A 56,344-nucleotide genomic window follows, 5' to 3' on the forward strand; every position below is an offset into this window, starting at 1 on the left:
AAGCCGTGCTGGAAACGCTGGAAGCCGCACGCGTGCCCTGCGGACGACCGTACAACGCCAAGGACATCGTCGAGGACCCGCACTACGCCGCACGCCAGATGCTCCAGACCATCACCACCGACGACGGCGACGAACTGAAAGTGCCGGCCGTGCTGCCACGGCTGTCGCGTACGCCGGGCCGTATCGGCGGCGGCGGCCCGCGCCTGGGCGCGCATACCCAGGACGTGCTCGACGAGCTGGGCATCGACCGCGACACGCAGGCCAGGCTGCGCGAGGCCGGCGTACTCTACGAAGACGACCGCAAGGGAGGCGCCTCATGAGTGCACGGGTTTTCATCAACGAGGTCGCCCCGCGCGACGGCTTCCAGATCGAGCGCGACTTCGTGCCCACGGCCGACAAGATCGCGCTGATCGACGACCTGTCGCCGCTGGGCTTCGCAAAGATCGAGACCACCTCTTTCACATCGCCGAAGGCGATCCCCAATCTCGCCGACGCCGGCGAAGTCATGGCGGGCATCCAGCGCCAACCCGGCGTCGATTACGTCGCCCTGATTCCCAACGAGAAGGGCGTCGAGCGCGCCCTGGCCTGCGGCACCGACGAACTGAACTTCGTCATGTCCGCAAGCGACAGCCACGGCCGCGCCAACCTGCGCATGACCGCCGACCAGTCGCTGGAGCGCTTCGAGCGCATGACCGATCTGGCCGCCGGCGGCGGCGCGTTTATCAACGCCTCGATCTCGACCGCATTCGGCTGTCCGTTCGAGGGCGACGTCCGTCCCGAGCGGGTACTGGAAATCGTGGCGCGCCTGGCCGCGATCGGCATCCAGGGCGTATCGCTGTGCGATACCACCGGCATGGCCAACCCGCGCCAGGTGGCCGAACTCTGCGAGGCCGTGCTGACACGCCAGCCGAAGCTGTCGCTGACCGTACACCTGCACAACACGCGCGGCATGGGGCTGGCCAACGCCCTCGCCGCCTACCAGTCCGGCGTGATGCGTTTCGATGCCGCGCTCGGTGGTCTCGGCGGCTGCCCGTTCGCGCCGGGCGCGAGCGGCAACGTGTGCACCGAAGATCTCGTGCATATGTTCGAGCAGATGAGTGTGGATACGGGTGTCGATCTCGACGGGCTGCTCAAGGTCGCGGAAGGCCTCCCCGCGATCGTTGGCCACGACGTTCCCGGACAGGTGTTCAAAGCCGGCACGTCGCAACGCCGCTACGCGCTGCCCGAGGCCGCGCGCTGAGCACGGCGGCTGCGGCGGCGATACACCGGCCTGGCCACGATGCGCTAACGTAGCGTCCGGAACGACGACCGCTAACCAACCGCCGTCGCAGCCTTATTTAGCGCAGGAGCCGATCATCGTGGACACGCATCTTTCCGGCCGTCGGGCCGTTATCACCGGCGGCAGCCGCGGTATCGGCCTTGCCATCGCCAACGCGCTCGCGGCCGAAGGCGTGCATATCTCGATCTGTGGGCGCGGTGCCGACACGCTGGAGGCCGCGCGTGCCGAGTTGGCGGCTCACGGCACGACCGTGCATGCGGCAGTCTGCGACGTAGCCGATGCCGCCGCGATCGAAGGCTATGTGGCTGAGGCCGCAGCCGCGCTCGGCGGTATCGACATCCTAGTCAACAACGCGTCCGGCTTCGGTCCCGGCGACAGCGAGGAGGGTTGGCAGAAAAGCATCAACGTGGACCTGCTCGGTACCATTCGCGCCACGCGCACCGCGCGGCCCTGGCTGGCGCAGAGCGAACAGGCGAGCATCATCCATATCGCCTCGATCGCCGGCCAGGCGGCCTCGGCACGCACCGCGGCCTATGGCGCGATCAAGGCCGCGCTGATTCAGTACACCCAGTCGCAGGCCTCGGAGATGGCCGGCGAACGCATCCGCGTGAACGCCATCGCCCCCGGCTCGATCGATTTCCCCGGCGGGCTCTGGCAGCAGCGCAAGGAAAACAACCCGGCGATCTATGACGCCACGCTGGCCACGATTCCCTTCGGACGTTTCGGCAAACCGGAAGAGATAGCCAACACGGCAGTCTTTCTCGCCTCGCCGCTGGCTTCATGGATCACCGGCCAGACCGTGACCGTGGACGGCGGTCAGCTGCTTCGATAACCCGGCCGCGCGGCCAAGGCTGACCTCGACTCATCGAAGCGTCGCCAGCCGACGCCGGCCACCACGGGGTGATAGCACCCGTGGCGGCCAACACTGAAAAGCCGACTCAGTCGCCTTCGAGCCAACTCTCGATCAGATCGGGATGCTCCTCGATGAAGGTCTGGGCAGCCTCGTCATAAGAGGTGCGTTCGGCCTCGGCGAGCATCGGGTTGATCTGGTCGAGCTCGAACGACATCCGGCGAATGAAGTCGGTGATCTCGGGCTCGGTCTCGACGAGCGTCGGATTGGCGATGGCGTCGACATACTCCTCGCCGCCCAGCGAGCCCTTGGGATCCTCGATATAGCGCAGATCGAAGCGTTCCCATTTCCAGTGCGGGCTCCAGCCGGTGACCACGATCCATTCCTCGTTCTCGATCGCACGCTTGAGGGCAGCGGTCATCGCCGGGCCGCTGGCGGTGATCAAGCGGTAGTCGTCGAGCGCATAGTCGTCGACGACCTTGTTCGACAGCTTCATCAGCCCGGCGCCGGCGCTGATGCCCTGGATCTTGTGGTTCAGGCGCTCGGCGACTTCCGGCTTCTTGAGATCCTCGATACTGTCGAGCTGATCGGCAGGCACGTAATCCGGCACCACCCAGCCCAGCTTCGCGCCGGTGTAGATCGTACCCAGATTGACCACGTCGTCCTTTACGCGCTCCATGTAATCCGCATGCGTGGCCGGCAGCCAGGCGGCGAGAAACATCGCGCGATCGTCGCGTGCGGTGCCCACGAACGACACGCCCACCGACACCGGCTTCAGCTCTACCGGCGTATCGAAATGCTCCTCGATAAGATCGCGGGCGACCCGGCTCATGGCCTCGTCGGCGGCATAGTTATCGGTATAGATGGTGATCGGCTCGTTGGCCGCCATGGCCGGACTGGCCAGACTGGCCAGCGCCAGCACGGCCAGTGCGGCGGCTGCGATACGCGAAGCGACATACGTCATTTCGGTCCCCTTGGTTGTCGATTCATCGAATGAAACCCGGCCCTCGCGCGTAGCGCACTGTCGCGCATCGCGAAACGGGCCAGCGCGCTACCGTACCAAGCCCGGCGTCTGGCCGCCGCCTGCCGCGGCTCGCGCTAACCGTTCCGCAGTAGCTAGTAGATGACGTTGCGGATGAAGGTCAGCGGTACGTCGGTTTCATTGGCGTAGGCGTGCTCGCGGTCGCTGGTGAACACGTGGAAATCGCCGGCGGCGATGGTGTGCGACTGGCCTTCGACAAACAGCGTGAGGGTGCCGGCCGTCACAACCAGCATCTCCTGCCAACCGGCCGGGTCGGCCGGCGATTCGTAGCGCTCGCCGGGCGCGAGCGACCAGGCCCAGAGCTCGACCTCGTTGCGCGCCGGCTTGCTCGCCAGCAGCCGCGCGTGGCTGTCGGGATGCGCGCCCGCCCAGGCCAGTTCATCGATACGCGCCGAATCCTCGGTCTCCGGCGGCTGAACCAGGGCATAGAACAGCACGCCCAGCGCCTCGGCGATGCGATCGAGCGTGTTGAGACTGACGTTTACATCGCCCTTCTCGATATTGACGAGCATGCGGCGACTCACCTGGGCGGCGTCTGCAAGCGCCTGCTGGCTCAGGCGCGCATCGCGGCGTAGCCGGTGCACATTGCCCGCCACGTGCACGAGCACGTTCGGCCGCTCGTTGTCTTTGTGCAATATATTGCTCATTCGCTGATTTTGAGCCATCATCCGCGCCGCTGGCGAGCCTCCACTCTGCACGCCGGCGTGTCGACGAGTATGTGTGATGACGGCCTATAACTCATCCGTGACCTCATCCTTGCGGGCGCGCCTGTTGCCAATCGGCCTGCTGCTGATCGCCATGGCCTGTATCCAGGGCGGCGCGTCTCTGGCCGCGTCGCTGTTTCCCGCGATCGGCCCGGCGGCGACGACCTCGCTGCGCCTGATCATCGCGGCGATCATCGTGCTCACGCTGTTCCGCCCGTGGCGCTGGCATGTCGCGGGGCCGGACTGGATCAATATCGCGATCTACGGCGCGGCGCTGGGGATCATGAACTTCCTGTTCTACCAGGCGCTGGCGCATATTCCGCTGGGCATTGCGGTGGCGTTGGAGTTCACCGGGCCGTTGATGGTCGCGCTGCTGTCCTCCAAACGCCGGCTCGATCTGCTCTGGGTGGTCATCGCAATCGCGGGCCTCGCCGTGCTGCTCGGCAACGGACATGGCGACGATGGTGGCTCGCTCGATCTTTACGGCGTGCTCTGCGCCCTGGGTGCCGGCGGCTGCTGGGCGACCTATATCCTGTTCGGCCAGAAGGCCGGTGAAGTGAATGGCATGCAGAGTGCGGTCTGGGGCATCACCATCGCGGCAGTGATTGTCGCGCCGGTCGGGCTCGTCGGCGCCGAGGTGGCGACGCTTCTGCAGCCGCACATCCTGCTGTTTGCCGCGGGCGTTGCGGTGTTGTCGACCGCGTTGCCTTATACGCTGGAAATGGTCGCCCTACCGCGTCTTCCCACCCAGACCTTTGGCACGCTGATGAGCCTGGAGCCTGCGTTCGGCGCGCTCTCCGGCCTGCTGTTTCTGGGCCAGGCGCTGAGCCTGCTGCAATGGCTCGCCATCGCGGCGGTCATCACGGCGTCGATTGGCACAACCATCACAGGCCGCTCGAACGAACCGGTCGAGGCGCCCTATCCGGGCTGAGCCCGGCCAGGCCTGCCGCACCCTGCGTAACAACAGGCCAGTACATCCGCGATAGACTCGCCGCCCTGATCGCCGACCGCTTCCCGGCAACACCGATAGCCTGCCATCGCATCGGCCCGTCTTCCTGACGGACATGCTGCAGGCTGATGTCGCCGAGCCGCGGTCGAATCCATCCGCAAGGCCGATCTGTTTTGTCGTTCATTCGCCACGCCAAACTCCGTCGAATCGAAAGTGCCCGCCTGCTCTGGCTGGCGCTGCCGATTCTCGGCGCCCAGCTCGCCCAGGTGGCGATGGGCACGGTCGACGTGGCGATGACCGGCCATGCCAGCGCGCGCGATCTGGCGGCCGTGTCGATCGGTTCCAGCCTGTGGCTGCCGCTGGTGCTGTTCATGATCGGCACGCTCATGGGTCTGACGCCAATCGTGGCCCAGCACGTCGGCGCGCGGCGTTTCGCTGCGATTCGCCCGGCGGTGCATCAGGCGCTGTGGGTCGCGGCCGTGCTCGGCTTGCTGTGCGCCGTCGGTATTCGTGTACTCGCGCCGCCGGTGTTCGCCTTCATGTCGGTGCCAGACGACGTGGCCCCACTGGCGTTGCGCTATCTCGACGGCGTCGCACTGGGCCTGCCGGCGATCGCCCTCTACGAAACCCTGCGTTTCTATTCCGACGGCATGGGCCATACGCGGGCGTCGCTGCAGTTCGCACTGCTCGGGCTGGCAGTGAACATGGTCAGCAACTATGTGCTGATCTATGGCGGCGACGGGCTGGTCGCATTGTTCGGCGCGTACGTGCCCGAGGCGCTGCAGGCCATGCCGGCACGCGGGGCAGCCGGTTGCGGTATTGCGACGGCCATCTCGATGTGGTCGATGTTCATCGCCATGCTGATCTATACCCGTTTCTCGACGGCTTACACGCGGGCGCGGTTCGGCGCGGCCTTCGCCTGGCCTTCGGCTGCACCGATCGGCGAGCTGCTGCGCGTCGGCCTGCCGGTGGGCGTGGCGATCTTTGCCGAGGTGTCGCTGTTCACGGCGATCGCGCTGTTCCTGGCCGGCTACGGCGAGATCGTGATCGCAGCACATACGGTGGCGCTGAACTTCAGCTCCGTACTGTTCATGCTGCCGCTATCGCTGGGCATGGCGCTGACCGTGCGCGTGGGCCAGGCACTCGGCCGCGGCAAGCTGCGCCATGCGCGTTTCGTGGCCTTCAACGGCGTGGCCTGCGCGCTGGCGGCAGCGTTCGTGATCGACCTGATCATCGTGCTGGGCGGACCATTCGCCGTCTCGCTCTACACAGGCAACCCTGCAGTCCAGCGGCTCGCCATCGAACTGTTGCTCATCGCTACGCTTTATCAGTTCTCCGATGCGCTGCAGGTAAGCATTGCCGGCGCCCTGCGCGGCTACAAGGACACGCGCATCATCATGGTCGTCACGCTGGCGTCCTACTGGGGCGTGGGCATGGGGCTGGGCAACCTGCTCGGCCGCGGGGTCTCCGGCGCATTCGAAGGGCTCGGCGTTTACGGCTACTGGATCGGGCTGATCGCAGGCTTGAGCGTGGCCGCCGCGCTGCTGGGCTTGCGGCTGGTGCGCGTGTCGCGTCTGCAGCGGTTCTCGGCATCCGGGCCGTAAAGCGCGACCGGCTGTAACGCCGAGCCTGAGCCCATCGCGGCCCATCCCGGCTTGCCCACCTCGATCGATCGTCATAGCGTGGCTGGCTTCGACTGCATCGAGATACGCCGCGCCCATGTCCGACTCAGATACTCGCTCCCCATCCTCGCCGGACGTGCCCCGCTTTCTGGCCAGCGACAACACCTCCGGTATCTGCCCGGAAGCGATGGACTATCTCGTGCGCGCCAACCAGAGCGACGATCTGGCCTATGGCAACGACCGCTGGACGGCGCAGGCCAGCGACCGTTTCCGGGAACTGTTCGAGACCGACTGCGAAGTCTTCTTCGTATTCAACGGCACGGCCGCTAACTCGCTGGCCCTGGCCTCGACGTGCCAGTCCTATCACAGCGTGATCTGTCACCAGCTCGCCCATATCGAGACCGACGAATGCGGCGGGCCGGAGTTCTTCTCCAACGGCTCCAAGCTGCTCACCGTCGCCGGCGAGCACGGCCGCGTAACACCCGAGTCCATTGCCACCACCGTGACCCGCCGCGGCGATATCCACTATCCGCGCCCCAAAGCCGTATCGCTGACCCAGGCCACCGAGCTGGGCACGACGTACGGCGTGGACGACCTCCACGCGATCCGCGATGTGGCTGATGAGCACGGCCTGCGTATCCATATGGACGGCGCGCGCTTTGCCAACGCCTGTGCCGGACTCGATGCCGCTCCGGCCGATCTGACCTGGCGCGCCGGCGTCGACGTGCTCTGTTTTTCCGGCACCAAGAACGGGCTGGGTTTTGGCGAGGCAGTGATCTTCTTCGACCGTAAGCTGGCCGAGGACTTCGACTACCGCTGCAAACAGGCCGGGCAACTCGCCTCCAAGATGCGATATCTCGCCGCGCCCTGGCTCGGCCTGCTGGAAACCGGCGCCTGGCTACGCAACGCCCAGCACGCCAATGCCATGGCCCGGCGACTCGCCCAAGGCATCGAGGCGATCGACGGCGTCGAGCTCATGTTTCCCGTGCAGGCGAACAGCGTGTTCCTGGAAATCGCCCCAGACCTGCAACAACAACTGCGCGACAGCCGCTGGACCTTTTATACCTTCATCGGCGAAGGCGGCGCGCGTTTCGTGTGCAGCTGGAACACGACGCCCGAACTCATCGACGATCTGATCGCGGATCTGGCTCGTGTTGCAAGCGAAGCGGCCGCCAGATAAGCGCTAACCCACCCGGGTCAGCAACGCTTTCGCTGCAGACGCGAAGCGAAACTGCTCATTCCAGACCCAGGCGCGCTATCACCTGTGCGACTTCGGCATGAACCTCTGCAGGCAGCGGGAGAATCGGCTGCGGCGGTCGCGCATCCGTAACGCCGATCAGTTGCGCTGCCGCATGGATGACCCGATAGCTGCTGTATCTGCGGAACAACGCCCAGAGCGGCTCGAGTTCGGCGTTCAGCCGGCGGGCCTGTTCGTACTCGCCGGCCTGTACGGCGCGCGCGATACGCATGCAGGGTTCGGGAAACAGACCGGCCGCCACCGAATACCAGGTCGTGCCGCCGGCAATCAGTGCTTCCGTCGCGTGCCAGTCGCCGCTGTAGCCCAGCGAGAAATCCGCTGCCGTCGCGCCCTTGAGCCTGTCGTGAAGTGCGGCCATCTCGTCGGGCGCCGCCGCGGGGTTCTTGGCCGCACGGATATTCGGCACGCGGCTCAAGCGCCCCAATAGCGCCGGGCTGAAAGTCAAGCCGGTCGTGGCAGGATTGTTGTACACGCACAGCGGCAGGTCGGTCGCGGCGGCCACGGTCGTGAAATGCGCGAAGACCTCGTCCTCGAGCAGCGGGATATACGAGACCGGCGCGAGCAGCAGCGCATCCGCACCCGCGGTCCGTGCATCTTGCGCCAGGGCCACCGCATCGTCCGTGCGCAACGCGCCGACACCCACCAGCAACGGCACGCGGCCGCGCGTGATTTCGACCGCTGCCTCGATCGCGAGCCGACGTTCTGCTCGCGCGAGATAAGGATAGGAACCGGTGCTGCCGAGCAGGCCGGTCGAATCCACGCCGGCGTGAACGAGTCTTTCAACGAGACGCTGCAACGCCTCGACATCCACCTCGCCCGCCTCGTTGCAGGGCGTGATCGGAAACGCCGACAGACCGCTAAACAAATTCATGATGCCCTCGGGCGCAAAAATCGGAACCGGCAAACAGCTTAGGCGATCGCGCCGCGGCGTTCAGCGGCGCCGGGCGGGCCGACTGGGGCGGTGACTGAAAGGACGTGCTCAGCCACGCCCGCTATGATGGCGGGTGTTTCAACGCAACCATGTCGTTTTCGATCGGAGCCCAAGTGACCGAGCCTCTCGTACCGAACCCAGCCGAGACCATGGCGTCCGTGGATACCGTGCGCGCCGCGTTGGAACGCCATCGCTATATCGGTTCCAGCCGGATTGCGACCGTGACCTATCTCGCTTATCAGCTGCGCAAGCCGGTACTGGTGGAGGGCCCGCCCGGCGTCGGCAAGACCGAGCTGGCCAAAACCGCGGCGCGCATGCTCGGCCTGCCGCTGATCCGCCTGCAGTGCTACGAAGGGCTGGACGAGGCCAAGGCGCTCTACGAATGGAAATACGGTAAACAGCTGCTCTATATCCAGGTGCTCAAGGAGCAGTTGGACGACGCGCTCGGCGGCGCGAAAGGGCTGCGCCAATCGGTCGAACGGCTGCACGAATACGGCGATATCTTCTTCTCCGAGGAATTCCTCGAACCGCGGCCGCTGTTGAAAGCACTGCGCGAGGCCGAGGGCAGCGTGCTGCTGATCGACGAGATCGACAAGTCGGACGAGGAATTCGAATCCCTGCTGCTGGAGATGCTCTCCGACTACCAGGTAACCATCCCCGAAATCGGCACGATTGCCGCCTCCGGCCAGCCGCCGATCGTGTTCCTGACGTCCAACAACAGCCGCGAAGTCTCGGACGCGCTCAAGCGCCGTTGCCTGCATCTGTACATTCCGTATCCGGACGCGGCGCTGGAACAGCAGATCATCCAGGCCAAGGTGCCGGAGATCACCCTCGAGCTGCGCCGTCAGCTGGTCGCTTTCGTGCAGGCGCTGCGCGAGATGGATCTGCGCAAGGCGCCGGCGATCAGCGAGACCATCGACTGGGCCCGCACGCTGTTGCTGCTGCATATCGACGCGCTCGACGACGGCTGGATACGCGAAACGCTCAACGTGCTGCTCAAGTTCCAGGACGATGTCGAAAGCGTCGAAGCCCAGCTGCCCTATCTAACGCGGCGCGTCGCCGGGATTTAAGCCTTGGAACGCACGCTGGCCAATTTCGTGCGCGCCCTGCGCATGGCGGACGTGCGCGTCTCCACCGCCGAGACGCTGGACGCCTTTCGCGCCGCCGAGATGATCGGCTGGACCGATCGCCAGCGCTTCAAGGACGCGCTCGGCGCGGTCCTGAGCAAAAGCGCCGACGAGCACGCCGCCTTCGACGCCTGCTTCGATCAGTTCTTCCATTTCGACGATTTCGAAAGTGGCGGCGTCACGCAGCCGCTCACGGACGAGCACAACGACGACGCGCCGGAGGCCGCCCACGGCACCCAACCCTCAGGCGACGCCGCCGCGCCCGGCGAAGGCGAGTCGGAAAGCCAGGGCGGCGGCGGTGGCAACAATCGTGACGATAACGGCGATGCCACAGAGGCTGCAGCCAGCGCCAATCCGCCGGTGCCGACGAGCAGTAGATCGGAGGCCGTAAGCGATCCCGCCTCGCCGCTCGGCCGCATGCTCATGGCTGACGATCGCACGGCGCTGTCGATGGCGATCTCGCGGGCGGCCCGCGACAACCAGTTGGAAAACATCAAGGTCTTCACCCAGCAAGGCCTGTACACGCGCCGCATCATGGACGACATGGGCCGGGCCGAACTGGTGGACGAGATCACTACCCTCGAAAGCTCATCGACCGCGCCCGACCAACGCCTGGCCGGCGAACTGCGCCAACGCCACGATCGTCTGCGCGCGCAGATCCGCGACCATGTCGAGAGCCAGTTCCTGCTGCATGCCGACGCCCAAGGCGAGCGCCTGCGCGAGGACATGCTGCGCACGGCCCGACTCGCCAACGTCTCGCGCCGCAACGACCCGCTCATGCGCCGTGCGATCGAACGCATGGCCCGACAACTCGTCGCCGCGCATTCCCGCAAGCGGCGCGTGACCAAACGCGGGCGCCTCGACGTCCCACGCATGATCCGCAAGAACATGCGCCACGACGCCCACATGGTCGAACTCGCCTGGCAGTCGAAACGTATCGACAAGCCCAAGGTGTTCGCAATCTGCGACGTCTCCGGCTCGGTCGCGCTCTATGCGCGCTTCATGCTCATGTTTCTCTACAGCCTCAAGGACGTACTGCCGCAGGTGCGCGCCTTCGCCTTCTGCTCGGACCTGGCCGAAGTGACCGACCTGTTCAAGCAGCACGACCTGGACGAGGCGATCCGCCGCACGCTCGCCGAGCACGGCCAGGGCAGCAGCGACTACGGCCATGCGCTGGCCGACTTCGAACGGCTAGCGCTGAGCGATATCGACCGGCGTACGACGGTGCTCATCCTCGGCGACGCCCGCAACAACGAAGGCAATCCGCGCACCGACCTGCTGCGCAAGATCTTCGAACGCAGCCGCCGCGTGATCTGGCTCAACCCCGAACCCAGGGTGAGCTGGGACACCGGCGACTCGGTGATGGGCCGCTACCGCGCCCACTGTCATCAGACCAAGGAATGTGGCTCCCTCGTGCAGCTCGAACGTATCGTATCCGACCTGCTGCGCGCCGTGACCTGAGCACCTGGTGCCGACAACCAGCGCGGCCCCGCGGATTTTTATTCCCCCGGATGTAACCTTTTGATGCCCTGCTGCGAATGAACAGTCTCCATCTTCTGGAGACACACGATGCGTTCATCCCTTCTTGCCGCCGCCCTCGTTCTTGCCACCGTCGTTGCCGGCCCCGCATTCGCCAGCGAACGCGGCCAGCCCTACAGTGATGCCGACTTCAAGGCGGCGCAGAAAAACGGCGAGCCGATTCTCGTGGACGTGACCGCCAGCTGGTGCCCGACCTGCAAGCGCCAGGGCGAAGTGCTCAGTGGCCTGTTCGAACAGGGCCGCTTCGAGGATCTCACCGTGTTCGAAGTGAACTACGACGATCAGAAAGAGGCCGTGCGCGCCTTCCGCGCACCGCGCCAGAGCACCCTGGTCGTCTATCGCGGCGAAGAGGAAACCGGCCGCGCCGTGGCGATCACCACCGAAGACGATATCGCCGAGCTGATCGAAACCGCCTACAGCGAATAATCCGGTCCACGCCAGAAAGGACTCTGCATGGGAGCTGAAAGCTATGTGCTCGGGTTTTTCGCCGGCACGCTGTCGATCCTCTCGCCGTGTGTCCTGCCGCTGCTGCCGATCGTGTTCGGCGCCGCGGCGGGCAAGCACCGGCTTGGTCCGGTGGCGCTCGCGGCGGGTCTGACCCTGTCCTTCGTCGCCGTCGGGCTGTTCGTGGCGACCATCGGCTTCGCGATCGGGCTAGACGGACAGCTGATCCGTCAGGCCGGCGGACTGATTCTGGCCGTCGTCGGCCTGGTATTGCTGGTGCCCGTGTTCAGCACCCGGGTCGCGGCCGCCGCCGGACCGGTGAGCGCCTGGATGGACGAGCGCTTTGGCGCCGTGGGCAACCGCGAGGGCTGGGGCGCGCAGTTTGCGATGGGGCTCGTGCTCGGCGCGATCTGGAGCCCCTGCGTAGGCCCGACGCTGGGCGCCGCGAGCCTGCTCGCCGCACAGGGCGAAAATCTCGGCCAGGTCGCGCTGGTGATGACGGCCTTCGGGCTCGGCGCGGGCCTGCCACTCGCCCTGATCGGCATGGCATCGCGCGAGGCGCTCGCACGCTGGCGCGGCCGCCTGCTGCAGGCCGGCTCGGCGGGCAAGATGGCGCTCGGCGCGATCCTGCTCATCGTGGGCGTCATGGTCTTCAGCGGCGTCGACAAGATGGTCGAAACCTGGCTGGTTCAGGCCTCCCCCGCCTGGCTGACATGGCTGACCACCTCGCTCTGACGTTCGTGCCCCCGTGGCTGTTTGCTGAGCCGGCCGCAGACCTGCGGCCGGCGGCATCGACCTATCGCGCCCGTTCGTATGCTGGTGGTAACGGCTCGTTCGCTTTAACGTCGGCGGCCAGACGTCGAACCGTCGCCGTCGAAGGCACGCCGGCAGACCGGCCGGCGTTGCCGCGCGAACGGGGGCCTGTAGACATGATCAGCGACGAAGGCAAGCTCAAGACGCTCATGCTGCGCAGCCTCGACGGCGACGCGGCGGCCTATCGTCTGTTGCTCGAATCGATGCAGACCCTGCTGCAGCGTTTCTTCGCACGGCGTCTCGGCGGCGATCTGGCACGCGTAGAGGATCTGGTGCAGGACACCCTGCTCGCCATTCATGACAAGCGCGCGACCTTCGATCCCGCGCAGCGCTTTACCGCCTGGGCCTATGCGCTGGCCCGCTACAAGCTGATCGACCACTACCGCCGCCACCGCGTACGCCGCCACGAGCCGCTCGACGACGAGCGCGACCTGTTCGCCGCCGACACCACGGATACGGCCCAGGCCGCGACCATCGCGCAGGCCGACCTCGCCCGCCTGCTGTCCCGGCTGCCACAACGCCAGGCCCGCGCCATCGCGCTGACCAAGCTCGACGGCCTGACCGCCGCCGAAGCCGCGCACCGCCTCGGCGCAAGCGAGGGCGCGATCAAGGTCAGCGTGCATCGCGGGCTGAAAGCCCTGCGAGCCTATCTCGGACCGGATCCGGAGCTGCGCAAATGAATGAACTCATCGACCGTCTGAGTGCGGATCTCGCACCCGCGAAACCACGAGCCGCCACCCGACGCATCGCACCGGCGCTGGCCGGCGGCATGCTCGCCTCGCTCGTGCTGCTGTGGCTGACCTTCGGCCCGCGTGCGGATATCGCCGCGGCCTTGGCCAGCCCGGATTTCTGGATCAAGCTCGGCTTCAACCTCGGCCTCGCCGCACTGGCCGTGCCGATGGTCTGCCGGCTTGCCGTGCCCGGCCGCAGCGCAGGCCGTTGGCGTTATCTCGGCGCGGCGTGGGCGTTGGCGCTTGTCGCGGCCGGCGCGATGCAGCTGCTCCTGGCCGATTCCTCTGCGCGTGCCGGGCTCTGGCTGGGCCATTCCTGGCTGCAGTGCCCGTTCGACGTGGCGCTGTTCTCGCTGCCGGTATTCGCCTGCGTGCTTTGGGCGGTTCGCCGGCTGGCGCCGACGCATCTGGGCTATGCCGGGCTTGCGATCGGCCTGTTGTCCGGCGCGGCCGGCGCCAGCGTGTATTCACTCGCCTGCCCCGAGAGCAGCATCGCGTTTCTGGCGACGTGGTATCTCGCCGGCATCGCGCTGGTGGGCACGCTGGGCTGGCTGCTCGGGCCGCGCCTGTTGCGCTGGTGATCAGCTTGGAATCGCGCCGCGCGGCGCACGGGTTTCGCGCCATGCGCTAGATTGGCGTTCTGCTGCACGCCCATTCTTTTGCAAACGTCCTTATGAACACCACCGAATTCCAGCGCCGTTACGGCACCGGCATGACGCCGCCCGCGCGCCGCCTGTTCGTCAGCGAACTGCTCACGCCGGCGCGCCTGCTGCTCGACCCGAATCAATGGCGGCGCCTGCCGCGCGACGTGGACGGCGGCGGCCAGCCGGTGATGCTGCTGCCCGGCTTCGGCGCCGGGCCGGGTTCCATGTGGATGATCCGCCGCTACCTGCGCCAATGCGGTTTCCGAACGTGGGACTGGGGCCAGGGCAAGAACCGCGGCGACGTGCAGGCGCTCTCGCCCAAGGTGGTCCAGCGGCTGCAAACGCTCGTGGAACGCGTCGGCGAGCCCTTCGCACTGGTGGGCTGGAGCCTGGGCGGCTATATCGCGCGTGAGATCGCCCGCGAATGTCCGTCGCTCGTCAGCCGCGTCGTGACTATCGGCAGCCCTGTCGTCGGCGGGCCGAAATACACCACCGTGGCGCGCGTGTATGAAAAACGCGGCCTGGCGATGGACGATGTCGAAGCCGCCACGCTGGAACGCTATGCCAACCCGCTGCAGCGGCCGGTACGCGCGCTGTATAGCGAGTCCGACGGCGTGGTCGCCTGGCAGGCCTGCATCGACCGCTTCAGCGACAACGTCGAACATATCCGCGTCGGCGGCACGCATCTCGGGCTGGGCTTTTCCAAACAGGTGCTGCGCCGCCTGCCCGCGCTGCTCAAGGACGACACGCAGCCGGAACGCGCATGAACGCCATCAACCCCGACAAGCTGCACCACAGCAAGTGGACCGCGGTGGCACCGACGCACAAGGAAAAGCACTTCCTCGTTACAAAGCTGCTGCGCGACGAGGACGACAACGTCACCGATGTGATCCTCGAAGCCGTGCTCACGAAACGCGAGCGCACCCTGCCGTGGCGCGCGCTCAAGGACGACGACACCTGGCAGACCGGCTGGCAGTGACGGGCTAGAGCCACGGTCGCAGCAGCCGGGCGCGTCCCTGTGCTGCGGTTCAACCCGCCACGTGCCACCGAGCGACCGCGCGCCCCACGTCCGCCAGCACGCGATCGCGCTGTGTCTTCGTAGCCTCGGAGCCCGAGTAGTAAGCCGTCACCAACAGCGGCCCGCCCACGCCCGGATGGATCATCGCAATGTCGTTGGCCGTGTTGTCGCCGCCGGAACCCGTCTTGTCGCCGATACGCCAGGTGTCGGGCAGACCGGCCCGCAGCCGATGGTCGCCCGTCTCGTTGGCGCGCATCCAGGCGACGAGCTGGCGCTGCGATGCTGCACTGAGCACGTCGCCCAGCAGCATGCGCTGCATCAGATCGAGCATGGCGCGGGGCGAGGTGGTGTCGTGCACGCGGTCCGGGGCGTATTCGTTGAGGGCGGTTTCGTAGCGGTCCGAGCGGGTGACGTCGTCCCCCAATGAGCGCAGAAAAGCCGTCAACGCGGCCGGGCCACCCACGCTCGCGAGCATCAGATTCGCGGCCGTGTTGTCGCTCAGCGTGAGGCCCGCACGGCAGATCGCGCCCAGCATCATGCCGGTGTCCACATGGCGCTCGGTTTCGGGCGAATAGGTCACCAGATCGGCCGCGGCGTAGTCGATATGCCGGTCGAGCGATTCGCGGCCGGCATCGACGCGCGACAGAATCATCGCCGCAGCCGGGAGCTTCACCGTGCTGCAGAGCAGAAATCGCTCGTCGCCCCGATGGGCCGCCATGCGCCCACTCGCCGTATCGCGAACCGCCACGCCCAGGCGCCCACCGTGTCGCGCTTCGAGATCGCGTATCGCGGCCGTGAAATCATCGGCACCATTGGCCCCCTTGGCAAGAACGGCCGGTACGCCAATCATCGACAACGCCGCACCGGACGCCAACTGCTTCAATACTCGGCGGCGCGTGGGCATGGCGAAACATCACGAATAGACTGCGGCACAGCAGCTTAGCGCTTGTGGCCAGGCCATCGCGAGCAGGCCTCGAACAACAGTAACGCACGGTCTACTCTGGCTGCCGGCTATCGTGTGCGTGGTTGCTTGATCGCGCCGCTACTCGTACAACAGAACGGATACGCGCCTCGCGTTTTTTTAGACCGCGCACTTTCGCGCCCTTCGGCGTTGAACCATTACACCAAGAGAGACAGCATGGATCAGGGCATTTCGATCGTCGGCAGTGGCCACACAAAGTTCGGCCGGCTGGAACAGAACCTCGAGACGCTGATCGTCGAGGCCACGCGCGAAGCGGTAGAGGAAGCCGGCATCGCGCCAGGGGATATCGACGCGGTCTTTCTCGGCCACTTCAACTCCGGCATGGTCACCGACGGCTTTGCCGCCTCGCTGATCCATCAGGCCTATCCGGAACTGCGCTTCAAGCCGGCCTCGCGCGCGGAAAACGCCTGTGCATCCGGCTCGGCCGCGATCCACGCGGGCATGAACACGATCCTCGCCGGCAAGGCCAAGACCGTACTCGTGGTGGGTGCGGAGAAGATGACCCATCGCTCCACCGCCGACGTGACCGGCGCGCTGGCCGGTGCGGGCTACCAGAACGACGAGAACGAGAAGAAACTGAGCTTCCCGCAGGTATTCGGCGTGGCCGCGCAGCAGTACACCGACCGCTACGGCAGCCCGCTCGACGCCATGGCGCATATCGCGGCCAAGAACCACCAGAACGCAATGCGCAATCCGTTGGCGCATATGCAGAAGGCATTCTCGTTCGAGGCCTGCAGCCAAGTCAGCGACAAGAACCCGGAGATCGCCCCGCCGCTGCGCCTGACCGACTGCTCGCTGGTCACCGACGGCGCCGCCGCGATCGTGCTGACCACCGATGACAACGCCGCCAGCTTCGCGAAGGCCGCCCGCTTCCGCTCGGCCGTCCATGTCAGCGATCGACTGCCCATGGCGAGCCGCGATTTCGTCGCCTTCGAAGGCCCGGAGCGCGCCTTCGGCATGGCCCTGGAACAGGCCGGCGTGGCGCTCGACGATATCGACTTCGCCGAAGTCCACGACTGCTTCACCATCGCCGAACTGCTGACCTACGAAGCCATGGGCATCGCGCCCAAGGGCCAGGGCATGCGCGCAATCGAAGACGGCAGCGTCTATCGCGACGGCCGCCTGCCGGTGAATCTCTCCGGCGGTCTCAAGGCCAAGGGCCATCCTGTGGGCGCGACCGGCGTATCCATGCACGCCATCTCCTACCGCCAGCTCACCGGCCAGGCGGGCGAGCTGCAGCTACCCGAGACCCAGCTCGGCCTGATCTTCAACATGGGCGGCGCGGCCGTGGCCAACTATGTGTCGGTGCTGGAAACGCAGCAGGCCTGATCTGATCTCAGGCCCGCAGCAGGCTAAGCGCCAGCCACCTCGATCACGATCTTGCCGCGGGCGCGGCCGGTGCGGCTGCGATCATAGGCCTGCTGGGTTTCGGCGAGGCCGAAGGTGCTGTCGATGACCGAACACACCGCGCCCGCCGCCATCCAGTGGCCGATCGTTTCCAGGTCTGCCGTCCACGACTCGACGCGAATCAGCGATGCATTGCGCCGACGCGCGAGCAGCGTGCCGGCCATGCCCCGCGCGTGGCCCATGGTGGAAACGAAATAGCCATCGGGCGCCAGCAGCGCGGCACAACTGGCCGGCGTCTCGAACGAGGTCACGTCAAACACCAGATCGAAGGCGCGGGCATGCGGGCCTTTGGGCTGGCGATAGTCGCCCGCCGTGTAATCGATCACCGCATCCGCGCCGAGCGATCGCACCAGATCGATATTGCGCGTGCTGCATACGCCGGTGACGTGGCAGCCCAACTGCTTCGCGATCTGAACCGCATAGGTGCCTACACCACCGGACGCGCCGATAATCAGTACCGAAGAGCCCCCCTTGCGTAGCGCCTGCAACGCCGTTTGCCCGGCAAGCGGCACCGCCGCCGCCTCGGCAAAGGTCGCGTTTGCCGGCATGTGTGCGATGCGCCGCTGATCGATCACCGCATATTCGGCCAGCGACGCGGTGCGCAGGCGCATATCCATGCCATACACCCGATCGCCCACTTCGAAGCCGTCGACGTTCGCTCCGACTTCGACGACCTCCCCGGACAGGTCATCGCCAAACAACGGCGGCACGAAGCGCCGCCCGACCGGCGGCGCGGCCCGCGCCAGCGAGAGATTGAGTTTCCAGTCCTTCGGATTGACCGACGCCGCGTGGACTTTCACCAGCACATCGTTCCTGCCCGGCGATGGCTTGGCGCGCTCGCCAACGGCCAGTCGTACAACGGGACCAAAGCCCTTGGGGATGATTGCTTTCATGGTCGTCGGATGATGAATCGGCCGAGCGATCTATCGTACCCCGGCACGCGCTGTACGCTTCGCTAAAAGCCGCCCTGAGCCAGCAGCGACATTCGGCAGAACCGCGGCGCCGGCCTCAGCCGTACTACTGCGCCGGCGCCAGGCCGAGTTCGCGCTCACAGCGCGCCACCCAGGCCCGAGCCGCAGGAAATGCCGCCAGGTCGAAACCGCCCTCATGGGCAAGACGCGTATAGGCGAGCAATGCAATGTCGGCGAGCGTGATTTCGGCACCGCCCGCGAGCCAGTCGTGCATCTCCAACGTCTGCGCCATATGGGCCAGCGCGCGGTTGCCCTTGTCCATCAGCGCGGGGTCGATCTCATCGTCCGCGCGGCCGAGATAGTGCTTCTGAAAGCGACGAACCGCGATAGCCGGCTCGTGCGAATACTGCTCCCAGAACAGCCACTCGAACATGCGCGCTCGTTGGTAGGGATCGGCCGGCACCAGCGCGCTGTCCTGAGCGAAGTGAACGATGATCGCATTGGACTGGGCCAGCGTGCGGCCGTCATCGAACTCGACTACCGGCACTTGACCGAAGCCATTGAGCGCCAGGAATGCATCGGTACGCGTCTCACCCTTCAGGATGTCGACATCGACCCATTCATGCGCCAGCCCAAGCCGTTCGGCGACCCATTTCACCTTGAGACAGTTGCCGGACATGGTGTCGCCGTAAATACGCATGGTTGCCGCCGCCTAAACAATGGCCAAGCCGGGGAACATAGCACTAAGGCCGGATTTATCTTTTGGAGCCACCAGCGCTACATGCACGAGGCATTCAAATGCACGACTCGAGACCTGACGCCACTCGCCTGCCATTCGGCTCCGGTCACGAAGTCGCCCCTTGCGATACCGCCATCACCCACGTCCTGACGGCTGAAAGGGTCGAATCGTGCCGACGGTTCTCCGGGTACGCCAGAAAGAACGCGCGGTCTTCCAGTTCGGGGCCGAAAGGTTGTACCAGGCGCCCGTCTGCCAACTCGTCCTCGATGAGCTGGCGATTCATCAGTATCACGCCCTGGCCGCTTACGGCCGCTGCAATGGCGTGGTTTTCGTCCGAGAACGCCAGCCCTGCGCCGGTGTTAAACCCCGTCATCTCAGCTTGCTTCTGATATCCGGGCCAGTCCATAGGCGATATCAAAACACCCTGGGGCCGAAAGTGAATCAGCGGATAGGCGGCCGCATCCTCACCCAGGCGCTGGGCAAGGCCTGGGCTACAGGCCGGGATCAGCGTGGTATCGAACAGCTTGTCGGCGATCAGCCCCGGCCAGCGGCCATCGCCGTGGCGAATGGCCATGTCCGCCGTCAAGCCATCCAGTGACACAGGCTCGTGGGTGGCATGAATGCGCAGATCGATATCCGGATTGGACTCACGCAGCCTGTAAATCCAGGGCAGTAGCCAGCGTACGGCGACCACCGGGGTGGTCGTCAGTGTCAGCGCCTGGCGCTCGGGGGCTGCGCTCAGCCGTTCGATGGTGTCGCTGATGGCGCCGAAGGACGATTCCAACACCTGCTGAAGCTCCCGCCCGCGCGGGGTCAACTCGAGCTGTCTCGGCTTACGCACGAACAGCGTCATGCCCAGCGCTCCTTCCAGCCCGCGAACCTGATGACTGATCGCCGTCGCGGTGACCGAGAGTTCCAGCGCCGCCTGCTTGGCGCTTTCATGCCGGGCCGCAGCTTCAAAGGCCCGGAGGGCCGAAAGCGAAGGCAGGCGGCGCTTTTTCATGGATGAATTCATCTCATCTGTTCGCACGCAAAACGATCGTTTGTTCGGCTCACGAGCGCCGCCTATGCTGAATTCGCCCTCAATCATAGATGAACTCAATTCAGAATTGGAGCCCACTCATGTCAAACATTCTGCATATGGATGCCAGCGCCCGACCCGGTCTGGCCGGTACCGATCACCACGGTTCTTACAGCCGCTATTTGTCCCACCGGTTTGTCAGCCGGTGGCAGTCCCACCGGCCACAAGACGCCGTCGTCTACCGCGATCTAGGGCAACGCCCGCCCTCTTTCATCAATCACGACTGGGTGGCGTCGGCCTTCACGCCAGACGAGCGCCGTGAGCCCTGGATGAAAGCCGCACTGGCCGAAAGCGACGAGTTGGTCGATGAGTTGATTGCCGCGGATATCGTGGTGATTGGCACGCCGCTCTATAACTTCGGCATGCCCGCGCCGCTCAAGACGTGGGTCGACCAGGTCGTGAGGATTGGCCGCACGGTCGATATCGACGACACCGATCCATTCAACCCTTATATCGCCAAACTCGCCGACCGCGAACGCCATGTGGTCGTACCCGCGGCGCGCGGGGGCGTGAACATGGCCTCAGGCGAAGCGATGGCGCATATGAACTATCTGGAAGCACACCTGGCCACGGCGTTTGAGTTTATCGGTATTACCCGTATTCACACCGTCGCCATCGAGGGGCAGGAAGCCGGCGGCGAGGTGCTGGCGAAGTCGATCGCAGACGCAACGCGAAAGGTCGAGCAACTTGTAGACGAACTACACGTGGCGGCGAATGCAGTACCGATTAATGAATCGGCGTAAAAGCGATAATCCGGCTTCCAGTGTTTGGGGGCCGGATTTTTCGTTTGCGAAAGACGACCGGGCTCTGCGTGGCTGAGGGTGTTGATGCACAACGCGAGACCTGACCCCGGCGCCTCGCACCGCCGCCGATCAGTTTCTGCGTCTTATAGCATCCATATCACTCTGATAATACTGGTGGTCTGCGCAAGTTTTATTAAATTCCTCTACGTTGGCCTGGTGCACCGAAACCTGCTGGTTGATTGGCCGTAGACGGGCATTGTATTCCTTCACCAGTTCCCGGTGCTTTTCAATAAGTCTATTGAAATTATCCACTGAGTATTGGCTATATCTGTCTACTAATGGCTCACGTTGCTGTATTAAGGATTCGAGTTGTTCAATTTCTTGCGCCTTTGCGTGCACTGAAGCTTCCAGGTTATCCAGATGCTGTGAACCGGCATTGATCTTGTTCTGTTGCGAGAGGCATTCTCGAAGCTCCTGCCGAGATAGTATTGGTCCAGAGTAATTCGACCCTTTACTGAGGCCGTTGTGTGGCAGATAAATTCTGCGACGGCGCCGCGCAATTGCGTTAGGAGTCGCCAAGAGTCCAAGCCCAGCAAGCACTCCGATAAGCAAAGTTCTACGATTGTGGTTCATACTCTTCTCGCATCTGCCGCTGACGCCAAAGGCATAAGCTCAGTTGCGGCCGGAGCGGCCGCGGGAGGCCGGAGGAAACGCGAAGCGCGGGAGAGCTTTGGGCGGTCAACTGCAATGGGTTGTTGGGTATCAGCCTATTCACCGCTAATCGAGCTACCAATACCGACAAGAACTGTGGCGGCGATGCCGCCGCCATAATTCAGAATAAGCGGAAACCAATTATCCCAAGCAAAGCCCGCATACAGTGGTGCTGCTAGGAATGTGACAGGGGTTATAAATAAGCTAACCACTAGCCCCCAGAAACCAGCCACATCTGAAATGATGCCCAGGCAGAGAAAGAAACCCCACAATCCAGAAATAGCAAAGACGGCGAAACCTACAGCCTTAATGACCCCCCCGATGGCTTGCATACTTACTCCCCTTTTGAATTGTTATCGCCGAAATGGTGCTTGGACCAATCCGGATGGACATAGACATCATCTCCATCTTCGAGTCGATAGGCATCGATATGGCCGGCGTCCGCATATTCCATAAATCGTTGCCAAAACCCTAGCTTCGCTGTTTCTCGATAAGATTCGATGCCATATTTACTTCTAATTTCTGCATTTAAAGCAGATACTGTCACGCACTCGCCGACTTTGATATTTCGCTCAAAAACTTCGTCGGCAAAGTCAGACCCTTGTTGCAAAATTCTAGAGTGCCTATCTTTAGCTTTACTTTGAAATTCGGAAAATCGCTCTTCGTTAGTTTTGAGCCCAAGTATCGCTTTCAAGATTCCCATAACAGCCCCTTACTTTATGCCTGATTGCCTTGCTACCAATCGTCAGCGTTAACACTACTCAACGCCTAAGCTCAGTTGCCAACGGAGCAGGTGAAGCCTGAGAACGGAAACGGAAAACACATTCGGGGTCAGGTCTGGCATTGTGCATCAACCTCCGCGTCACCACTCCGGAATCCCCCGCTCGCTCAGCACCACGCGATTCCCCGCCGCATCAAACCGCGTCAGTTCCTGTCGTCCACCCCGGCAACGCACGTAAGTGGAATTGATCACGCCGTGCGACTCGGCGAGGCAGTCTTCCTTGGCTGGTGGTGCGACGGTGATCCACTGCGGCTGGCTGTCGCGTAGCGGCTGGGTTGCGGCCTGGCCGACGCCGGCGCCGAAGCTGCCGAACACGCGGCCGACGGTATTTGCGACACCGTCCGCATAGGCGCAGGTCGCCGTGCTGGCGAAGATCGCCAACCCGAACAGGATTCGGTTGATCAAGATTGTCCCCTCGCATCGCACGCGGATGCGTGCGCCCCTCTTTTGTCTGGCTGCGCCATGCAGGCAGCCCATTTTTTCCGAACATTGCATGAACGGGCGGGCGAGAAAAGACCTGGCGACGAGGATAGACTCAGATATTGGTCTTAGCCGCGGCGCGAGACAAAGTAGGCCAATGACTTCGGGATTGACGCGTCGAGCGGCCTTTGTCGATATTCTCAGCCGCGGCGCTGACTTACGGGGGCGTTTTGCGCACAACCGGCGCGGCTTGTGGCGCAGCGGAACCCCGGCCGGCGGCCGGTGTTTCCGCTTTGTTTACAGCGCTTCTGTCGGCGTCAGATATCCGGCCGACGCTGATGCCATTCCGTGGCGGATTCATAGGCCGCGCCCAGGCGCAGAATCGTCGCCTCGTCGAACGGCCGCCCTATTGCCTGAAAGCCAACCGGCAAGCCTTCGGACGAGAAACCGCAGGGCACGCTCAAGGCCGGCAGGCCGGTGACGTTGCCCGGCAGGGCGAAGCGGGTGTAGGCAGAGATGAGCGGTTCTTCGCTGCCGTCGGGCCAGGTAATCGATTCGGTGCCGGCGGTAACGGCCGTGGCCGCGATGGTGGGCGCGACGATGACGTCTACCTTGTCATAGAGCTTGCGGAATTCCTGCTGCAGCAGATTGCGTACGCGCTGGGCGCGGATATAGGTAGTGGCGGGTACGAATTCGCCAGCTTCGAGCATGACGCGTACGTCATCGTTATAGAGATGGGCGCTGTCGCGCAGCATCTGGCGGTGGTAGTCGCTGGCTTCCGGCAGCAGGATCGCGAACTCGACGGCGACGATCTGTTCCGGCATGGGCAGCGCGACGTCGACCAGTTCGGCGCCGAGCGCCTGCAGCTGTTCGTAGGCCTGGCGAACGGCGGCTTCCACTTCCGGATCCAGCTGGTCGAAGAAGTAGTTGGTCGGCACGCCAACGCGCAGGCCCTTGATGCCGTCGTGCAGGCCGGCCGAATAATCCGGCACAGGTTCGTCCCCCGAGCCGGGGTCACGCGGGTCGTGACCGGCGAGTACCTGCAGGCAGGTGGCGGCATCCTCGACGGTGCGCGTGAGCGGGCCGGCATGGTCCAGCCCCCAGGACAGCGAGGTGATGCCCGCGCGGCTGACGCGACCGAAGGTGGGCTTGAGGCCGACCGTGCCGCACAGGCCGGCGGGGATACGGATCGAGCCGCCGGTGTCCGAGCCCATCGCCATGAAGGCGCCGGACGAGGCCACCGTGGCGCCGGAGCCGCCGCTGGAGCCGCCGGGCGTGCGCTCGGTATCCCAGGGGTTGCGCGTGGTGGGCGTGACGATGCCGTAGGCGAATTCGTGGGTATGGGTCTTGCCGAGGACGATGGCGCCGGCGGCCTTGAGCCGTTCGGCGGCGGCGCTGTCGGCGTTCGGCGTCCAGTTCTCGCGCACGCGCGATGACGCCGTGGTGGGCACGTGGGCCAGATCGTAGAGATCCTTCAGCGCGACGGGCACGCCGTGCATCGGGCCTTTCCATTGGCCGGCGGCGATTTCCTTTTCGGCCTGTTTGGCCGCGGCGCGGGCCTCGTCGGCCAGCACACGCACATAGGCGTTGAGCTTAGGTTCCGTGGCTTCGATACGCGCGAGGCAGGCGTCGACCGCGTCGACGGGCGAGATGTCGCCGGCCTTGATCCTGCGCCCGAGTTCGGTCGCCGACAGGGAGAGTATGTCGTTCATTTGTTGTCTCCCCAGCGGGCGTCGAAGGAGTGCAGCGGCGCGGTTTCGTCGACTTCCACGTCGTACAGCACGTCGAACTGCTGCAACAGACCGTCGAGCGCGGGCATTAGAACAGCGCGGCGCTCGGGCGAGAGATCGAGCCCCACGGACTCGCTGAGGGTGGTCAATCGGGCGTCGTCCAGAGGCGGTCGCGACATGCTTTTCTCCATCCGATAATCGTTGTTATGGCCATCGAAGCTACTACGCGCGCCGGGGGCGGTAAACCGCGCCCGCAATCGTTTCGCCAGTGATACAAACCCGCGCGCCTGAAGTAAGCTATTCGCACAATAAGAACATGCTGGGGAGCTGGCTTTGAAACACGTCACCACCGTCTCGATGGGTCCGTCCGCGCAGGACTATTCTTTTAAAACCAAGTTTCTGGGGAAGGACTTCACAGTCACCCGCCTGGGCGCTGACGGCGACGAGGATCGCGCCTGGGATCTGCTGCGCCGCGCGCAGGCCGACGCCGATGCGGTGGGGCTGGGGATGATCCGCGACCACTACGACGTGGGCACGCGGCGTTTCGTGCACAAGGACACGGACAAGCTGCTGAAAGTGGTGACGCGGGTACCGGCGACCACCGGCGCCGATCTGCGCCGCATGCTGCAGGTGCGCGCGGTGCGCCATGTGCAGAAGACGCTGGGCAACTATTTCAACAACGCGCTGGTGCTGTTCCTGTCGGGCACGGTGAACTACGACATCGCGGTGGAGATGTCGCAGTACACGCCCAACCTGAGCTTTGCCGACGCCGTGCTGAAGACGGGCACGCCCGCCATGTTGACGTCGTTATCGCAGCTGGAGATGTTCGCCACCGGCAGCACGATGGCCAACGGCATCTGGGCGGCCCGCAAGTTGGGCGCGGTGCTGCCCAAGCTGCCGAAGGTCAAGCAACGTTTTCTGGCCAAGGAGATGGCCAAGTCGCATGTGATCGTCGGCGCGATCGAGGATATCCGCGCCTTTGCGGGCGACGGCAATCTCAAGGGCAAGACACTGCTCAGCTCGGCGATCGATGAAGAAAGCCTGGCCTGGCTGAAGGAACAGGAGGTCAACCTCGCGATCGATATCTGCCCACAGCCGTTCAAGGAAGTGGTCGGCATCAACGTGATCGAGGCGATGATCCTCGCCGCGACCGGGCTCGAACCGCAGGATCTGTCGGATGACGATCTGGCCGAGATCATCGACGAGCTCAAGCTCACGCCGCAGCTGCTGCACCCGACCGGGCAGTTTCGCAACGTGCGCCGCTTCGCTTTCATCATCCATCCGCTCAGCCAGGAAGCGATCCGGATGGGCTTCCCGCTGCTGCCGAAATCCACGCCCAAGCGCGTGATGGACCAGATCGAGAAGGCCGCCGCCATGGTGCCGCCCATGGTGTACTGCAAGATGACGAACATCGTCTCGCCGACCGGCTCCGAGGCCGAGGGCTGGCTGATCTCGGTCGGCGGCACGCCCAAGGAAATGCTCGCCCGCAGCCCGGAATTCACCTATCGCCGGCTGCTCGCCGCCGCGGACAAGGCGCAGAAGATGGGCGCGCAGATCATCGGCCTCGGCGCGTTCACGAAGGTGGTCGGCGACGCGGGCGTGACCGTGGCCCGGCGCGCGAACCTGCCGGTGACCACCGGCAACAGCTACTCGGCGTCCGGCGCGCTATGGGCCGCCGCCGATGCCATGCGCCGCATGGGCCTCGTGGAAGCGCCCAAGGACGGCCGCGTGCAGGCCAAGACCATGGTGATCGGCGCGACCGGCTCGATCGGCTCGGTGAGTGCGCGCCTGCTGGCGATGGCGTTCGACGAGGTCTATCTCGCCGGCCGCGACCAGAAGAAGCTTGAGGCGCTGAAGGCGTCCATCCTCAAGGAAACGCCGGACGCCAAGGTGGTTGCGGCGGCCGACTACGAGGACCACCTGGCCGAGATGGACATGATCGTCACCTCGACCTCCGGCGCGGGCAAGAAGGTGCTGGACATCACCAAGGTGAAACCCGGCTGCGTGATCACCGACGTGGCCCGCCCGCTCGACCTGCCGCCGGAGGAATGCGCCAAGCGCCCGGATGTGCTGGTGATCGAATCCGGCGAGATCGACCTGCCCTCCAAGGTGCAGGGCCTGCGCGATATCACCCTGCCGGAAAACATCGTCTACGCCTGTCTGGCGGAGACCATCGTGCTGGCGCTGGAAGGCCGCTTCGAGGTGTTCACGGTCGGCCGCGATACCGAGTGGCGCAAGGTGAAGGAGATCTACAAGCTCGGCCTCAAGCACGGCATGAAGCTGGCCTCGATCTCGGGCGTGAACGGCGTGTATACGGACGAGGACATCGCCAAGGTCGTCGAGCTGGCACGCGAACGGCGCAAGACCTGGGCTTCGGGTTAGACGCCCAGGCTCGGCCAGGCTGGGCTTGGTCGCTACGAAACAGGCCACCCTGCGCTGGGTGCGGCACGGCTTGGCTTTGTTTGCGCGGGACGCATGAACGACGGGCCGCGCCGCGGGCGTATCTGATTACGCTGATGAGCAAGGCTGGCCGTTGGACGGTCCTGCGGCACTGGTCGACAGACTCATCTCCCCGACGGATCACCGGCGTGCGCAGCGAGACTGCCGCAAACAACCGATCGGTACCTGCTACCCAGCGGGCCGGATGATATCTGTCCGCCGTCGCCCCGCCGGCTCGAGATCCCGGCTGTTCCGGAACGTCACCCACGCACGCCCCGCACCCTGCGTGCCGCTCGCAAACGAACCACACCCTGCCGTGCTTTCCATGCCGGCGCCGGTCTAAGCGTAATCCGGCCAATGCATTCGACCCTCCGACGAGCCAACTCCTGCATTAGCCACTTATATTTGCGCATGCTAATGATTCTCATTAACTATGGCGCATAGGCCGAATACGGCCGCCGGGGACATGGGTATTTTGGGGTAATCGAGAACGAAGGAGAGCTTGCGGCGACGTCCGCAGCAAGGCGGGAGCGCGATCATCGAATAGCGCTCGCGCCCTGGACAGACTCAGCGCAGCCACTTGATGGCGGAACGACCCAGCAGTCGGCTGATGCCTGGCCGCTCGGCGGCCCCGTCCGTTCACGATCGACTTTCCCCTGCAAACAGACGAAGTCGCGCCAACGCGGCTTACCGGACAACCATTGGCACGAGGGAAACAAAGCCATGACATCACGACACCGCGCCGCCCGGCGCAACCGCGCCCTGCTGTACGCCCTCTCGGTAAGCGGCCTGCTGACCGCGCTGCCGACAATGGCCCAGGAAGATCAGCGCAAGGACGAAAGCGATGGCCGCGGCATGCAACTCGCGCCCGTGCTGGTCGAGGGCGTCGGCCTGGGCAACGCCGCTGCCGACGCCAACCTGGCTGCCGATATCGACCGTGAACAGATCGAGACCTTCCGGCCGTCGAATGCGAAAGACCTGTTCCGCGGTGAGTCGGGGGTTACCGTGAGCGGTAGCGTCACGGCCAATCAGAAGGTGTACGTACGCGGCATCGAGGAAACCAACCTCGCCACGACCATCGACGGCGCGCGCCAGAACAACAAGCTGTTCCACCACAACGCGACGACCATCATCGACCCGCGCCTGCTCAAGAGTGCGCGCGTGGATGCCGGCGTGGCGCCGGCCGACGCGGGCCCCGGTGCGCTCGCCGGTTCGATCGCCTACGAAACGGTGGATGTCGGTGACCTGCTCGCTCCGGACCGCAATCTTGGCGGCTATGTCGAGACCGGCTACGAGACCAATGGCGATACCTGGTCGACGCTCGGTTCGGCCTACGGTCGACAGAACGGCTTCGAGGGCCTGCTCTTTCTCAACAACGCCGACGGCGACGACTATGAAGACGGCGACGGCGACGACGTCCGCGGCTCGGCCGCCGAGCTGACCAGCGGGCTCGGCAAGGTGGCCTACGAGGCCGAGACCGGCAACCGCATCGAACTCAGCTACGAGCGCGTTACCGACGAGGGCGTGCGCCCCTATCGCGCGAACATCGGCAACATCATCGGCGGCCGCCCGGTACCCGAAACACGCATCTACGATCTCGCGCGCGAAAACGTGATCCTGTCCTACGAGAACACCCGTGCCGACGGCCTATGGGACCCGCAGGTCACGCTCGCCTTTTCCGGTACCGATCTGGAAACGACCGAAGAAGCCCTGGCCACCGGCGACACCATCCAGTATCGCGCCGACTCCCGAAGCTACAACGCCACGCTGGCCAACGAGATGCACTTCGACGGCGGCAGCGTGAATGTGGGCATCGACGGCTATACCGAACGCGCGAAGTTCTTCAGCGATTTCTACAATTCGGAGGAGGAAGCCGACAACGTGGGCCTGTTCGCGCAGGCGCGGGTGAACGCGTCGAGCCGACTGGCGCTGTCCTTTGGCGGACGTATCGATCATCAGGATTTCACAGGCACGAACGGCCAGGAACAGGACAACACCGGCATCTCCGCCAACGCGGCCGCCGAGTTTGCGCTCACGGAATGGTTCGCGCTGGAAGCCGGCGCCTCGAGCAGCTTCGGTGGCATCGAACTCGCCGAGACCTATATCCAGAACCCCGACTGGGAGTACGACGAGATCGACCCGGTCCGCGGCAAGAACCGCTTTGCCGGCTTCACCATTCGTCAGTCCAACGTGACGTTCTCCGCACAGGCTTTTCGTACCGATATCGAAAACGGCCGCACGCCGAGTTTCGGCGACGGGCCAGCGCTGACCCGCGACTTCCAGAGCGAGGGTTTTGATGTCTCCCTCGGCTACGACTGGACCACCGGCTACGTACGGGCCGCGTTCTCCAGCGTCGACACGGAGATCGACGACGGCGCCGCCGACAGCTTCCTGGGAAATTACTTCACGGTACCCATGGGTGAGACCGCCAGCCTGACCGCCGTGCAGCGCCTCGACTCGCTGGGCGTGACCGTGGGCGGTACCGTCGAGCTCGCCTTCGACGAGGATTCACCCGCCTCGGGCGGCGCAGAGAGCACCGACGCCATCCAGGAAATCGAGGGCTACGAAGTGCTCAACCTGTTTGTCGAGTACGTGCCACGCCGTTTCGATAACCTGAGCCTGCGCGCCAGCGTGGACAACGTGTTCGACGAGGCCTATGCCAACCGCGGCAACTACGGCCAGGAGTTCGCGACGGTCGAACCGTTGCAGGACCCGGGCCGATCGTTCGGCCTGTCGGCGCGACTGACGTATTAAGACGGGGCGGCGCGCCGCTGCCCGCGACTGTTGCTATGTGACCCGGCTCAAGCGGCAGAAGGGATGAACCGAATGCAATCCATGTCGAACGGGCGACTCGTTCTTGCCGCAGGTCGGACTCCACGATCGACTTGGCCGGCAAGGCGCATGGCGAGCCCGGTTTGCTGATGCTCTTGGCAAGTCTTTCATGCGGTATCGGTGCGGGCTTGATCTATTTCGCGCACCCGAACCAGACGGCGCGTACGCGGCCGCTGACGCCTGCCGTGGGCGGGCTCGGCGGGCTGTTCTGTCTGGTCGGCCTCGGCCTATGGATTGCCGAGCACGGCGCTTTGGTCGGCCTGACCATCGCGCTGACGCTCTGGATGCTGGTGTTCACGCTACTGCCGTATCTGGCGGCTTGGCTGGGTAAGCACCCCAGCCCATTGCGTCGCCCCGGCCAGCGCGGCCATTCCCGGCCGCACGGCTGATGTGGGGCCAGACGACCGCCGGGTTCCTTGCCGGTCTGCCACTGGCTTTTCTAAGCGTGGCCCTGCTCGCCAGCCCGCTGCCGTTCGAGCTGAAGACGAAGTTCACGCTCACCGTCGTATTCGCCCTGCCCATGTATTGCGTAACGATCACGGCCGCGTTCGCTGCCGCGCGCGGCTATAAGGCCTGGGGCTGGATGCTGGCGGCCAACCTCGTCTGTGGCGCTCTGTTGTTCGTCGCCGTACAGCTCGGCTGGTACGGGCTGCCGGAAGGGCTGCAATGAAAGGGGCGACGATCAAGCGTTTCACCAGTCTGCACACATGGACAGGCATCACGACCGGCGTACTGCTGTTCGTCGCCTTCTATGCCGGCGCATTGACGGTCTACAAGGCCGAGATCGACGCGTGGGCCAATCCCGTCGTACATGCCGAACTGGAGGCCGAACGCACTGAGCGGCTTTTCACTCCACAGCAGGCCGTCGAAGCCTTCATAAACAGCCCGCACTTCACGCCCGATTTCTATCTGTTCTCCTCGCGTTATCGCACCCATCTGCCGGACGGCGGCGAAACGCCGGGACGCTACGCCATCTACTGGAGTGAACGCGTCGATGGCGAACGGGTCGGCTGGGATGTGTTCGAGCCGGGCGGCCAGCCAATCCAGAGCAATGCCGCGACCACCAGCCAGGCAGCCAACTTCATCGAGCTGCTGCATTTCACCATGGGCCTGCCGGAGACCTTCGGCACCTATCTGTTCGGCGCGGTTACGCTGCTCTACGGTGTGGCGTTACTTTCCGGGCTGGTGATCCACCTGCCGCATCTGGTCAAGGATCTGTTCTCGATGCGGATCGGGAGCAACCTCAAGCTGTTCTGGCAGGACGCACACAACGTGATTGGCGTACTGAGCCTGCCGTTCCATCTGATGTTCGTGGTGACGTCGCTGGTGCTGGCACTCACCCTGGTCGCGATTCTGGGCACCAGTTTCTTCACCCTGGGCAACCAGTTTCCCACCGACCGCATAGGCGAGCTCTACGAGGTGGCGCCGCACCCGGCAGCAAGCGACACGCCGGCCGACATGCTCGATGTGCCGACCCTGTTCGCCCGCGTGAAAGAAATCCAGCCGGACTTCACCGTAAGCTCGATTCACTGGCACGGCTACGGCACGGCCACCGCGGCCGCGGAGATCTCGGGCGACTACCCGGATAGCCTGATCAGCAGCGCTGATATCCAGCTCGATGCGAGCACCGGCGCGCTACAGGGCGCCAACCTGCCCGGGGCCCACAACCCGGCATTGGCCGCCAGCGGGGTGGTCGTGAGTCTGCATTTCGCGCGCTTCGGTGAAGGGCTGGGCCGCCAGCTCGTTCGCCTGTCCTACCTGCTGCTCGGCCTGCTCGGCGCGTTCCTGTTCTACAGCGGCAACCTGCTGTGGATCGAAACCCGCCGCAAACGCCGCAATACACAGCAGCCGCATCTCCATCATGCGCTGGCGCGGCTGACAGTCGCTGGCTGCCTGGGCACGGTGCTGGGCATTTCGCTGCTGTTGCTCACCGCCAAACTGCTGCCGGCAGAATCGCTGCTGCGCGCGGCCTGGGTGCCCAACGCCTGGTATCTCGGCCTGGCCGCGAGCGCCGCCTGGGTGCTGCTGCGCCCGGTCTGGCGTGGCACCGTGGAAGTGCTGTGGGCCTGTGCCGTGATCACCGCCGCCGTGCCGATCGCCAACGCGATCATCTACATGCCACCTTGGCAAAGCGCTCTCATCGCACCGGGCGTGTTCGGCGTGGATCTCGTCGCCCTGCTGCTCGCGATCGGCTTCGCGCTGACCGCACGCGCCGCGGCCCGGCGCGCCCACAATGGCCAGCCCAACAGCGTCTGGGCCGACACGCCGCGCCTCGCTACGCACGAAGGCGCTAGCCTTTAGGCAGCGGCCTGTGTCTCGGTGCTCGCTACCCCCTGTAGCCGGGGCATCGAGGCGTTCTCAGCGCGCCGCTAGTGCCAGAGCTTGTCGCGCGAGGCCTCGGCTTTTTCCAGGCGACCGAGGTATTCGTTCCAGTTGTCTTCGTAGTTGTCGCCCAGTTCGCGCAGCGTCTCCCAGGAGAAGATGCCGGTGTTGTGGCCGTCGTCGAAATTGAGCTGGACGGCGTAGTTGCCGACCGGCTCGATCGAGGTGACGCCCACGTCGCGCTTGCCGGTGACCAGTTCCATAGGCCCGCCGTGGCCGCGCACTTCCGCCGAGGGCGAATAGACGCGCAGGTATTCCAGCGGCAGCTTGTAGTTGGCGCCGTCCGGGTATTCGACTTCGAGCACCTTGGACTTCTGGTGCAGGGTGATGTCGGTAGGGGCTTCCATGGCGTTCGCCTTGTTGAGGGCATGAAAAAGCCGGGACAGGATAAACCCGCCCCGGCTCGATGCGGGCTTTTTTCGCCCGGTATCCGACCTGTCCGCTAGAGAATATAGCGCGACAGGTCTTCGTCGGCTGCCAGATCCTTGAGCTTGCCGTCGACATAGGCCGCGTCGATCTTGAGCGACTCGCCAGACTTGTCCGGGGCCTCGAAGGAGATTTCCTCCATCAGTCGTTCCATCACGGTATGCAGACGCCGGGCGCCGATGTTCTCGGTGCCTTCGTTGACCTTGAAGGCCATCTCGGCGATGCGATGCACGCCGTCATCGGTGAACTCGATGGACACGCCTTCGGTGTTCATCAGCGCGCCGTACTGTTCGGTAAGCGAGCAGTGCGGCTCGGTGAGGATGCGCACGAAGTCCTCGGCCTTGAGCGCGTCGAGCTCGACCCGGATCGGCAGGCGGCCCTGCAGTTCCGGAATCAGGTCCGACGGCTTGGCGACGTGGAAGGCGCCCGAGGCAATGAACAGGATGTGGTCGGTGCGCACCATGCCGTATTTGGTGGAGATGGTGGAGCCTTCCACGAGCGGCAGCAGGTCGCGCTGCACGCCTTCACGGGAGACATCGCCACCGCTGCCGCCACCGGCATCGGAGCGCTTGCAGACCTTGTCGATCTCGTCGATGAAGACGATGCCGCTGTTCTCCACCTGCTCGATGGCCTGCGACTTGATCTGTTCCTCGTCGACCAGCTTCGCGGCTTCCTCGTCCACGATCTGGCGATAGGCGTCCTTGATCTTTATCTTCTTGCGCTTGGTCTTGTCGCCCTTCATGTTCTGGAACATGGACTGGAGCTGATTGGTCATCTCCTCCATGCCCGGGGGCGCCATGATCTCGAAGCTCTGGCCGCCCTGCTGCAGCTCCAGCTCGATTTCCTTGTCGTCGAGCTTGCCTTCACGCAGGCGCTTGCGGAATACCTGCCGCGTGGCGGTGGATTCCGTGGCCTTCTGGTCGGACTCGTTGGCCTCGTCCCAGTTCTGCGGGCGCGGCAACAGCGCGTCGAGGATGCGTTCCTCGGCAGCGTCTTCGGCCTTGATCCGCACTTCCTTCTTGGCGGCCTCGCGCGTCATCTTGATGGCGACTTCCACCAGATCGCGGATGATCGAGTCCACTTCCTTGCCGACATAGCCGACTTCGGTGAACTTGGTCGCCTCGATCTTGGTGAACGGCGCGTTGGCGAGCTTCGCCAGCCGCCGTGCGATCTCGGTCTTGCCAACACCGGTCGGGCCGATCATGAGGATGTTCTTGGGCGTGATCTCGCCGCGGATGGATTCATCCAGCTGCATCCGCCGCCAGCGGTTGCGCAGCGCAATGGCGACCGAACGCTTGGCTTCGGCCTGGCCAATGATGTGGCGGTCAAGTTCCGCAACGATCTCGCGCGGAGTCATTTCGTGGCGCGGCAACACCGGTGTTTCGCGGTTGTCGTCGGCTACGGTCTCGGGAGCTGTTTCAGACATTTTCCAGCACCTCGACGGTGATGTGGTGATTGGTATAGATACAGGTGTCCGCGGCGATATGCATCGCGGTTTCCGCGATGGTCGGCGCGTCCATTTCGGTGTTTTCGGCCAGTGCGCGGCCGGCAGCCTGTGCATAGGCGCCGCCGGAACCGATCGCCATGCAGGAGAATTCGGGCTCCATGACGTCGCCGTTGCCGGAGATCATCAGCGTGGCGGTCTCGTCGGCGACGAGCAGCAGCGCTTCCAGCCGGCGCAGCGCGCGGTCGGTACGCCAGTCCTTGGCCATTTCGACGGCCGACTTGACCAGCTGACCGCCGTGTTCCTGCAGCTTGCCCTCGAAACGCTCGAACAGCGTGAAGGCATCGGCCGTGCCGCCGGCAAAACCGGCCAGGACCTTGTCGCCGTAGAGACGACGCACCTTGCGGGCGTTGCCCTTGAACATGGTGTCGCCCATGGAAACCTGGCCGTCGCCGGCCAGGGCCGTCTTGCCGTTATGGCGCACGGCCAGAATCGTTGTGCCGTCGAATTGTTTCAAAGCGTTCTTCCCGCGTTGACGTCGATCTGTTTCGAGTTGGGGCCGTGGCGAACCCGATTCAAGAAAATTCGTTCGCGGGCCGTACGGCCGCCGTTCAGTTTGGGCTATTCCTCGGCGCCCTCGACGCTTTCATGGGCGCGTTGATGGGCACGCGGATGCGCGGCGTCGTAGACCTTGGCCAGATGGGCAAAATCCAGATGGGTATAGATCTGCGTGGTACCGATATTGGCGTGACCGAGCAGCTCCTGCACGGCACGCAGATCCGCGCTGGATTCGAGCACATGGGTGGCAAAGGAATGGCGCAGCTTGTGCGGATGCAGGTGCACCGGCAGGCCGTGGCGCTGCGCCCAGCCGTCCATTCGGGCGGCCACGCTGGAGCGCGACAGGCGCGTGCCGCGCGCGGATACGAACAGCGCCGTCTCGCCGGCCGCGGCCCACTGCGGGCGAATGCGCAGCCAGTTCTTCAATGCGGCAATGGCGCGTGAGCCGATCGGTACGCTGCGCTGGCGCGAGCCCTTGCCGAGCACGCGCGCTTCGCCGCCAGCGAGATCGACGTCGTGCACATCGAGACCCACCGCTTCTGCCAGGCGCACGCCGGCGGAATAGAACAGTTCCAGCAGGGCGTGGTCGCGGATATCGATATCCGCCTCGGGGGCGACATCCAGTATGTGCGCCAGATCGTCCACGTCCACCGTTTCCGGCAGTCGCGGGGGGCGCTTGGGGGCGCGGACATCGAGCCCGGGATTGCGTGTGGCCAGGCCTTCGCGCATCTGCCAGACATAAAAGCTGCGCAGCGCCGAAACCAGCCGCGACAGGCTGGCGGGCTTGAGCCCGGCCCGATGGCGGGCGGCGACGAATTCGCGTAGGTCGGCCGTCGTCACGCGCGACCAGTCGGCCACGGCGCGCTCCTCCAGCCAATCTCGGGCCGTACCGAGATCGCGCGCATACGCGCTGTGCGTATGCGCGGAGACACGCCGCTCGTGCGCGAGATGCTCGAGAAATGCCTCGACCCGCAGCGACAGTTCGCTCATGCGTCAGCCCTCGCCGGCCCGCGATGGGCCGGCCGAATACGCGCTAGGGCAGCGCCTCGCGACCCAGCAGGCGCTGGAGTGCTGCCGTGACCAGCTCGCCCATCAGCTCAAGGAACAGCGTGCCCATATCCGGCACGAAGCGCGTGCCCTTGCGGCTGGCCAGTACCAGCGCGCCGTGCACGCCGTTGGTGCCGAGCGGAATCATGGCCGCGCTGGCGAGTGCCGGCACATCGTTGCTCCGCGTGGAAAACAGCGCTTCCGACTGCTCTTCCGACAGCGGGCCACAGATCGGCTTGCCTCGACGATAGACGTTGGTCAGCGCCTTGCCGGCGGCATTGTCGTCGACGATCGCATGGATCTCCCCGTCGGCCAGGGCTTCGACTTCGCCGCTGTTGCCGGACAAACCGACATAGATATGGTCGACATCGAGATGCTGCTGCAGGCAGTACGCCAGCTCGGGCACCAGCTCGGCGGCGGTGCCGGCCGAAACCAGCACCTTGGCCAGCCGGTTGAGCTGAACCACGCGCTGCTCGTTGTCACGCGCTTTTTCCACCAGATCGTTGAAGCGCGACTGCAGCTGGCGATTGGTCGTGCGCAGACCGTTGACCTGGCGCTCGATCAGCGACACGGCCGAGCCGCTTTCGTGCGGCACGCTCAGCGCTTCCAACACCGCCGGATAGCGGCTGATCAGATCGGGATGGGCCTGCAGATAGGCCGCGACTTCGGCTTCGTCGAGTTCAGGAGTGGGACTTTGTTTTTCGGCTTCGTTCATTTCGAACCATCTCTTGACGTGAGAAAACGCTCACACGGCCTGACGGCCCCCAATAGAAGGCGGCGTTGTGTGGCGCCAGCGCCGTTACGCCTTCGACTCCGACGATACCAGCTTGCCATCGAATACGCGCTCGGCCGGACCACTTAAATATACCGGCTTCGACGGTCCTGCCCAGTCCACCTCGGCGACGCCCCCCGGCAACTCCACGCTCACATGGCTGTCCAGCGCGCCAGAGGCTATGCCGGCGACCACTGCAGCGGCGGCGCCACTGCCACAGGCCAGTGTCTCGCCGGCCCCGCGTTCGTACACGCGCAGGCGTACGCGATCACGCGCGACGACCTGCAGGAATCCCACGTTCACCCGCTCGGGAAACGCCGGATGGCTTTCCAGCGAAGGGCCGACGGTCTCAACAGCAGCGCTGTCCACATCTTCTACGCGCAGGACCGCATGCGGGTTGCCGATCGCAAGTGCGGCAAACTCGACAGGCCCGCCGGCGACATCATCGAGCGTATAGCTGTCGGCCTGCTCGAAGTCGGCGAGCGGAATCTCGGCCGGCGCAAAGGCCGGTACGCCCAAGGCGACACGAAAACGATGACCGCCCAGATCCTCGATCACCATCTGGCCATCGCAGACATCGACGATGATCTCGCGCTTGTCCGTGAGCCCCTGTTCGCGCACATATCGTGCAAAGCAGCGCGCGCCGTTGCCGCACTGGCCGGATTCGCTGCCGTCCGAATTGAGGATGCGATAACCGAAGTCAGCGTTGGCGTTGCGCGGCGGGTCGACGATGAGGATCTGGTCGCAGCCGATGCCGAAATGCCGATCAGCGATGGCGCGGGCGGCAATCGCATCGAGCTCGATCGGCGTCCTGCTGCCATCGAGCACGACGAAGTCGTTGCCGAGGCCGTGCATCTTGGTGAAATTCAGCTCCATCGACTCGTCATTCGGCGCTGGCCGAATCCTCGTTGGCGTCACCGGCAGTTTCACTTTGGTCCTGGTGCCTGGACTTGTTCTTGTCCATCCCGTCACCGTTCATGGAATCACCGTGATCCATCGACCCATGATCCATATTGCTGTGGTCCATGCCCTGGTCGCCCGACGTCGGCGCGCCCGGCTGTTCCGCTCGCACGGTCGCGGCGACCGGCAGTTCCGTGCCCTGGTCACCACAGGCCAGGATCAGCTCGACCTGGTCGCCCGCGGCATAGGCCTGGCTGGGCGAGAACAGCATCACGTGACGACCACCGGAGCGGAACTCGACCGTTTCGCCGGCCGGTATGGCGACCTGTTCCATGGGCTGCATGCTGGCCTGGCCATCGTCGTCGACCACGGTCTCGTGCATTTCGGCGCGATCGAACTGGCTGCTGCTGACGCCGGTCAACACAACCTTGCTGTCGCCTTCGTTCACGAGCGTGAAATAGGCACCCATCACATCGGCACCGGAAGGCGCTTCCCGCACCCACGGTCCCTCGACCTTGAGGCCGCCGCAATCCGGCGCCTGGGACTCACTGCAGCCCATCAGCGCAAGCGAGAGCACCCCCGCCACCATGGCGGCAGCGTAACCACGCATTCCGAGTGCATTTTCTCGCCGTCCCATACTCGCTCCTTTACAAATGTTATATATTAACGATTCGGCTTATCCAATCAGGCGCCATCGTGAGCCAGGGCTCATCCCACAATGTTACCGGCAAACTCGACAAGGCCGCAGTCGCCCTGTCGGCGCTTTGTCTTGTGCATTGTCTGGCGCTGCCGCTGGTGCTCGCCCTGTTTCCGGTGTTCGGCTTTGCGGTGGTCGAACACGGCACGTTCCATCAGCTGATCCTGATCGTGATCATCCCGACGACCGTGGTCGCACTCGGTGCAGGCTATCGCCGCCACCGGCGCAACGTCGTGCCGCTGTTCGGCACCCTGGGCGTGATCGCGCTGATACTGGCGGCCTTCGGTGCCCATGCACTGGGCGCTGATATCGTCGAGCGGTCCGTTACCGTGGTCGGCGGGCTGTTGATCGCGGTCGCCCATATTCAGAATTTTCGTTACACGCGATCGGGCCACTGCCCCCGTCATGGCCATTCGCACGTAGGTGAAACCTGTACGCCTCCGGAAACCCCGCCATCCTCATGACTGCCAGCCGTCCGAAATCCGTATTCAACGCCCACGGCCATGATCATTCGGCCTGTATTTCCGATGCGCTGACACGCGCAGAGTTGCTGTGCAACGAACAGGGCCTGCGCCTCACCGCGATCCGTCGGCGCGTGCTGGAACTGATCTGGGACAACCATCGCCCGACCAAGGCCTACGATCTGCTGCATACGATCGGCCAGGAGCGCGGTAATGCTGCGCCGCCGACGGTCTACCGCGCGCTGGATTTCCTGCTCGACGCCGGGCTGATCCACAAGATCGAGTCGTTGAACGCTTTCATTGGCTGCGATGCCGGCCACGGGCAAGGCCATCCGAAGTTCCTGATCTGTCGCTCCTGCGAACGCGTGGCCGAGATTCCGAGCCCGGAAGTCGACCATGCGCTGGCGCATGAGGCGAAGCGTGCCGGCTTCAAGATCGATCACGAGACGATCGAGATCGGCGGCACCTGCCGGGCCTGCGCCAGCGAAGCCTGAGCGCGTCGGCCACCAGCCCGGCTTCGCCAACCCACTTCATACTGCAGCCTTTCTCCTGCAAGCATTTCGCGTAGCCATACGCGACTAACGTCGAATAACCCGCGTGCCACCGTGCCAGTAGAGTCGGACGAGAACTGACGAACTTGTCACCTTTTATACGACTCACCGATAAAGCGGCGGTATGGCACGACCCATCAACCGAACGACACGGCGACGCCCGCATAACCTGACGATCGGGTCATGACGGACGCGATCCTCAAGGCCCGGGGCCTGACCAAGACGTTTGCTGGCTTTGCGGCCGTGAGCAATGTCGACCTGGACGTGGAGCGCGGCAGCATCCATGCGCTGATCGGGCCCAATGGCGCCGGCAAGACCACGGTCTTCAACCTGCTCACCCGCTTCATCGCGCCGACGTCCGGCAGCATTGTCTACGACGGCACGGACATTACCCGGCACAAGCCCACCGATATCGCCAACCGCGGCATGGTCCGCTCGTTCCAGATCTCGGCGATCTTTCCGCACCTGAGCGTGATCGATAACGTGAAGGTCGCACTACAACGGCATCTCGGCCTGTCCTATCACTTCTGGCGTTCGGACAAGGTGCTCGATACGACTACCGAGCAGGCAATGAAGCTGCTCGAGGAAGTCGGACTGGCCGAGTTCGCCGAAACCACGAGCGTGGAGTTGGCCTATGGCCGAAAACGCGCGCTCGAAATCGCGACCACCCTCGCGCTTGATCCGAAGCTGATGCTGCTCGATGAACCGACCCAGGGCATGAGTGCCGAGGACGTGGGAAAGGTCACTGCACTCATCCGTCAGGTCGCCGCCGACCGCACCATCCTGATGGTCGAACACAACCTGAAGGTCGTCTCGACTTTGGCGGACAAGATCACCGTGCTCAATCGCGGCGAGATTCTGGCCGAGGGGCCGTATTCGCAGGTCTCGAAAGACCCGGCCGTGATGGAAGCCTATATGGGAACGGCCCATGCCTGAGTTGCTCGAGATCAAGGATCTGAACGCCTGGTACGGCGAGTCGCACATCCTGCACGGCGTAAATCTGACGGTGAGCGAAGGCGAAGTCGTAACCCTGCTCGGGCGCAACGGCGCCGGCCGCACGACCACGCTGAAATCCATTCTCGGCATGGTCGACAAGCGCAGCGGCTCGATCACCGTCGGAGGCAAACAGGTCATCGACCAGCCCACCCACAAGATCGCGCGCCTGGGCATGCTCGGCTACTGCCCGGAGGAGCGCGGCATCTTCGCGCGCCTGAACGTGGACGAAAACCTCGCCCTGCCGCCCAAACTCGGCGACGACGGCATGAGCATGGACGAGATCTACGCCATGTTCCCGAACCTCGCCGAACGCCGGCGCAGCATGGGCATGCAGCTGTCCGGCGGCGAACAGCAGATGTTGGCGATGGCACGCGTACTGCGTACCGGCGCCCGCCTGTTGCTGCTCGACGAGATCACCGAAGGCCTTGCGCCCGTCATCGTTCAGGCACTGGGCGACACCATTCGTCAGATGAAGGATCGCGGCCTGACCATCGTGCTGGTGGAACAGAACTTCCATTTCGCCGCGCCGCTGGCCGACCGCCACTACATCATCGAGCACGGCCAGGTGGCCGAGGTGATCCAGTCGCACGAGGCCGAGACCAAGAAAGAACGCATCAACCAGTTCCTGAGTGTCTGAATAACGCGTCTTGAAGCATTAAGAAAATGGGGCAGAGCCCCGGGGGAGAGACCACAATGAACAAATCACTCGTCACCGCCGTCTGCGCCGCAGGTGTCGCGGCCTTCGGCTCCACCGCCCTCGCCGCCGACGGCGCAACCAACGGCAGCGTCAAGATCGGCGTGCTCAGCGACATGTCGGGCGTCTACAAGGCGATCGAAGGCCCGGGCGCCGTGATCGCAGCCGAGATGGCCGTCGAGGACTTTGGCGGCTCGGTGCTGGGCGAAGAGATCGAGATCGTCTCCGCCGATCACCAGAACAAGGCCGACGTGGCCTCGTCGATCGCGCGCCGCTGGATCGACCGCGACAAGGTCGACATGCTCGTGGGCATGGACAACTCGGCAGTCGGCCTGGCTGTGCAGGGCCTGGCGTCCGGCAAGGACACGATCACCATGAACACCGGCGCCGGCTCGGTGGAACTCACCGAAAGCCAGTGCTCCAAGTACGGCATCCACTACGTCTACGACACCTACGCGTTGCCGGTCGGCACCGCGACCGCCATGGTCGAGAACGGCGGCAAGAGCTGGTTCTTCATCACTGCGGACTACGCCTTCGGGCATTCGCTGCGCGACAACACCTCGCGCGTGGTCAAGGAAATGGGCGGCGAGGTCATGGGTAGCGTGGAAGCGCCGCTGAGCACCACCGACTTCTCCTCCTACCTGCTACAGGCCAGCAGTTCCGGTGCCGACGTGATCGGCCTCGCCAATGCCGGCGGTGACACGGTCAACTCGATCAAGCAGGCCAACTCGTTCGGCATCGTGCAGCGCGGCCAGAAACTGGCCGGCATGCTCGTCTTCCTGACCGACGTGAAGGCACTCGGCCTGGATACGGCCAAGGGCCTGCAGTTCACGACGGCCTTCTACTGGGACCGCAACGAGGAAAGCCGCAAGTGGTCGCAGCGCTTCTTCGAAAAGCACGGCGCCATGCCGACCATGGTGCAGGCGGGCGTCTACTCGGCCGTGATGCACTATTTGGAGGCGATCAAGGCCTCGGGCAGCGACGCGGCCGCACCAGTGCGCAAGCAGCTGGGCGAGATGGAGCTCAACGACTTCTTTGTCCAGAACGGCAAGATCGAAGCCAACGGACTGATGTCGCATGACATGTACCTCGCCAAGGTGAAGACGCCGGAAGAATCTGAAAGCGACTGGGACCTGCTCGATATCGTGAGCACGATTCCCGCCGCCGACGCCTACATCCCGATCTCCGAAAGCGCCTGCTCGCTGGTCAAGCAGTAAGGCCACGGGCAAGCAAGGACTGTAAGCCATGAACCTCGACGCCATACTGGCGCAGACGATGCTGGGGCTGAGCCAGGGCGTGTTCTACGCCATGCTCAGCCTCGGCCTGGCGATCATCTTCGGGTTGCTCAACGTCATCAACTTCGCCCACGGCGCGCTCTACATGCTGGGCGCGTTTGTGGCGTTGATCGGCTATTCCTATATCGGCCCATGGTTGGGCTACCCGGATTTCCAGATGGGGTTCTGGTGGGCCCTGTTCGTCGCACCACTGGTCGTGGGCTGCTTCGGCATGCTCATGGAGCGGTTCATGCTGCGCCGTCTGTACCAGTTCGACCATATCTACGGTCTGTTGCTGACCTTCGGCGTCGCCCTGGTACTGCAGGGCGTACTGTCCAACTATTTCAATATTTCCGGCACGGCCTATCCGGCCACGCCGGAAATGCTGAACGGCATCGTGAACCTCGGCTTCATGTACTTCCCGAAGTACCGGCTGTTCGCGATCGTCCTGTCGATCATCGTCTGCTTTGCGACATGGTTCATGATCGAGCGCACCAGCCTCGGCGCGGTGCTGCGCGCCGGCCAGGAGAACCCGAAGCTGGTCGAGGCCTTCGGCATCAACGTACCGCGCATGGTCACGCTCACCTTCGGCTTCGGCGTGGCGCTGGCGGCACTCGCCGGCGTGCTGGCCGCACCGATCTATTCGGTGAGCCCGCTGATGGGCGCGGACCTGATCATCACCGTGTTTGCGGTCGTGGTCATCGGCGGCATGGGCTCGATTCTCGGTGCCATCGTCACCGGCCTCACGCTCGGCCTCGTGCAGGGGCTGACCCAGGCGCTCTATCCGCCGGCGGCCAATACGGTGATCTTCTTCATCATGGTGATCGTGCTGCTGATCCGGCCGGCGGGCCTGTTCGGCAAGGCCGACGGATGATCACGGCGACCTCGGAACCGTATTTCGTATGAACAAAGTCTTCTGGGTATTGCTGATCGTGCTGGGGCTGGCCGCGCCCTGGCTCATGTATCCCGTGTTCGCGATGAAGCTGCTGTGCTTCGCGCTGTTCGCCTGCGCGTTCAACCTGCTGCTGGGCTATGTCGGGCTGCTGTCCTTCGGTCACGCGGCATTCTTCGGTGGTGCCGCGTATATCACCGGGCATGTAATCACCGCCTGGGGCTTCGCCCCGCTGCCGGGCATTCTCACCGGCACCCTGTTCGCCATGGTGCTGGGCGCGATCTTCGGCGCGCTGGCGATCCGCCGCCAGGGCATCTATTTCGCGATGATCACGCTGGCACTGGCACAGATCATCTTCTTCCTCGCCCTCAAGCTGCCGTTCACCGGCGGCGAGAACGGCCTGCAGGGCATCCCACGCGGCACGCTGCTGGGCGTGTTCGATCTGAACCAGCCGATCACGATGTACTACTTCGTGTTCGCGATTTTCATGGCCGGTTTCCTGATCATCTATCGCACCATCCACTCCCCGTTCGGCCAGATCCTGACCGCCATCCGTGAGAACGAGCCGCGGGCGCGTTCGCTGGGCTACAACGTCGAGCGATTCAAACTGATCGCCTTCACGCTCTCGGCCACGCTGGCCGGCACCGCCGGTGCCACCAAGTCCGTGATCTTCCAGTTCGCTTCGCTCACCGACGTGCACTGGCAGATGTCAGGCGAGGTGGTGCTCATGACCCTGCTCGGCGGCATGGGCACGCTGTTCGGGCCGATTGCCGGTGCGGCTGCAGTCATCACCCTGCAGGACGAGCTGGCCTCCTTCGGCTCTTGGGTCCAGGTCGCCATCGGCGGTATTTTCGTGGTCTGTGTGCTGTTGTTCCGGCGCGGGTTTGTGGGTGAACTGGCGCGGATGTTGAAGGCGAAGTCGAGCTAGCCGGAGCTGGCGCCTAGCGTGGCGCGACGCTTCCCTCGTGCAACGACTTGGCCGTGTTCTGGGCGACGAACCATTAATCCGACGCACGCCTGACGCCTTCTATCTGAATCAACCGCGCGGCTAATTTTGGCCTGGGGTTTCGCGCTGCTGCGCGAGTGTCTTTTATTTGCTTGTCCAAATAAAAGGCACCAAAACAAAAGACACCCTGTCTTGCGTCGGCGCTTCGCGCCGATACCCTGCGCGGCTCCGGCCGAAAGCGGGCCAGCCGGAAACTCGCTTCGCTCAGACATCCGGCTGTCTGTTTCCGCTTTCGGCCTCCACTGCTCGGCGCTACGCCCAAGGGGCCCAATACAGAAAGCTCGCTTTCGCTCGCTCAAGGCCGAGCCGCGACCTTCTTTGATTGAAGTAGCCGAGGGCATAATCCGGCGGGATATTGGGCAAGCGCTTCGACTTAGGCTCGGCGGTTTATCTTGCCTCGAGTGTTGAGCATCAATGTCTGTATTCATCCCCTTGCACGGCGACGGAGACGCGCAGCGGCGAAGGGTGTCCGGCGCACTGCGCCGGTGCGGCCAGCTGTTTGAGGATCGCCAAAGCGATCCGAGTTCTGGCCGCATCCCTTCGCCGCGAGCATCGGAGTGCACCGGCGCTTTGCGCCGGCGCCGTGCCGGGAGTCTTTTTCTTTGCTTACTTTCTTTTGGACAAGCAAAAGAAAGAAAGTCGCACAGCAGTGCGAAACAAAAGCCCCCTCAAGCTCGTGAGTGCCGAAAGACTCGTGGCCCTAACCCTTCCGGTTTCTCTATCAGCGACGTAGCCGCCATCGACTCAAAGTTTCACGCAAATGCTTGGCAGCAGCGCTCTGTGTTCGGCACTAGCCGGAAGGCGGTCAGGCTACGTGCGACTCAGACATCCGACTGTCCGCTCATTGTTTCGGCTCCGCTGCTCAACAGAGCGCCGAGGGTGGCTAATTCCTAGCCAGATTGCTCGGCCTTTGGCCCATGCCCAATGCAGTTTTCTCTATTCCTTGAGCTCCGGAAAATCAGCTTCTGCATAGGCAAACTCGCCCTTCTCATTCCCCGCCGCATGCGCACGAAGCTCCACACGCCGTATCTTCCCCGAAATGGTCTTGGGCAGTTCAGCAAACTCCAGTTCGCGTATCCGCATGTAGGGCGCCATCCGTTCACGAGTGAAGGCGAACAAGGCTTTTGCCGCGTCCGGGCCGGGCTCGTGGCCGCGCCGGAGCACGATATAGGCCTTGGGCACGTTCAGGCGCAAATCGTCCGGCGACGGCACTACCGCCGCTTCGGCCACGGACTCGTGTTCGATCAGGATCGACTCCAGTTCGAACGGGCTGACACGGTAGTCCGAGCTCTTGAACACGTCGTCGGCGCGGCCGACGTACCAGTAGTAGCCATCTTCGTCGCGGCTGGCGACATCGCCGGTGCGGTAGTAGCCGTCGTGCAGCGCCTTGGCCATGCGCTCCGGGTCGTCGCGGTATTCCTGCATCAACCCGAGCGGCCGATCGGCGCGTACGTCGATGGCGATCTCGCCCTCGTCGCTCTCCTCATCGAAGGTGTTCAGTAACGCGATCTTGTAGCCCGGCAACGGCCGGCCCATGGAGCCGGACTTCATTTCCTGTGCCGGCGGATTGCCGATCTGGGCCGTCGTCTCGGTCTGGCCATAGCCGTCACGGATCTTGAGCCCCCAGAGTTTTTCGACGCGCGAGATGACTTCCGGGTTGAGCGGCTCGCCGGCGCCGACCAGGCTTTTCAGCTTCATGTCGTAGGCCGATAGATCTTCCTGGATCAGCAGCCGCCAGACGGTCGGCGGCGCGCACAGGCTGGTCACGCCCTTGTCGGCGATGACCTGCAGCGCTTCGGGCGCGGAGAAACGCGCGCTGCGATAGACGAAGACCGTACAGCCGGCATCCCAGGGCGCGAACAGATTGGACCAGGCGTGCTTGGCCCAGCCCGGCGAGCTGATATTGAAATGGATATCGTCCGGCTGCAGGCCGAGCCAGTACATGGTCGACAGCGAGCCGACCGGGTAGCTCTGGTGGGTATGCAACACCAGCTTAGGCTTGGAGGTCGTGCCGGAGGTGAAATACAGCAGCATCGGATCGGTGACGCGAGTCACGCCATCGGCCTCGAACTCGGTCGAGGATTCATAGGCGGCCTCGTAGCCGATCCATTGGCCACAGGGCTCGCCGGCAACGATGCAGGTCAGCCCGCCGGCCACCCCTTCGAACTTGGCGACGTGTTCCTCGGCGGCGAGAATATGCGTCACCCCGCCGCGGGCGAGCCGGTCGCCCAGATCCTTCTGCGACAGCAGTGTGGTCGCCGGGATGACCACCGCGCCCAGCTTGATCGCCGCGAGCATGGTTTCCCAGAGCTCGGTGACGTTATCGAGCATGACCAGCAGCGTGTCGCGCCGGCCCAGGCCCTGGTCGCGCAGGAAATTCGCAACCTGGTTGGAGCGCTGGCGCATCTGCTCGAAGCTGTAGCGATGCTCGCTGCCATCGGCGTCGACCAGCCATAGCGCGATCTTGTCGTTGCCCTTCGCGTAGTCGTCGAACCAGTCCAGCGCCCAGTTGAACTCGTCGAGCTCGGGCCAGCGGAAAGCCTCGTAGGCCTTCGGATAGTCCTCACGCAGGTCGAGAAGCTGCTGGCGGGCGGCCTTGAATGCGTCTGCGGAATGCATCGCCTTCTCCTTTTCTCGCGGTCGGCGGTCCGGGATCGGCCGCCGTGATTGTTGTTCTGGCGGGTATTACGGCCGCGTCAGTCGAGCGACTGACCCTTGAGCAGATTGAAAATGCTCGAGAAATCGTCGCCGCCGTGGCCCGACTGGCTATGCACCGAATAGAGGTTTCGCGCCATCGAGCCCAGCGGGGTCGCCACGCCGTTCTTGAGGCTGGAGTCCATCGCCAGGCCCAGATCCTTGAGCATGAGATCGACGCCGAAGCCCGGCTTGTAGCCGTTCGAGGCCGGCGCGTTGTCCATCACACCCGGATAGGGGTTGTAGACATTGAGCGCCCAGTTGCCGCCCGAGGCGTTCTTCATGATCTCGGACACCACGGCCGGATCGAGGCCATTGGCCACGGCCAGATTGATGGCCTCCGATGTGCCGGTCATGAGGATGCCCAGCAGCATGTTGTTGCACATCTTGGCAACCTGACCCGCGCCGGCCGGGCCGGCATGGAAATAGGTCTTGCCCATGACGTCGAACAGCGGGCTGGCGCGTTCGACCGCCTCGGCCTCGCCGCCGACCATGAAAGTCAGCCCACCGGCCTTGGCGCCGTTCACGCCGCCGGAAACCGGTGCATCGATCATCGACAGGCCACGTTCGGTGGCCGCTTCCGCGACCTGGCGCGACGTCTCGGCATCGATGGTGGAGCAGTCGACCAGCAACGTGCCCTTGCCGACCGCGTCGAGCAGCCCGCCCTCGCCCATGTACAGATCGGCGACATGCCTGCCGGCCGGCAGCATGGAGATCACGATCTCGGCGTCCTTGGCGGCCGCGGCCGCGCTGCCGGCCTGTTTGGCGCCGAGCGCGGCGGCATCGGCCATGGCCTGTTCGACCAGATCAAAAACGGTGAGCGTATAGCCGGCCTCGATCAGGTTGGCGGCCATCGGCGCGCCCATGTTGCCCAGGCCGATAAAGGCGATTGTGCCGGACATGTTCTCCTCCTTATCTCGATTTTTATTTATAAATAGATTGTTAGAGATCGCCCAGCGGATGGCGATCGTAGTCTGCGGGTAGTTCGAAATAGGCGGCGACCTCTTCCGGGTCGACCTCGCCCAGCGTGGCCGGCGACCACTGCGGATTCTTGTCCTTGTCGACCAGCAGCGCGCGGATGCCCTCCGCGAAATCCGGCGCGCGCGTGCAGGCGATCGCAATCGCCAGTTCGCGGCGGAACACATCCTCGATCGACAGCTTCGGGTCGCGTGCCAGTTGGGCATGCACCACGGCCAGCGACATCGGGGACGCGCCAGCGATCGCCTTCGCGCCGTGCGCGAACCAGTCGTCGGTGTCGGCCTGCGCGGTGAGCCGCTGCTGGAATTCGGCCACCGTCGCGGTATCCGTGAGTCGGGCGATCGTGTGCTGGCGGGCAAACAACGCCGATTCGCGGCGTGCGTCTTCGGCCGCTGCGGCGTCCTCGAAATCACGCAGCGCGCGCGCCAGCACGGCATCGTCGGAGTTGCGTTCGCCCTGCCAGTCCAGCCCAGTGAGCGCGTCGAACAGCGCTTCGCGCTCGCTGGAGACGATGCGATAGTCGCCCAGGCCCAGCCACAGGGCGTCGCCGGGATGCATCGGCGTGGTAGTCAGGCCCAGGAACAGGCCGATCCGCTGCGGCATGCGGCCGAGAAACCAGCTGGCGCCGACGTCCGGGAACAACCCGATGGTGACTTCCGGCATCGCGATCTTGCTGCGTTCCGTGACCACGCGATGGCTGGCGCCGGCCATCACGCCCAGACCGCCGCCCATCACCGTGCCGTTACCCCAGCACAGCACCGGTTTGGGATAGCGATGGATGGTGTGATCGAGCCGATATTCGCGGGCGAAGAACGCCTCGGCGTCAGGGCTCGGCGCATCGCCGGTCGCCGTCATCGCCTTGTACAGGCCGATCACGTCGCCGCCGGCACAGAAGGCTTTCTCGCCCGCGCCATGCAGCACCACGCAGACGATATCGTCGCGTTTGGACCAGGCGTCGAGCCGGGCCTGTAGGCTGTCGATCATGGCGCGCGACAGCGAGTTCAGCGCGCGCTCGGCGTTGAGCAGGGCAAACGCTACGCAGCGCCCGTTGCCCGCATCGCGTTCTTCAAAGACGACGCTGCTATCGCTCATCGCGGATCCATTGACTCGGGTTCATGTACTGCGACTCCTGTTGTGATCCCATCGGGGTTCGCGTTTTTCCAGAAAGGCGGCCACGCCCTCGCCGGCATCCGAGCCGTCGAACAGGTCGCCGAAGGCCTCGCGCTCGCGGGCCAGGCCTGTTTCGAGATCGCCGGCATGGTTTGCGTGAATAAGTGCCTTGCTCGCGGCGAATGCGCGCGGGCTCTGGCGGCCGGCCTGTTCGGCCAGTGCGAGTGCGACGTCGCGCGCCTGCCCGGCCGGCACCGGTTCCTCGATCAGACCGATCCGCAGCGCGGTATCGGCATCGACGGTTTCGCCGCAGAGAATCAGCCGCTTGGCCCAGCCCGCGCCGACCTGGCGTGCGAGCGTCTGGGTGCCGCCGCCACAAGGCAGCAGCCCGACACGCCCTTCCGGCAAGCCGAATTGGGCATGGGCTTCGCCGATACGAATATCGCAGGCCAGCGCACACTCGAGGCCCGCGCCGAGACACCAGCCGTTGATGGCGGCGATGGTCAGGCCGGAGAAATCGTGCAGCCGGGTGATCACGGCGGCGAGCAGGCGCGTCAGCTCGCGTGCCTCGGCCGGGTTCACGCCTACATACATGTTGAGATCGTCACCGGCACAGAAGAAACGATCGCCGGCACCGGTGATCACGAGCGCTGCGACTGCCGGATCGGCTTCGAGCGCGTTCAGTTGGGCCGCGAGCTCGCGCAGGATCGAAGCGGTGAAGACATGCGCCGGCGGATTGTCTAAGGTCACGACCGCGGTGCGGCCGATGTACTCGATTCTCGGCACAGCCTCGCTCACCTGATCGTATCCCCGTCGTGATCGGCGAGCACACGCCGGGCGATGATCACGCGCATGATCTCGTTCGTGCCTTCCAGAATCTGGTGCACGCGTACGTCGCGGACATGGCGTTCCAGTGGGTATTCGCGGATATAGCCGTAGCCGCCGTGAATCTGCAGCGCGGTGTTGCAGATATCAAAGCAGCGATCGGTGGCGAAGCGCTTGGCCATGGCACAGAACGCCGTGGCCTCCGGGTGGCCATTATCGAGCCGGCTGGCCGCGAGCCAGACCATCTGCCGCGAGGCGAGCAGTTCGGTGGCCATGTCGGCCAGTTTGAATTGCAACGCCTGGAACGTCTCGAGCTTGCTGCCGAACTGTTCGCGTTCGGTCATATAGCGCCGGCTGGCGTCGAGTGCCGCCTGGGCGGTACCCAGCGAACAGGCGGCAATATTGATACGGCCGCCATCGAGGCCTTTCATGGCAATGGAAAACCCCTGGCCTTCCTCGCCGAGCCGGTTGGCGGCCGGCACGCGTACATCCTCGAAGGTGATCGTGCGCGTGGCCTGGCTGTTCCAGCCCATCTTGGGTTCCTTGCGCCCGTAGCTGATGCCGTCGCTGTCGGCCGGCACCGCAAAGGTGCTGATCCCAGCCGGCCCCGCCTTGCCGGTACGCGCCATCACCACCAGCAGATCGGTATCGCCCGCGCCGGAGATGAAGCACTTGCTGCCGTTGAGCACATAGGCATCGCCGTCGCGCTCGGCTTTCGTCTTCAGCGACGCCGCATCGGAGCCGGCGCCCGGCTCGGTCAGGCAATAGGAGGCCAGTTTCTCGCCGGCCGCCAGTTCGCCACACCACTGGTCGCGCACATCGTCACCGCCAAAGGTGGCCACCATCCAGGTCGCCATGTTGTGGATGCTGATATACGCCGCGGTCGACGTGCAGCCGCCCGAAAGCGCCTCGAAGATCATCGCGCTATCGAGGCGCGCCAGTCCGAGCCCGCCCTGCGCCTCCGGCGTGTACAGCCCGCAGAAGCCCAGTTCGCCGGCCTGGGCGATCACGTCACGCGGGAAGATCGATTCCGCATCCCATTCCGCGGCCTTGGGCGCGAGTGCCTTGCGCGCGAAGTCCTCGGCCGCTTCACGCAGAGCGATCTGGGTGTCGTCGAGTTCGAAATTCATATCTAGCGCTCAGAGCAGCCCTCGCAACTTCGGCCGACCTACGGATCAACGGCCTACTGGTGATTTGATACATAGTGCTCAACTACAAGTTTGGCGAACTGCTCCCCATCCACGAGTTCGATAACTACACCTGTAGCATCCGAATACTCTGCGGCTTTACGTATTGCCGCCTCCGATACCGTGCCCGATGTCACGACCATTCCATGCTGGGCAGCTTCCGCCTCTAAACCATCTATAAGTTGGCCGACGACCTTAGGTCCTAGCGCAGGTTTGGCTTGCCAGTGCTTAGCCTGTACCGCCACCTTTTGCTGAAATATGCCCGCTACGGAAAATGTAGCCAGAATGTCAGCGCCTTTGTCTTTGCTCCTAGGCACAACTGACGCTTCGGTAGCCCCTAATCCGAGCAAGACCTCTTTAATCAAATTCTCGAACGCATAACTCTCCATACGACCGCTTCTAAGCTCGGCCAGAGTCTCGCTAACTAATCGAGCTCGTAAGTCACGCTCAAACGAAGGCTTAACGCCTGTGCCTGCGATGCTGAGGCATTCTTTTATTTGCGGCAGCAGGTCGTTTGCGGAAGCGCAAGTCCCCTGCGTTTTCATCCGAGAAGTAAGCGCTGCTTTGGCATACTTCCGGGGTATTGCTTTTTTATTATTCAGCCACTTAACAGGCCGACGATAGGCAGTATCCTCAGAAATTTTGCTATCTAAATAGCGCGCTGGGCCGGAAACCTCAGCTACGTAGAACTTGCTCCCTCGCGGAACCACAACTAGGTCGCCTATCTCCATACTTCTTATGAACCGCCACAAGTGCCCGGACGCCGCACCAGCTTTACGCAAATTGCTCTCGCCCGAATAGTATGTATCGCTGACTATCCGCCGAAACTGGCCCCAGTTGAGCTTCAGATCTAACAGGCCATCCGCGTGCGACCATCCGAGGATTAATTCGTCGTCCTCTAAAGCTTCGCGGACTCGATCAAGTCCACTTGGAGCAACTCTTAGAACAAAAGCGCCCATATCTAATCCTCTATCGCATACTGATCGTCATGTTCGGTCCGTCGGGCACGTCATCTTCCGGCCAGCGCGAGAGCACGGTCTTGGTTTCGGTATAGAAACGCACGGCCTGCTTGCCGTAGGCGTGCAGGTCGCCGAAGAAAGAGTTCTTCGAGCCGGTGAAGGAGAAGAACGGCGCCGGCACCGGAATCGGCAGATTGATGCCCACTTGACCGACTTCGGTCTCGTACTGGTACTTGCGAGCGGCCGCGCCCGACTTGGTATAGATCGAGGTGCCGTTGCCGTAAGGATTGGCGTTGACCAGTTCGATCGCTTCTTCGAGCGTGTCGACGTGCATCACGCACAGCGCGGGGCCGAAGATCTCTTCGTTGTAGACCTTCATTTCGGTGGTGACGTTGTCGAACAGGGTCGGACCGATCCAGTTGCCGTCCGGGTAGCCCTCGACCGTCACTTCCGAGCCGTCGAGCAGTACGTCGGCGCCTTCGGCGGCCGCGCCCTGGATCAGCTCGCGCACGCGATCGCGTGACTTCTTGTTGATCAGCGGGCCGTAGGCCGCGCCGTCGTCGCCCGGCGCGCCGGGGCGGATAGCGCCCAGCGCATTCTTGATGTCGTCGACCCAGTCGCGGGTCGATTCGCCCACCAGCACGGCGACCGAGATCGCCATGCAGCGCTGACCGGCCGCGCCGCAGGACGAACCCACGAGCGAGGACACGACCTGATCCTTGTCGGCATCGGGCATGACGATCATGTGGTTCTTCGCGCCCGCCATGGCCTGTACGCGCTTGAGATTCTGCGTGCCGCGGCGATAGACGTGCTCGGCGACCGGCACGGAGCCGACGAAGGACACGGCCTTCACGTCCGGATGATCGAGAATCGCGTCCACCTGGCGCTTGTCGCCGTGGATCAGCTGCAGCAGGCCTTTCGGAAAACCCGCTTCGGCAAACAGTTCGGTGAGCATGACCGTGGTGAGCGGATCCTGCTCGGACGGCTTGAGGATGAAGCTGTTGCCGCAGGCCACGGCCAGCGGGTACATCCACAGCGGGATCATGGCCGGAAAGTTGAACGGGGTGATGCCCGCACAGACGCCGATCGGGTGCACATAGCTGTGCGTGTCGATATTGCGGGCCACGTTCTCGGCGGTCTCGCCCATCATGTGGGTGGTCATGCCGCAGCCGTGCTCGACCACTTCGATACCGCGCCAGACGTCGCCCATGGCATCGGCAAAGGTCTTGCCGGTCTCTTCCGACAGCACCTTGGCGATGTCTTCCTGACGCTCCTTGAGCAGCGTCTGGTACTTGAACAGATAGCGCACGCGCTCGACCGTGGGCACGTCGCGCCATTCCTTGAACGCGGCCTTGGCGGATTCGACCGCGCGCTGCATTTCGTCGTCGGTGGCGACCGGGACCTGGGCGATGACCTCCTGGGTAGCCGGATTGTTCAGCTCGATCCAGTCGCTGGTCGTGCTGTCGACGAACTCGCCGTCGATGAACAAGGGCACCTTGCCGTTGGCGCGGATACGGTCAATCTGCTTGTCGGTCATGGTCGAACACTCAGTAGTCTGGGAAGTACAAAAGAGCACCGCCGGCGCGAACGCCGGCGGCCGTGGTTTCAGGTCGTGCGGTGCGAACTAGTTCTTGAGCATCGCGCAGCCGGATTCGGACAGCGGCGGGTAGGCCTGGTCGCCCGGGATCGTGCGCTCGACGGTGGCCACGTCCCAGTGGCTTTCAGACTCGTCGGCCTTTTTTACCTTGAGCAGGTACATGTCGTGCTGCAGCAGGCCGTCGTCGCGGATCGTGCCGCCCTTGGCGAAAAAGTCGTCGATCGGCTTGTTGCCAATGGCTTCGCGCACGGCATCGCTTTCGTCGGTGCCCGCCGCCTTGACCGCGTTCAAATAGGCCGTCGTGGCCGAGTAGAGGGCCGCATGCGGGAAGGTGGGCGTGGTGCCGCCATTGGCGAGATAGCGCTTGGTCCATTCCCGCGATTCGTCGTCGTTGTCCCAGTACCAGCCGACGGTGAACTGCAGGCCGGCCGTGGTATCCAGACCCAGGCTCTGCACGTCGGAGATCAACACCAGCATGCCGGCCAGGGCCTGGCCGCCCGAGACGATGCCGAACTCGTTGGCCTGCCGGACCGCGTTGGTGGTGTCCTGACCGGCATTGGCCAGGGCGATCACATCCGCGCCGGAACTCTTGGCCTGCAGCAGGTAGGAGGAGAAGTCATTGGTGCCCAGCGGCGCCCGGACCTGCCCGACCACCGAGCCGCCGAGCTCCTTGACCACCGCGGCGGTATTCTTCTCCAGCGAATGTCCGAACGCATAGTCGGCGGTGATGAAGAACCATTTCTTGCCGCCGTTTTTCACGATCGCTGTAGCCGTGCCCACCGGCAGGGCCTGGGTGTTGTAGCCGTAGTCGATCCCGTACTTGGTGCAGGCCTCGTTGGTCAGCTGCGACGTTGCGGAACCGGTATCCATGGTGATGATGCCCTTGTTGGACGCCAACTGTTGCACGGCCAGGGCGACCGCACTGTTGGTGGTGTCCAGGATCACGTCGACCCCTTCCTGGTCGATCCATTCACGGGCCGTGGACGAGGCGATATCCGCCTTGTTCTGATGATCGGCCGAGACCACCTCGATTTCCTCGCCGAGCACCTCGCCGCCGAAATCCTCGACCGCCATCTTCACCGCAGCGACCGAACCCCGGCCGCTGAAGCCGGTGGAGTAGACGCCGGACATATCGCCCAGCACACCGATCCGAACCTTGCCGTCGTCATTACCGGCCGCATGTGCCGGCATGCCGGCCGCCATTGCGCCGGCCACGGTCAGCGCTGACAGCGCGCCTCGCAGTTTGCCCATCGCCATCTCTCCTCGTTAATAATTGTTGTCGTTGCACAGTGCAGCACCCACGGAAGAGCGGCCCATACGACTTTGGTGGAATGCTTGACGCGCGGCGGACGGGTTCCCGGAATTACCGTGACTTGGGCCGCGAGCGGCGATCCTGGAGCTATTTACTGTCCCTGGGCGAGCGGCACGCAGGGCCGCACTGACCGCTGGCCGGAGCTACCGGGCCATCGGTCGATGATTCATAGCGCGAGGACTGGCCGGGAACCCGGTCGGCGGCTACGGCGCTTCCAGAGTTACCAGCAGGTCGCCGGCCGCGACCGTCACGCCGCTGGAGACATGCAGCGTCGCGATCTTGCCGTCGTGCGACGCGGAAATCGTGGTCTCCATTTTCATCGCTTCCAGCCCCAGCAACGCGTCCCCGGCCTTCACTTCCTGGCCTTCACGCACGGCCGTGTGCACGACCATGCCCGGCATCGGCGCGCCGACCTGATTGGCGTCGGCCTTGTCGGCCTTGGGGTGGGCGACGGCCGCATCGCTGCCCGCACGCGCGATACGAATCGGGCGCGGCTGGCCGTTGAGCTCGAAGAACAGGCGCACGATGCCGTCCTCGTCGGCATCCGCCTGGCCCTGCAGGCTGATGAGCAAGCGCTTGCCCGGCTCGATATCCACCAGCGTTTCTTCCTCGCCGCGCAGGCCGTAGAAGAACACCTGGGTCGACAGCGGGCTGACGTTGCCATAGCGCTGACGATGGGCGACGTAATCGGCGAACACCTTGGGATACATCAGGTGCGAGGCGAGCTGGCTATCGCTGAGTTCAGTACCGAGTTCTTCGCCAGCCTTGGCGCGCTCGGCCTCCAGATCGATATCCTCCAGCAACGCGCCGGGTCGATCGGTGAGCGGCTGTTCGCCGCGCAGCACTTTCTTCTGCAGCGCTTCGGGAAAGCCGTCGGCCGGAAAACCCAGCTCGCCCTTGAACAGCGCCACCACGGAATCCGGGAAATCGATATCCACGTCCGGGTCGGCAATCTCCTCGGCACTGCGGTCGTTGGAGACCATATGCAGCGCCATGTCGCCGACCACCTTGGAGGTGGGCGTGACCTTCACGATATCGCCGAACAGCTGGTTGACCTGCAAATAGGCCCTGGCGATCTCGGGCCAGCGATCGGCCAGGCCCAGCGCGCGCGCCTGCTCGCGCAGGTTGGTGTACTGCCCGCCCGGCATCTCGTGGCGATAGACATCGGCTGTGCCGGAGCGCACGTTGGCCTCGAACGGCGCATAGACGCTGCGCACGCCTTCCCAGTAGTTGGACAACGACTGCATCGCCTCGCGGTCGATGCCCGGATCGCGGTCGCCGTGTTCGAGCGCAGCGGCCATGGAGCCGAGATTGGGCTGCGACGTCAGGCCGCTCATCGAGTCCAGCGCGCCATCGATGGCGTCCACGCCGGCCTCGACCGCGGCGAGCAGCGTGGAGGCCGCGATGCCGGAGGTGTCGTGGGTGTGGAAATGAATCGGCAGGCCGGTTTCCTGTTTCAGCACGCGGACCAGTTCGGCCGCTGCACGCGGGCGACAGATACCGGCCATGTCCTTGATGCCGAGCACGTGCGCGCCGGCTTTTTCCAGCGCCTTCGCCTTGTCGACGTAGTACTTGAGGTTGTACTTCGGCCGGCTCTTGTCGAACAGATCGCCGGTGTAGCAGATCGTGCCCTCGCAGACGCCGCCGGCATCGATGACCGCGTCCATGGCCACGCGCATGTTCTCCACCCAATTGAGCGAATCGAACACGCGGAAGATATCGATACCGTTGCTCGCCGCCTGCTGCACGAAATAGCGCACGACGTTGTCGGGATAGTTGGTATAGCCGACGGCGTTGGAGGCACGCAGCAACATCTGCAGCGGGATATTGGGCGCCGCCTCGCGAACCAGAGCCA

The 56,344-nt window shown here is 64.2% G+C and carries 57 protein-coding genes (2 of these 57 only partly in view); 28 read left to right on the forward strand and 29 right to left on the reverse strand.

Features of this window, described 5'->3' with window-relative positions; genetic code table 11:
- The 3 genes from SADO_RS07240 to SADO_RS07250 all read left to right on the forward strand — a co-directional run.
- A protein-coding gene (locus SADO_RS07240; RefSeq protein WP_353110497.1) for a CaiB/BaiF CoA transferase family protein crosses the window boundary here: on the forward strand, window positions 1-320 show its end. It extends 931 nt beyond the left edge of the window; 320 of the gene's 1,251 nt are visible here — the last part of the coding sequence; its start codon lies beyond the left edge, outside the window; it ends in the stop codon at window positions 318-320.
- On the forward strand, window positions 317-1,240 hold the full coding sequence (locus tag SADO_RS07245) for a hydroxymethylglutaryl-CoA lyase (protein WP_353110499.1): 924 nt from the start codon (window positions 317-319) through the stop codon (window positions 1,238-1,240). Before SADO_RS07240 ends, SADO_RS07245 begins: the two co-directional genes overlap by 4 nt.
- 118 nt (window positions 1,241-1,358) lie before the next feature.
- The gene (locus tag SADO_RS07250) at window positions 1,359-2,111 is read left to right on the forward strand and encodes an SDR family NAD(P)-dependent oxidoreductase (protein ID WP_353110501.1); all 753 of its coding nucleotides are present in this window, start codon (window positions 1,359-1,361) and stop codon (window positions 2,109-2,111) included.
- A 106-nt stretch (window positions 2,112-2,217) separates the two neighbouring features.
- Here SADO_RS07250 and SADO_RS07255 read toward each other — a convergent pair whose 3' ends face one another.
- Together SADO_RS07255 and SADO_RS07260 are read right to left on the reverse strand one after the other, a co-directional pair.
- On the reverse strand, window positions 2,218-3,093 hold the full coding sequence (locus SADO_RS07255) for a glycine betaine ABC transporter substrate-binding protein (protein WP_353110503.1): 876 nt from the start codon (window positions 3,091-3,093) through the stop codon (window positions 2,218-2,220).
- A gap of 152 nt (window positions 3,094-3,245) precedes the next feature.
- Window positions 3,246-3,836 carry a helix-turn-helix domain-containing protein gene (locus SADO_RS07260; RefSeq protein ID WP_434547895.1) on the reverse strand — a complete coding sequence of 197 codons (591 nt, stop codon included), beginning with the start codon at window positions 3,834-3,836 and terminating at the stop codon, window positions 3,246-3,248.
- Between the two features lie 58 nt (window positions 3,837-3,894).
- Here SADO_RS07260 and SADO_RS07265 point away from each other — a divergent pair, with 58 nt between their 5' ends.
- The 3 genes from SADO_RS07265 (at window position 3,895) to SADO_RS07275 (ending at window position 7,626) form a co-directional block, all read left to right on the forward strand.
- Window positions 3,895-4,806: an EamA family transporter gene (locus SADO_RS07265; protein ID WP_353110507.1), complete on the forward strand. Its 912-nt coding sequence runs from the start codon at window positions 3,895-3,897 to the stop codon at window positions 4,804-4,806.
- A 191-nt stretch (window positions 4,807-4,997) separates the two neighbouring features.
- On the forward strand, window positions 4,998-6,428 hold the full coding sequence (locus tag SADO_RS07270) for an MATE family efflux transporter (protein WP_353110509.1): 1,431 nt from the start codon (window positions 4,998-5,000) through the stop codon (window positions 6,426-6,428).
- Window positions 6,429-6,543: 115 nt separating this feature from the next.
- On the forward strand, window positions 6,544-7,626 hold the full coding sequence (locus SADO_RS07275) for a threonine aldolase family protein (protein ID WP_353110511.1): 1,083 nt from the start codon (window positions 6,544-6,546) through the stop codon (window positions 7,624-7,626).
- A 55-nt stretch (window positions 7,627-7,681) separates the two neighbouring features.
- Here SADO_RS07275 and SADO_RS07280 read toward each other — a convergent pair whose 3' ends face one another.
- Window positions 7,682-8,575 carry a dihydrodipicolinate synthase family protein gene (locus SADO_RS07280; protein ID WP_353110513.1) on the reverse strand — a complete coding sequence of 298 codons (894 nt, stop codon included), beginning with the start codon at window positions 8,573-8,575 and terminating at the stop codon, window positions 7,682-7,684.
- Window positions 8,576-8,784: 209 nt separating this feature from the next.
- On the opposite strand from SADO_RS07280, the gene SADO_RS07285 reads away from it, so the two are divergent.
- The 8 genes from SADO_RS07285 (at window position 8,785) to SADO_RS07320 (ending at window position 14,912) form a co-directional block, all read left to right on the forward strand.
- Window positions 8,785-9,705, forward strand: coding sequence for an AAA family ATPase (locus SADO_RS07285; protein ID WP_353110965.1), 921 nt, complete (start codon window positions 8,785-8,787; stop codon window positions 9,703-9,705).
- 3 nt (window positions 9,706-9,708) lie between these two features.
- Window positions 9,709-11,223 carry a VWA domain-containing protein gene (locus SADO_RS07290; RefSeq protein ID WP_353110515.1) on the forward strand — a complete coding sequence of 505 codons (1,515 nt, stop codon included), beginning with the start codon at window positions 9,709-9,711 and terminating at the stop codon, window positions 11,221-11,223.
- 108 nt (window positions 11,224-11,331) lie between these two features.
- Window positions 11,332-11,727, forward strand: coding sequence for a thioredoxin family protein (locus SADO_RS07295; protein WP_353110516.1), 396 nt, complete (start codon window positions 11,332-11,334; stop codon window positions 11,725-11,727).
- Between the two features lie 27 nt (window positions 11,728-11,754).
- Window positions 11,755-12,480 (forward strand): cytochrome c biogenesis CcdA family protein, encoded by a 726-nt coding sequence (locus tag SADO_RS07300; RefSeq protein WP_353110518.1) that lies wholly within the window; start codon window positions 11,755-11,757, stop codon window positions 12,478-12,480.
- A 194-nt stretch (window positions 12,481-12,674) separates the two neighbouring features.
- Window positions 12,675-13,238, forward strand: a complete 564-nt coding sequence (locus SADO_RS07305; RefSeq protein WP_353110519.1) for a sigma-70 family RNA polymerase sigma factor — start codon at window positions 12,675-12,677, stop codon at window positions 13,236-13,238.
- Window positions 13,235-13,870, forward strand: coding sequence for an NrsF family protein (locus SADO_RS07310; protein ID WP_353110521.1), 636 nt, complete (start codon window positions 13,235-13,237; stop codon window positions 13,868-13,870). The genes SADO_RS07305 and SADO_RS07310 overlap by 4 nt, the downstream gene beginning before the upstream one ends.
- Before the next feature lie 92 nt (window positions 13,871-13,962).
- Complete coding sequence (locus SADO_RS07315) at window positions 13,963-14,700, forward strand: lipase family alpha/beta hydrolase (protein WP_353110522.1); 738 nt, start codon at window positions 13,963-13,965, stop codon at window positions 14,698-14,700.
- On the forward strand, window positions 14,697-14,912 hold the full coding sequence (locus SADO_RS07320; protein WP_353110524.1) for a TIGR02450 family Trp-rich protein: 216 nt from the start codon (window positions 14,697-14,699) through the stop codon (window positions 14,910-14,912). The genes SADO_RS07315 and SADO_RS07320 overlap by 4 nt, the downstream gene beginning before the upstream one ends.
- Before the next feature lie 49 nt (window positions 14,913-14,961).
- Here SADO_RS07320 and bla read toward each other — a convergent pair whose 3' ends face one another.
- The gene (gene bla, locus SADO_RS07325) at window positions 14,962-15,855 is read right to left on the reverse strand and encodes a class A beta-lactamase (RefSeq protein ID WP_353110525.1); all 894 of its coding nucleotides are present in this window, start codon (window positions 15,853-15,855) and stop codon (window positions 14,962-14,964) included.
- A 234-nt stretch (window positions 15,856-16,089) separates the two neighbouring features.
- Between bla and SADO_RS07330 the strand changes: the two genes are divergently transcribed.
- Window positions 16,090-17,262 carry an acetyl-CoA acetyltransferase gene (locus SADO_RS07330; protein ID WP_353110526.1) on the forward strand — a complete coding sequence of 391 codons (1,173 nt, stop codon included), beginning with the start codon at window positions 16,090-16,092 and terminating at the stop codon, window positions 17,260-17,262.
- A gap of 23 nt (window positions 17,263-17,285) precedes the next feature.
- Here SADO_RS07330 and SADO_RS07335 read toward each other — a convergent pair whose 3' ends face one another.
- From SADO_RS07335 to SADO_RS07345, 3 genes are all read right to left on the reverse strand, one after another.
- Complete coding sequence (locus SADO_RS07335; protein ID WP_353110527.1) at window positions 17,286-18,233, reverse strand: NAD(P)-dependent alcohol dehydrogenase; 948 nt, start codon at window positions 18,231-18,233, stop codon at window positions 17,286-17,288.
- Between the two features lie 124 nt (window positions 18,234-18,357).
- The gene (locus SADO_RS07340) at window positions 18,358-18,951 is read right to left on the reverse strand and encodes a glutathione S-transferase family protein (protein WP_353110528.1); all 594 of its coding nucleotides are present in this window, start codon (window positions 18,949-18,951) and stop codon (window positions 18,358-18,360) included.
- Window positions 18,952-19,096: 145 nt separating this feature from the next.
- Complete coding sequence (locus tag SADO_RS07345) at window positions 19,097-19,993, reverse strand: LysR substrate-binding domain-containing protein (protein ID WP_353110966.1); 897 nt, start codon at window positions 19,991-19,993, stop codon at window positions 19,097-19,099.
- A gap of 119 nt (window positions 19,994-20,112) precedes the next feature.
- On the opposite strand from SADO_RS07345, the gene SADO_RS07350 reads away from it, so the two are divergent.
- A complete protein-coding gene (locus SADO_RS07350) occupies window positions 20,113-20,814 on the forward strand; it encodes an FMN-dependent NADH-azoreductase (RefSeq protein WP_353110529.1) in 702 nt (233 codons plus the stop codon).
- 129 nt (window positions 20,815-20,943) lie between these two features.
- Here the strand turns inward: SADO_RS07350 and SADO_RS07355 are convergent, their stop codons facing one another.
- The 6 genes from SADO_RS07355 to SADO_RS07380 form a co-directional block, all read right to left on the reverse strand.
- Window positions 20,944-21,447 carry a hypothetical protein gene (locus SADO_RS07355; RefSeq protein ID WP_353110530.1) on the reverse strand — a complete coding sequence of 168 codons (504 nt, stop codon included), beginning with the start codon at window positions 21,445-21,447 and terminating at the stop codon, window positions 20,944-20,946.
- Between the two features lie 134 nt (window positions 21,448-21,581).
- The gene (locus SADO_RS07360) at window positions 21,582-21,857 is read right to left on the reverse strand and encodes a hypothetical protein (protein ID WP_353110531.1); all 276 of its coding nucleotides are present in this window, start codon (window positions 21,855-21,857) and stop codon (window positions 21,582-21,584) included.
- A gap of 2 nt (window positions 21,858-21,859) precedes the next feature.
- Entirely contained in the window at window positions 21,860-22,228 is a 369-nt protein-coding gene (locus SADO_RS07365; protein WP_353110532.1) for a hypothetical protein, read from the reverse strand.
- A 159-nt stretch (window positions 22,229-22,387) separates the two neighbouring features.
- Entirely contained in the window at window positions 22,388-22,711 is a 324-nt protein-coding gene (locus SADO_RS07370; protein WP_353110533.1) for a hypothetical protein, read from the reverse strand.
- 332 nt (window positions 22,712-23,043) lie between these two features.
- Window positions 23,044-24,438 carry an amidase gene (locus SADO_RS07375; RefSeq protein ID WP_353110534.1) on the reverse strand — a complete coding sequence of 465 codons (1,395 nt, stop codon included), beginning with the start codon at window positions 24,436-24,438 and terminating at the stop codon, window positions 23,044-23,046.
- Window positions 24,435-24,635, reverse strand: coding sequence for a hypothetical protein (locus tag SADO_RS07380; RefSeq protein WP_353110535.1), 201 nt, complete (start codon window positions 24,633-24,635; stop codon window positions 24,435-24,437). The genes SADO_RS07375 and SADO_RS07380 overlap by 4 nt, the downstream gene beginning before the upstream one ends.
- 154 nt (window positions 24,636-24,789) lie before the next feature.
- Between SADO_RS07380 and SADO_RS07385 the strand changes: the two genes are divergently transcribed.
- The 5 genes from SADO_RS07385 to SADO_RS07405 all read left to right on the forward strand — a co-directional run bounded on the left by SADO_RS07385 (window position 24,790) and on the right by SADO_RS07405 (window position 32,028).
- On the forward strand, window positions 24,790-26,838 hold the full coding sequence (locus SADO_RS07385) for a DUF8754 domain-containing protein (RefSeq protein WP_353110536.1): 2,049 nt from the start codon (window positions 24,790-24,792) through the stop codon (window positions 26,836-26,838).
- A gap of 780 nt (window positions 26,839-27,618) precedes the next feature.
- Window positions 27,619-29,649 (forward strand): TonB-dependent receptor domain-containing protein, encoded by a 2,031-nt coding sequence (locus SADO_RS07390; RefSeq protein WP_353110537.1) that lies wholly within the window; start codon window positions 27,619-27,621, stop codon window positions 29,647-29,649.
- A gap of 131 nt (window positions 29,650-29,780) precedes the next feature.
- Window positions 29,781-30,116: a hypothetical protein gene (locus SADO_RS07395; RefSeq protein ID WP_353110538.1), complete on the forward strand. Its 336-nt coding sequence runs from the start codon at window positions 29,781-29,783 to the stop codon at window positions 30,114-30,116.
- Complete coding sequence (locus tag SADO_RS07400; RefSeq protein WP_353110539.1) at window positions 30,116-30,397, forward strand: hypothetical protein; 282 nt, start codon at window positions 30,116-30,118, stop codon at window positions 30,395-30,397. Before SADO_RS07395 ends, SADO_RS07400 begins: the two co-directional genes overlap by 1 nt.
- On the forward strand, window positions 30,394-32,028 hold the full coding sequence (locus SADO_RS07405) for a PepSY-associated TM helix domain-containing protein (RefSeq protein WP_353110540.1): 1,635 nt from the start codon (window positions 30,394-30,396) through the stop codon (window positions 32,026-32,028). The genes SADO_RS07400 and SADO_RS07405 overlap by 4 nt, the downstream gene beginning before the upstream one ends.
- A 68-nt stretch (window positions 32,029-32,096) precedes the next feature.
- On the opposite strand, the gene SADO_RS07410 is transcribed toward SADO_RS07405, so the two are convergent.
- The 7 genes from SADO_RS07410 to SADO_RS07440 all read right to left on the reverse strand — a co-directional run bounded on the left by SADO_RS07410 (window position 32,097) and on the right by SADO_RS07440 (window position 37,893).
- Window positions 32,097-32,456 carry a gamma-butyrobetaine hydroxylase family protein gene (locus SADO_RS07410; RefSeq protein ID WP_353110541.1) on the reverse strand — a complete coding sequence of 120 codons (360 nt, stop codon included), beginning with the start codon at window positions 32,454-32,456 and terminating at the stop codon, window positions 32,097-32,099.
- A gap of 95 nt (window positions 32,457-32,551) precedes the next feature.
- A complete protein-coding gene (hslU, locus tag SADO_RS07415; protein WP_353110967.1) occupies window positions 32,552-33,892 on the reverse strand; it encodes an ATP-dependent protease ATPase subunit HslU in 1,341 nt (446 codons plus the stop codon).
- Between the two features lie 61 nt (window positions 33,893-33,953).
- On the reverse strand, window positions 33,954-34,496 hold the full coding sequence (hslV, locus tag SADO_RS07420; protein WP_353110542.1) for an ATP-dependent protease subunit HslV: 543 nt from the start codon (window positions 34,494-34,496) through the stop codon (window positions 33,954-33,956).
- 104 nt (window positions 34,497-34,600) lie between these two features.
- Window positions 34,601-35,527 (reverse strand): tyrosine recombinase XerC, encoded by a 927-nt coding sequence (gene xerC, locus SADO_RS07425; protein ID WP_353110543.1) that lies wholly within the window; start codon window positions 35,525-35,527, stop codon window positions 34,601-34,603.
- Between the two features lie 43 nt (window positions 35,528-35,570).
- Entirely contained in the window at window positions 35,571-36,299 is a 729-nt protein-coding gene (locus SADO_RS07430; RefSeq protein ID WP_353110544.1) for a DUF484 family protein, read from the reverse strand.
- An 84-nt stretch (window positions 36,300-36,383) separates the two neighbouring features.
- Window positions 36,384-37,232: a diaminopimelate epimerase gene (dapF, locus tag SADO_RS07435; protein ID WP_353110545.1), complete on the reverse strand. Its 849-nt coding sequence runs from the start codon at window positions 37,230-37,232 to the stop codon at window positions 36,384-36,386.
- A gap of 7 nt (window positions 37,233-37,239) precedes the next feature.
- Entirely contained in the window at window positions 37,240-37,893 is a 654-nt protein-coding gene (locus tag SADO_RS07440; protein ID WP_353110546.1) for a copper chaperone PCu(A)C, read from the reverse strand.
- Window positions 37,894-37,952: 59 nt separating this feature from the next.
- Here SADO_RS07440 and SADO_RS07445 point away from each other — a divergent pair, with 59 nt between their 5' ends.
- The 7 genes from SADO_RS07445 to SADO_RS07475 all read left to right on the forward strand — a co-directional run bounded on the left by SADO_RS07445 (window position 37,953) and on the right by SADO_RS07475 (window position 43,749).
- Window positions 37,953-38,417: a MerC domain-containing protein gene (locus SADO_RS07445; RefSeq protein ID WP_353110547.1), complete on the forward strand. Its 465-nt coding sequence runs from the start codon at window positions 37,953-37,955 to the stop codon at window positions 38,415-38,417.
- Window positions 38,414-38,908 (forward strand): Fur family transcriptional regulator, encoded by a 495-nt coding sequence (locus SADO_RS07450; RefSeq protein ID WP_353110548.1) that lies wholly within the window; start codon window positions 38,414-38,416, stop codon window positions 38,906-38,908. The genes SADO_RS07445 and SADO_RS07450 overlap by 4 nt, the downstream gene beginning before the upstream one ends.
- A 240-nt stretch (window positions 38,909-39,148) precedes the next feature.
- Window positions 39,149-39,901 carry an ABC transporter ATP-binding protein gene (locus tag SADO_RS07455; RefSeq protein WP_353110549.1) on the forward strand — a complete coding sequence of 251 codons (753 nt, stop codon included), beginning with the start codon at window positions 39,149-39,151 and terminating at the stop codon, window positions 39,899-39,901.
- Window positions 39,894-40,598, forward strand: a complete 705-nt coding sequence (locus tag SADO_RS07460; protein ID WP_353110550.1) for an ABC transporter ATP-binding protein — start codon at window positions 39,894-39,896, stop codon at window positions 40,596-40,598. Before SADO_RS07455 ends, SADO_RS07460 begins: the two co-directional genes overlap by 8 nt.
- 56 nt (window positions 40,599-40,654) lie before the next feature.
- On the forward strand, window positions 40,655-41,872 hold the full coding sequence (locus SADO_RS07465; RefSeq protein WP_353110551.1) for an ABC transporter substrate-binding protein: 1,218 nt from the start codon (window positions 40,655-40,657) through the stop codon (window positions 41,870-41,872).
- A 28-nt stretch (window positions 41,873-41,900) separates the two neighbouring features.
- A complete protein-coding gene (locus SADO_RS07470; RefSeq protein WP_353110552.1) occupies window positions 41,901-42,803 on the forward strand; it encodes a branched-chain amino acid ABC transporter permease in 903 nt (300 codons plus the stop codon).
- 28 nt (window positions 42,804-42,831) lie between these two features.
- Complete coding sequence (locus SADO_RS07475; RefSeq protein WP_353110553.1) at window positions 42,832-43,749, forward strand: branched-chain amino acid ABC transporter permease; 918 nt, start codon at window positions 42,832-42,834, stop codon at window positions 43,747-43,749.
- 1,014 nt (window positions 43,750-44,763) lie between these two features.
- Here SADO_RS07475 and SADO_RS07480 read toward each other — a convergent pair.
- The 9 genes from SADO_RS07480 to SADO_RS07520 all read right to left on the reverse strand — a co-directional run.
- Window positions 44,764-46,446 (reverse strand): AMP-binding protein, encoded by a 1,683-nt coding sequence (locus SADO_RS07480; protein ID WP_353110554.1) that lies wholly within the window; start codon window positions 46,444-46,446, stop codon window positions 44,764-44,766.
- Between the two features lie 77 nt (window positions 46,447-46,523).
- Window positions 46,524-47,423, reverse strand: a complete 900-nt coding sequence (mmsB, locus tag SADO_RS07485; protein WP_353110555.1) for a 3-hydroxyisobutyrate dehydrogenase — start codon at window positions 47,421-47,423, stop codon at window positions 46,524-46,526.
- Between the two features lie 40 nt (window positions 47,424-47,463).
- On the reverse strand, window positions 47,464-48,591 hold the full coding sequence (locus tag SADO_RS07490; protein WP_353110556.1) for an enoyl-CoA hydratase/isomerase family protein: 1,128 nt from the start codon (window positions 48,589-48,591) through the stop codon (window positions 47,464-47,466).
- Window positions 48,592-48,612: 21 nt separating this feature from the next.
- A complete protein-coding gene (locus tag SADO_RS07495; RefSeq protein ID WP_353110557.1) occupies window positions 48,613-49,407 on the reverse strand; it encodes an enoyl-CoA hydratase in 795 nt (264 codons plus the stop codon).
- Complete coding sequence (locus SADO_RS07500; protein ID WP_353110558.1) at window positions 49,404-50,564, reverse strand: acyl-CoA dehydrogenase family protein; 1,161 nt, start codon at window positions 50,562-50,564, stop codon at window positions 49,404-49,406. The genes SADO_RS07495 and SADO_RS07500 overlap by 4 nt, the downstream gene beginning before the upstream one ends.
- A gap of 53 nt (window positions 50,565-50,617) precedes the next feature.
- A complete protein-coding gene (locus SADO_RS07505) occupies window positions 50,618-51,580 on the reverse strand; it encodes a restriction endonuclease (RefSeq protein ID WP_353110559.1) in 963 nt (320 codons plus the stop codon).
- Window positions 51,581-51,590: 10 nt separating this feature from the next.
- The gene (locus SADO_RS07510; protein ID WP_353110560.1) at window positions 51,591-53,117 is read right to left on the reverse strand and encodes a CoA-acylating methylmalonate-semialdehyde dehydrogenase; all 1,527 of its coding nucleotides are present in this window, start codon (window positions 53,115-53,117) and stop codon (window positions 51,591-51,593) included.
- 87 nt (window positions 53,118-53,204) lie between these two features.
- The gene (locus SADO_RS07515; RefSeq protein ID WP_353110561.1) at window positions 53,205-54,428 is read right to left on the reverse strand and encodes an ABC transporter substrate-binding protein; all 1,224 of its coding nucleotides are present in this window, start codon (window positions 54,426-54,428) and stop codon (window positions 53,205-53,207) included.
- Between the two features lie 264 nt (window positions 54,429-54,692).
- Window positions 54,693-56,344 carry the 3' portion of a pyruvate carboxylase gene (locus tag SADO_RS07520; RefSeq protein WP_353110562.1) on the reverse strand. It continues 1,798 nt past the right edge of the window, so 1,652 of the gene's 3,450 nt are visible here — the last part of the coding sequence; its start codon lies beyond the right edge, outside the window; it ends in the stop codon at window positions 54,693-54,695.

It is taken from the genome of Salinisphaera dokdonensis CL-ES53 (assembly GCF_040361215.1).
In the GTDB taxonomy this organism is placed as follows: Bacteria; Pseudomonadota; Gammaproteobacteria; order Nevskiales; family Salinisphaeraceae; genus Salinisphaera; species Salinisphaera dokdonensis.

Coding starts and splice junctions, on each gene's coding strand:
- SADO_RS07245 (WP_353110499.1), top strand. CDS start 317: ATGAGTGCACGGGTTTTCATCAACGAGGTCGCCCCGCGCGACGGCTTC.
- SADO_RS07255 (WP_353110503.1), bottom strand. CDS start 3,093: ATGACGTATGTCGCTTCGCGTATCGCAGCCGCCGCACTGGCCGTGCTG.
- SADO_RS07260 (WP_434547895.1), bottom strand. CDS start 3,836: ATGGCTCAAAATCAGCGAATGAGCAATATATTGCACAAAGACAACGAG.
- SADO_RS07265 (WP_353110507.1), top strand. CDS start 3,895: ATGACGGCCTATAACTCATCCGTGACCTCATCCTTGCGGGCGCGCCTG.
- SADO_RS07275 (WP_353110511.1), top strand. CDS start 6,544: ATGTCCGACTCAGATACTCGCTCCCCATCCTCGCCGGACGTGCCCCGC.
- SADO_RS07280 (WP_353110513.1), bottom strand. CDS start 8,575: ATGAATTTGTTTAGCGGTCTGTCGGCGTTTCCGATCACGCCCTGCAAC.
- SADO_RS07285 (WP_353110965.1), top strand. CDS start 8,785: ATGGCGTCCGTGGATACCGTGCGCGCCGCGTTGGAACGCCATCGCTAT.
- SADO_RS07295 (WP_353110516.1), top strand. CDS start 11,332: ATGCGTTCATCCCTTCTTGCCGCCGCCCTCGTTCTTGCCACCGTCGTT.
- SADO_RS07300 (WP_353110518.1), top strand. CDS start 11,755: ATGGGAGCTGAAAGCTATGTGCTCGGGTTTTTCGCCGGCACGCTGTCG.
- SADO_RS07305 (WP_353110519.1), top strand. CDS start 12,675: ATGATCAGCGACGAAGGCAAGCTCAAGACGCTCATGCTGCGCAGCCTC.
- SADO_RS07310 (WP_353110521.1), top strand. CDS start 13,235: ATGAATGAACTCATCGACCGTCTGAGTGCGGATCTCGCACCCGCGAAA.
- SADO_RS07315 (WP_353110522.1), top strand. CDS start 13,963: ATGAACACCACCGAATTCCAGCGCCGTTACGGCACCGGCATGACGCCG.
- SADO_RS07320 (WP_353110524.1), top strand. CDS start 14,697: ATGAACGCCATCAACCCCGACAAGCTGCACCACAGCAAGTGGACCGCG.
- bla (WP_353110525.1), bottom strand. CDS start 15,855: ATGCCCACGCGCCGCCGAGTATTGAAGCAGTTGGCGTCCGGTGCGGCG.
- SADO_RS07330 (WP_353110526.1), top strand. CDS start 16,090: ATGGATCAGGGCATTTCGATCGTCGGCAGTGGCCACACAAAGTTCGGC.
- SADO_RS07335 (WP_353110527.1), bottom strand. CDS start 18,233: ATGAAAGCAATCATCCCCAAGGGCTTTGGTCCCGTTGTACGACTGGCC.
- SADO_RS07340 (WP_353110528.1), bottom strand. CDS start 18,951: ATGCGTATTTACGGCGACACCATGTCCGGCAACTGTCTCAAGGTGAAA.
- SADO_RS07345 (WP_353110966.1), bottom strand. CDS start 19,993: ATGAAAAAGCGCCGCCTGCCTTCGCTTTCGGCCCTCCGGGCCTTTGAA.
- SADO_RS07350 (WP_353110529.1), top strand. CDS start 20,113: ATGTCAAACATTCTGCATATGGATGCCAGCGCCCGACCCGGTCTGGCC.
- SADO_RS07355 (WP_353110530.1), bottom strand. CDS start 21,447: ATGAACCACAATCGTAGAACTTTGCTTATCGGAGTGCTTGCTGGGCTT.
- SADO_RS07360 (WP_353110531.1), bottom strand. CDS start 21,857: ATGCAAGCCATCGGGGGGGTCATTAAGGCTGTAGGTTTCGCCGTCTTT.
- SADO_RS07365 (WP_353110532.1), bottom strand. CDS start 22,228: ATGGGAATCTTGAAAGCGATACTTGGGCTCAAAACTAACGAAGAGCGA.
- SADO_RS07375 (WP_353110534.1), bottom strand. CDS start 24,438: ATGAACGACATACTCTCCCTGTCGGCGACCGAACTCGGGCGCAGGATC.
- SADO_RS07380 (WP_353110535.1), bottom strand. CDS start 24,635: ATGTCGCGACCGCCTCTGGACGACGCCCGATTGACCACCCTCAGCGAG.
- SADO_RS07390 (WP_353110537.1), top strand. CDS start 27,619: ATGACATCACGACACCGCGCCGCCCGGCGCAACCGCGCCCTGCTGTAC.
- SADO_RS07400 (WP_353110539.1), top strand. CDS start 30,116: ATGTGGGGCCAGACGACCGCCGGGTTCCTTGCCGGTCTGCCACTGGCT.
- SADO_RS07405 (WP_353110540.1), top strand. CDS start 30,394: ATGAAAGGGGCGACGATCAAGCGTTTCACCAGTCTGCACACATGGACA.
- SADO_RS07410 (WP_353110541.1), bottom strand. CDS start 32,456: ATGGAAGCCCCTACCGACATCACCCTGCACCAGAAGTCCAAGGTGCTC.
- hslU (WP_353110967.1), bottom strand. CDS start 33,892: ATGACTCCGCGCGAGATCGTTGCGGAACTTGACCGCCACATCATTGGC.
- xerC (WP_353110543.1), bottom strand. CDS start 35,527: ATGAGCGAACTGTCGCTGCGGGTCGAGGCATTTCTCGAGCATCTCGCG.
- SADO_RS07430 (WP_353110544.1), bottom strand. CDS start 36,299: ATGAACGAAGCCGAAAAACAAAGTCCCACTCCTGAACTCGACGAAGCC.
- dapF (WP_353110545.1), bottom strand. CDS start 37,232: ATGGAGCTGAATTTCACCAAGATGCACGGCCTCGGCAACGACTTCGTC.
- SADO_RS07440 (WP_353110546.1), bottom strand. CDS start 37,893: ATGGGACGGCGAGAAAATGCACTCGGAATGCGTGGTTACGCTGCCGCC.
- SADO_RS07450 (WP_353110548.1), top strand. CDS start 38,414: ATGACTGCCAGCCGTCCGAAATCCGTATTCAACGCCCACGGCCATGAT.
- SADO_RS07455 (WP_353110549.1), top strand. CDS start 39,149: ATGACGGACGCGATCCTCAAGGCCCGGGGCCTGACCAAGACGTTTGCT.
- SADO_RS07460 (WP_353110550.1), top strand. CDS start 39,894: ATGCCTGAGTTGCTCGAGATCAAGGATCTGAACGCCTGGTACGGCGAG.
- SADO_RS07465 (WP_353110551.1), top strand. CDS start 40,655: ATGAACAAATCACTCGTCACCGCCGTCTGCGCCGCAGGTGTCGCGGCC.
- SADO_RS07470 (WP_353110552.1), top strand. CDS start 41,901: ATGAACCTCGACGCCATACTGGCGCAGACGATGCTGGGGCTGAGCCAG.
- SADO_RS07475 (WP_353110553.1), top strand. CDS start 42,832: ATGAACAAAGTCTTCTGGGTATTGCTGATCGTGCTGGGGCTGGCCGCG.
- SADO_RS07480 (WP_353110554.1), bottom strand. CDS start 46,446: ATGCATTCCGCAGACGCATTCAAGGCCGCCCGCCAGCAGCTTCTCGAC.
- mmsB (WP_353110555.1), bottom strand. CDS start 47,423: ATGTCCGGCACAATCGCCTTTATCGGCCTGGGCAACATGGGCGCGCCG.
- SADO_RS07490 (WP_353110556.1), bottom strand. CDS start 48,591: ATGAGCGATAGCAGCGTCGTCTTTGAAGAACGCGATGCGGGCAACGGG.
- SADO_RS07500 (WP_353110558.1), bottom strand. CDS start 50,564: ATGAATTTCGAACTCGACGACACCCAGATCGCTCTGCGTGAAGCGGCC.
- SADO_RS07505 (WP_353110559.1), bottom strand. CDS start 51,580: ATGGGCGCTTTTGTTCTAAGAGTTGCTCCAAGTGGACTTGATCGAGTC.
- SADO_RS07510 (WP_353110560.1), bottom strand. CDS start 53,117: ATGACCGACAAGCAGATTGACCGTATCCGCGCCAACGGCAAGGTGCCC.
- SADO_RS07515 (WP_353110561.1), bottom strand. CDS start 54,428: ATGGGCAAACTGCGAGGCGCGCTGTCAGCGCTGACCGTGGCCGGCGCA.